This is a genomic window from Spirosoma gilvum (genome assembly GCF_054776815.1).
Map to the genome: position 1 here is coordinate 57,672 of NZ_BAAHBH010000019.1, position 49,994 is coordinate 107,665.

Sequence of the window (49,994 nt, forward strand, 5' to 3'; positions counted from 1 at the left end):
CGTGCAGCACATGATCGGTGACCTCCGTAAAATCAGAACGCCAGCGGCCAAAATTATCATTGACGTAAACGACCGCTACTTTTTGAGCTTTGGCCCGCTGTTTCAGGGCTGCGATCGCATCGGCAGCTTGGCGAGCCGGGCCCTCCAGTTCATCGCCACCCGGAAACTCCAGATCGTTGATCATATCGATAATCAACAAGACGACGGGCGACGAGTCGGGAACATTTCCATGTAAATCACTCTCTTTCGTTTCCATTTTTTTCGTGTAATGACACATGCCAGAATAACCTTACTGGTAAATTCCGTCAAGTGTCATTACTAAAAAACGTCCGAAAAGTTTTTTAATCCTGGAAGTTGCTAGCGAACTGGCGAGCGATTAGTTGCCAGGTTTGGTCGTGTACTCCATAAGGCGGTACACTTCCTGCCGGACCACATCGAAGGTTTGAGCCACCTGACTACGAAGTTGCTTGTAGGCAGGAACGGGCATAATAGGCGTTGGCGAATCGGCTTGTACAGGATTGGCAACATCACTCAGGCTCTTGACAAAGGACGAGGTGCTGAATTCATAGCCTTTTTCGCTACCGTTCGGGATGACCAGCGAAGCAAAATCCCAGGCCAGCAAATTGCCCCGTTTGATGCGGTCTTCACCCAGCTTTTTGACCTGTTTAAGCACTCCCTCGTAATCAGCCCCCGGTGTTCGGCGTTTCATCCGCTCCACGATCATGAATTGGGTATTGTCGGGGGCAAACTTAGGGGCATACGTACCATCGCTGATTTCCCAAATTTCCATTTTCACGACAGGCGCTGTATTCCGATCCCGCTTTTGTAAATCGGCCATTTTAGCCTGCACACTATCGCCATACATACGGGCCATAGCTTCAGGAGACGCTCCCCGGATGGCCATTTCTTTTGAAATAATACGCGTAACGTAGTCGTACTCGGTCTGATTCGGGTTGGAGGTAAACTGCTTCACGGTCATGTACCAGCCCTCCAGTCGTCCTTCATCTACAGCCGCCTGATTGATCTTTTTCCATTCGCGTTCGACCGGAAGCGCATCCTGAATGGTAAGGCCGGGGTTCAACTTGTGATAAATCAGGTACATGTACAACTTTTGGGGGGTGGTCGATTGAGCGAAAGTGACCGAAAGACATAGGCTGCAGAAAATCGAAAGCAGAAGGGTACGGCGGAAGGACATAGTAGTCGTAACTGGTTTTTAGACCAAAAGGCACCCGAAGGCAATCGTTACCTAACCAGCCTGCAAATAATAATCAACGACTGCCTTTCGACAGCGAAAAGCTTTGGGAAAGGCGTAGTGTCTATACGTTGATTTGTATTTTATGGATAAAAAATAAAAATCGATTGGGGGATTTTCGGGCTGAACTTGTCTTTGCTATACCAGACCCTCAACGCAATGCCTGCTCCTGTGTTTGCTATTCTCCGACCTGATGACCCGACTCCTGATGGACAGATACCACTCGTCAGGAGTCAGCCCGACGTGCCGAATCCAATGCCCAACGACGGTGAATTGTTTATCCGTAATGCGTTCAGCGAAGATCCGCGACTTGGTTGTGAATTGCTTTTTCGCCAGTATTTCGCGCCCTTATGCAGTCACGTCGTTCGGTTTGTTTATAACCGACAACTTGCCGAAGATTTAGTGGCCGATTTGTTCTATACGTTTTACACGAAGGAACTATACCGGCAGGTGACTGGCTCATACCGGGCTTATCTCTATCAGGCGGCCCGAAACCGCGCTTATAACAGTCTGCGCTGGGAGTTGGGACGACAGGAAGCGCTCCCCGACAACCTCGACCGGCCCGACCTCGATACCACCCAGCCCGATCGGCTGCTTCAACAGGATGAACTGTACCGGGCGCTGGAGCAGGCGGTTCAGCAACTACCCACACAACGGCAGCGCGTGTTTTTGCTGAGCCGATTCGAAGGTAAATCCTACAAAGAAATTGCTCAGGAAATGGGCCTTTCCCCGAAAACTGTTGAGAATCACCTGCTACGGGCAACCTCTACGGTGCGGCAACTACTTCGTCAGCAGCGACTGATTAGCTGGGGCCTGCTGTTACTTACGGTTCTATTCTGACACGCAACGAACGAGTCACATCCTATGCAACCCCCTAAAGAATTGGTTTTTACCTACTTTGCCGGACAGGCAACGTCGGTTCAGCAAAAAGTCATCGGTGAATGGCTGGCCCAGCCGGGTAGTCGCGAACTCTATTTTCAATGGCTCGACGAATGGGAGCGGAGTTTTCCGCAGTACACGCCCGACGTGGCCCAACAGCTCGAATCGTTCCGGCAACGGCTCGATACGCCCTCTGAGATCCATGCGCCCCCGTTGTGGCCAGTCGTAAAATCAGGGTACTCATCAAGGCGACCTGGTAGATGGCTGGTAGCGGCTACGGTTGGACTAGCGCTGTTGGTGGGCGGCTGGCTTTTTCGAAACGAACTGTTTTACAGAACGATAGCTACCAGTCAGTATCAGTTACGATCTCTGAAACTACCTGATGGCTCAACGGTGGCCCTTAACAGCAATTCGAGTTTGCGAATACCGTGGATAGGCTATGGCTGGCTCTCCCGAAATGTGTCGCTGACGGGCGATGCGGTATTTGAGGTGAAGCACTTGCCTAATGATCAGCCGTTTGTAGTGCAGGCTACGGATGGACTGGCTGTTGAAGTATTAGGTACCGAATTTTCAGTACGTAGTCGCCCAACTCGGGCTGAAGTGGTACTCAAACGGGGAAAGGTCAATCTGCATTATACGACAGCCGACCAGCCTGAGCAGCAACTGATGATGAAACCCGGCGACCGGGTTACCCTTGACGGCCGGGGCGCCTTACGTATGCATACACAGGCCGATACGACTCAATTTGCCCAATGGCGTTACCGACTCTTCAGCTTCAACAATACCCCCCTGCGCGATGTGGCCCGTCAGATTCAGAGCGTGTTTGGCGTGGCGGTTCAGCTTACCGACCCCGCTCTGGCCCGTCGGACACTGACCGGAACCATCCGGGCCGGATCGTCGGATGAACTGGCCGAGGCCCTGGCCGAACTGCTAAATCTGCGGGTTAGCCACCGCGATCAAAAACTTGTTTTTTCAACTGCTTCCGAAACCCAGCTTACTCAATGACAAAATCACTACCGTTTGCGCTGATAACCGGTTGGTTGCTCAGTATTGGCTATGGTCATACCATTGCCCAAACCCTTGCCTACGCCCGAACGACCCAGCAGATCGATAACGGGCAATCGGCGAAAGGGAAAGAAATTAGTGTGGCGAATCAGTCCCTTAAACAGACGCTCCTCCAGTTGAAAGAGCACTATGGCGTCGATATTCTGTTCGAAGAGTCGGTGGTGGCAAAACACCTAAGCCCACTCGAATCCCTTAATCTGGGAGTTCGACTGGAAAGCAATCTAAATGCGCTGTTAAAGCCCGTTGGCCTTCGGTTTAAAAAACTTCGCTCGGGCGCGTATCTGATTCTGTCGCCCAAAAACAGCGACCGGGCCATCATCAGCATCCCCGAACCCGCAACTACCACCACCGCCGGACCGGTACAACTATCGGGATTAACCAATCTGGCCGCTTCGCAAATGGTCGAGCCTATTCAGACCGACCTTCGGGTGAGTGGGCGTGTAACCAGCGAAACGGGCGAAGCGTTACCGGGGGTTAGTGTCGTTGTCAAAGGTTCACCGCGTGGTACCACTACCGACGCTCAGGGGCGTTATAATCTGAGCGTCCCCAATGACGGTGTAACCCTGGTATTCAGCTTTGTCGGCTATGTCAGTCAGGAACAGGTTGTACGGAATCAGTCGACCATCGATGTGCAGCTTGTGCCCGATACCAAATCATTAAATGAAGTGGTCGTGGTGGGGTATGGTCAGGTAAAGAAGAGTGACCTGACGGGCGCGGTTTCCACCGTTCCGGTTGATGAGATCAGAAAAGTAGCCGTTACTTCGCTCGATCAGGCCATTCAGGGACGGGCTGCCGGGGTTCAGATTACCCAGAACTCGGGCGCACCCGGTAGCAGCACCAGCATTCGGATACGGGGAGGTAATTCGATCCAGGGCGATAACGAACCTTTGTATGTGATCGACGGGATTCCGTTCAAGAACGATGGAGCGGGCAGTGGTTCCAGTTTCAACGTGCTCAGTACGCTCAACCCCAGCGATATTGAATCGATTTCCGTACTGAAAGACGCTTCGTCAACCGCTATTTATGGTTCGAGGGGGGCCAATGGGGTTGTTATTATTACCACCAAACGGGGGAAAGCAGGTAAGTCGACCATCAATCTGGATGTGTATTATGGTATTCAGAATGTTCGTCGGAAGTATCCGGTCCTGAATGCGCGGGAATATGCGCAGTTTGTCAACGATGCCAACACCAACGAAGGGCGACCTGCCGTGTACAGTCAGGCACAGGTGGATGCGTTTGGCGAAGGTACCGACTGGCAGGATCAGATTTTCCGGCAGGCCCCCATGTCGAATTATCAACTGTCGATGAGTGGGGGTGACGAACGAACCCAGTATGCGCTTTCGGGTGGGTATTTCAAACAGAACGGAATTGTGGTCAACTCCGATTTTGAACGATACTCGTTTCGGATCAACCTGGACCGTAAACTGACCGAAAAAATCAAAGTCGGGAACAGCCTGACGGTCAGCCGCACCGTGACCAATCAATCCCGCACCGATGGCGATCTGGGAAGCGCCGGACTAGTGACCATGGCCGCCCTCCAGTTTCCGCCCATTTTACCCATTCGGGGGGCAGATGGCAATTATCTGATTACGGACCCGGCGCTTGCTTTTACCGCTGATAACCCGGTGGCACTGGCAAACGACAGTAAAAACCGAAATACGGCCAACCGGGTGTTTGGTAATGTATTTGGCGACTATCAGATTATCAATGGGTTAAGTCTGCGAGTGTCGCTTGGGCTTGATGGCATTTTGCAAAAGCAGGATTCGTACCTGCCCCGATCGGTGTCCAGTGGACTAGCGCAGGGCGGAGCGGCTTCGCTGTTCAACGGCCAATCCATGACCTGGCTGAATGAAAACCTGCTGACCTATACCCGTACGTTCAGTACCGTACACAACATAACGGCTTTGCTGGGGTATACGCAACAGGCCAACCGAACGGAGAATAGCACCGCTTCTGCCCGTAACTTCGTGAACGATAACCTGGGGTCGAGTAATCTGGGTTCGGGGTCGGTACCTCTGACTCCCAGTTCGGGCGTTGGTACGTGGGGGCTGCAATCGTATCTGACGCGGATCAATTATAGCTACAAAGATAAATACCTGCTTACGGCTTCGTTCCGGGCGGATGGCTCGTCCCGGTTCGGTGCCAATAAACAATATGGCTATTTCCCATCGGCGGCTTTGGCCTGGCGGGTTTCGGAAGAGCCATTTCTGAAGGGCATATCAGCCATTAGCGACCTCAAAGTACGGGCAACCTATGGGTCGACGGGGAACCAGGATGGCATTGGTAATTATCCGGCCTATTCCCTGCTGGGGACGCAGAATTATGTGTTTGGCAATGCCGTCTCCACGGGTCTGGGGCCCGGTCAGATTGCCAACCCTGACTTGTCCTGGGAAACAACTACTCAGGCCGATATGGGTCTTGATCTGGGGTTACTGAACAATCGGATTACCTTGACCGCCGATTTCTATGTGAAACGCACCAAAGATCTGCTTCTGAATGTGACCATACCGAGTACGTCGGGCTTTTCGAGTGCGATCAAAAACCTTGGGAAGGTAGAAAACAAAGGCATTGAGCTGAGCCTGTCGTCCTATAATCTGGACGGTGCCTTCAAATGGCGGACCGATGTGAATTTCTCCCTGAACCGCAACAAAGTACTGGACATCGGCGGGGTTCCGCAGATTTTTGCCGGGCAGGTGGCGAATATCGGGCAAAATCTAAACTCGGGCATTATCCGGGTGGGTGAGTCGCTGGGAACGTTCTTTGGCTATGTCACGAACGGACTGTATCAGACAACCGACGAACTGGCGGCCCTGAGTGACCCGCAGGCGCGTAAACCAGGCGACCGTAAATACCTGGACCTGAACGGCGACAAAAAGATTGACGATAATGATCGGACTATTATCGGACGGGCGCAACCCAAATTCATTGGCGGTATCAGCAATACGTTTTCCTACAAAGGAGTGGAGCTAACGGCGTTTTTTCAGGGCGTTTACGGTAACAACATCCTGAATGCCAATCGATATGAGCTGGAGTATCTGAATGCAACCACCAATCAGGATCGCGACATGCTGAACCGGTGGACACCAACGAATACGAATACCGATATTCCACGGGCATCGACAACCCGCCCGGCCAACCGCGTCTCGACCCGGCAAATAGAAGATGGTTCGTACCTGCGGTTGAAGAACATACAACTGGCGTATAACCTGCCCAATACGCTGCTGAAGTCGATCAAAATTCAGTCGTTGCGGGTGTACGTAACCGCACAAAACTACCTGACCTGGACCAATTACTCGGGCTATGATCCCGAAGTAAACCGATTTGGTCAGGATAGCCGCAGTCAGGGATTTGATTATGCCAGCTACCCAGCCGCCAAAACCATTCTGTTTGGATTGAATGTCGGTTTCTAAACCTCCTACAAACATGAACTTATCGATAAAATTGATTGCAACCGTCTGGCGAAAACGTTCGCTCTTTCTTGCTTTCGCTCTTTCACTTATTACCTTAACTGCCTGTGAAGTGCTGGACCAGAAGCCAGAATCCAGCTTTACACCTGCGAATTTTTACAAAAATGCCGACGATGCCAAAGCTGCCGTCAGTGCGGTGTACGATCCGCTGAACAATGCGAATATGTACGCTCAGGTCATGTGGATTTTACAGGATCAAGCTACCGACGATGCCGAATGGGGCAACGGTCGATCAACGGCCAATCAGCCGAAAAATGACCTGGACAAGTTCACCTTCACCCCGGCTACCGCTACGTTTCAATCGATCTGGACAACCGTGTACCAGGCTATCAACCGGGCTAATGCCGTAATTGCCCGTGTACCAGCGGTGGCTATGGACGAACCCACGAAAGCCCGTTTCATTGCCGAAGCTAAATTCATGCGGGGCTTCTATTATTTTACCCTGGTCCGTTTGTTTGGTGGGGTGCCCCTGGTTACTGCCGAAACCACCTCCTTGGACAACCTCAACATAGCCAGAGCATCGGTCGATGAGGTGTATGCTCTGATCGTCCAGGATTTTACTGAAGCTGAAAGCGTACTGCCTGTTAGCTATTCGACGGCTGATAAAGGCCGGGCCACAAAGGGAGCCGCCAAGGCGTTTCTGGCCAAAGTGTATCTGACCCGTCAGGATTGGGCGAAGGCATCGGCCAAAGCGAAAGAAGTTATCGATCTGGGCGTTTATGACTTATGGACCAACTTTGCCGACGCGTTTTTGATTACCAATAAAAATGGGAAAGAAGCGGTCTTTGAGATGCAGGCGCTGAGTGGCGGATTCAACGAAGGAAGCTGGATGCAAGGGTACATGCGTCCGAACTTCGACCGGGTGAATGGGGTGGCTGGCTTCGGAGATGATCCGCCAACTGAAAACCTGTACAAAGCCTACCGGACCGACGACAAACGGCGAAACGTAACCCTTAAACTTTACTCCGCCACGACCAGTCCGGCGGCTCCTTCCAGCGTTTTGTTCCCCTGCTACGTCTATAAATACCTCGATCCATCGGCAACTGCCAACGGCGATGGCGGCAACAATTACCCCATTATTCGCTATCCTGACGTATTGCTGATGTATGCCGAAGCCCTGAATGAACAGGGAGCCAATAATGCCGATGCCTACGCCAACGTCAACCGGATTCGGAACCGGGCCGGCCTTCCGAACCTGACGGCGAATCTGAGTCAGGCCCAGTTCCGCGATAGTGTGCTGCTGGAACGACGGCTGGAACTGGCTTTTGAAGGTCATCGGTGGTATGATCTAGTCCGCACCAAGCGACTTATCACGGCTATGAAAGCCCAGAACCCCAGTATACTGATCGACGAACACCATTACCTGTACCCCATTCCCCAAACCGAACGCGACGTCAACCCCCAACTGACCCAAAATCCAGGGTATTGAAATGGGGTCAAGTATTGTCAGGTGTAGTCAAGGATTGTCAAAAGTGGTCAAGATATAGTTAAGGGTTGTCAAGTATTGTCTTTCTCATAATGTACACCTTTTTGACAACTCTTGACCACACCCTAACTATACCTGACCACCCTTGACCATACCTGACAAATCCTGACCACCCTTGACTTAAAACCAGCCAATTTTTTTCCATTCCTTATGAAAAAACAGTTTTTCTTACTTGTCTGTATTTTAGTACTCTATACCAGGCTTAGTGCCCAAAACGCACCCATAACGGTCGATGTCTGCGTATATGGTGGGTCTTCGGCAGGGGTCATGGCTGCCTATACGGCTAAAAAAATGGGTAAGTCCGTGATCCTGATTGAACCCGGTCGCCATCTGGGGGGGCTGACAACGGGCGGATTGGGGTTCACCGACATAGGAAACAAATTCGCCATTTCGGGTGTCGCCCGCGATTATTACCGCCGGATCGGGCAGCATTACGGCAAGTTTGAGCAGTGGATTTTTGAGCCACACGTTGCCGAGGATCTGTTTAAGGAATACATCAAACGCGCTGATGTGAATGTCCTGTACAACCATCGACTGGCGTCGGCAAAGAAGCAGGGCGATCGTATACAAAGCATCACCCTGGAACCGTCATCAGGTGGCGGAGGAAACCGGGTGATTACGGCAAAAATGTTTCTGGACTGCACCTACGAAGGTGATCTGATGGCCAGAGCGGGCGTAAGCTATACCGTTGGTCGGGAAGATAACAAGACCTACAACGAAACCTACAACGGTGTTCAACTGCTGGATAAACACCAGTTTGCCGATGGCGTTGATCCCTACAAAATCCCCGGAAAGCCCGAAAGCGGTTTGTTGTGGGGCATTAGCCCGGCTCAATTGCAGCCTACTGGTAGTGGCAACAAACAGGTGCAAACCTATAACTTTCGCATTTGCCTGACTAACGATCAGGCCAATATGATTCCCATTACCAGGCCCGAAGGCTATGATTCGACCCGCTATGAACTGCTGTTACGGGCAATCGACAAAAATCCGAAACTAGCCTTCAACACGATTATTAAGCCCGACTGGATGCCCAATCATAAGACCGACATCAATAACAATGGCCCTTTTTCGACCGATATGATCGGCATGAATTACGAGTATCCAGAAGGCAGTTATGCCCGTCGGGCGGAGATTCAGAAGGAGCATGAACTGTACAACAAAGGACTGCTCTATTTTATTGGGCATGACCCCCGGATGCGTAAAGACATTCAGGACGAAATGCTCAAACTGGGGTATCCCAAAGATGAATACACCGACTCGGGCAACTGGTCGACGCAGATGTATGTGCGCGAAGCCCGGCGTATGATTGGCGAGTATGTGATGACGCAGGCCAACTGCCAGGGCCGCGAAGTGGTTCAGGATGGGGTAGGGATGGCGGCCTATACCATGGACTCGCACAATTGCCAGCGGATTGTCATCGAAAAGAATGGCGTAAAAATGGTGAAGAACGAGGGTGATGTACAGGTGGGCGGCTTTCCTCCTTACCCCATTTCGTATCGTTGCTTAGTGCCCAAAGCGACCGAATGTAAAAACCTGCTGGTGCCTGTCTGTTTGTCGGCCAGTCATATTGCCTACGGATCGATTCGCATGGAACCTGTATTTATGGTGCTGGCTCAGTCGTCAGCTATGGCCGCCAGTATGGCGATTGATGGCAACACGTCGGTGCAGGCTATCGATGTGAAGAAGCTACAGCAGACACTCAAAACCAATCCATTGGCTAATGGCAGCACCCCCGAAATTCTGGTCGATAATGATGATGCCGCCCATGTAACCCATACCGGCGACTGGAAGCGGGACAACAAGGGCGCTTACGGGCTCAGCTATTTTTCGACGACTGCCGATGGGGCCGTAAAAACCATGCGTTTTACGCCCGATGTGACCAAAGCCGGTTCGTATCGGGTGTATCTCTATTTTCCCAAGCTGGCAGGCGCGTCGGCAAATACCCAGATAACTGTCTCGGATGGTAAGCAGCCTAAAGAGGTGACCATCCGCGAAGCCGATATTCGGGTAGAAGGACAAACTTCGGGTGAATGGGTGCCGCTAGGCGACTATACATTATCGCCCGGCCAGAAAAATTATGTAGAAGTGTCTACGAAGGGCGCCGATGGCGTAATCGTCGCGGATGCCGTACTGTTCGTTCCGGTGAAGTAATAGTTGTTCAGATAGGTTGGTACCAGTCACCGTAACCCAGATGGATTGCGGTGATTTTTTTGGCCCTACTAACCGAAAGTTTTGCAGGTAGCAGCAATTGAGCTAAATAAGGATAGATTATTTTGGTAACTGCCTGATCTACGCCTGATTTTACTCAAGAGTTTCTGTACTTTTGCCGGATGGAATTAGACAGCATTGACCTCGAAATACCTGAGGACGTAGAAGTACCGGGAATGGAAATACTGAAAAGTGATCGGCTAACCCACTTGAAATATGACATTCGTGGGCCTATATATGAGAAATCGCTGGAACTGGAAAGCCAGGGGTATAAAATCATAAGCCTGAACATTGGGAATCCGGCCACGTTTGGCTTCGATGCGCCCGACGAAATTGTCCACGATATTATCCTCAATATCCGGAATGCGCAGGGATATGCCGATTCACGTGGCCTGTTTGCGGCCCGGAAGGCGGTCATGCACCACACCCAGAACATTGGTCTGCAAGGCATCACCATCAACGATATTTACATTGGTAATGGTGTCAGCGAACTGATCATGCTCTCGATGCAAGCCCTGCTCAACGAAGGCGATGAAGTGCTGGTTCCATCTCCGGATTACCCACTCTGGACGGCTTCCGTAGCCTTCTGTGGCGGAAAGCCGGTTCATTATGTCTGCGACGAAGCGTCGGACTGGAACCCTGATCTGACAGATCTGGAGAGCAAAATTAACCCACGTACGCGGGCCGTGGTGGTGATCAATCCAAACAACCCAACGGGAGCCGTTTATGATAAATCCATTCTGGAGGGCATCGCCCGGATCGCCGAAAAGCATAAACTGATCGTTTTTTCGGATGAGATTTACGACCGGATTCTCTACAACGGAGCGGTTCATTACCCTATTTCCAAAATGGTACACGATACGTTGTGTATCACCATGGGCGGCTTATCGAAAAACTACCGGGCGGCCGGATTTCGAGGGGGCTGGATGATTCTGAGTGGTGCGCGGCAACGTGCCAAATCCTATATTGAAGGGCTGACGTTACTGGCAAGTATGCGACTCTGCGCCAATGTTCCCACCCAGTTTGCGATTCAAACTGCACTGGGAGGTTATCAAAGCATCAATGATCTGGTGATGCCAACCGGGCGGCTGTACAAGCAAATGATGCTGGCCTATGAACGCATGATCGCGATACCCGGTATTTCCTGTGTGAAGCCGAAAGGGGCCTTATATATTTTCCCGAAAATCGATCTCAGCCAGTTCCATCTGGAAGATGATGATGATTTTGTGCTGAACTTACTAACCGAGCAAAAAGTGCTGGTGGTGTCGGGCAACGGCTTTAATTATACATATAATGACCACTTCCGAATCGTTTGCCTGCCAACCATCGATGAACTGAATCTGGCCATCGACCGAATTGAGAGCTTCCTGGAAAGTCGACGGAAATAAGTAAACGATTATCAACACGGAGACACAGCTCGCACAGATGAAAAAATCTTATTTCACTGTGTACTCTGTGCCTCCGTGTTGCATCTAAAACGTGAACCTATGCTTTACTTTATTCAGATTCTGTTTGTGCAGGAAGGACAGGAAGAAACCTTTCATTCATTTGAGGACCAGGTGCTGCCCTTACTTCAGCGACACAACGGCGTATTGGTGTATCGAGTGAGACCAGCAGAAGAGGCCGTCATTGCGACCGAAATGGGATATCCTTATGAAATTCATATCGTGACGTTTCCGGCCCAGGCTGATTTTGAAGCGTACCGGGATGATCCTGATCGGATGAAGTTTCTTTATTTAAAAGATCAGTCAATAGATAAGGTTATGCTGATAAAGGGAGCATTGCTGGGGTAGGTCATAGTCGATAACGAAACGAATCTGATCTGCTTTACATTTAATCTGCGTTAACGTATAGGTAGTCTCGTTGTCAGGTTTCTATAGACCTGATGAGTTGCTGTTATTTACTTTTAGTAATCATTTGTTTATCTATATTATTTACAAGTAACTTATATTGTTTATTTTTACTTTTATTATTACGCTTACTCAAAAGTCAGGTACTCTTAGATAGAGATGGGTATTGTTTTGTAATTTTGATTGCAACCATCACTCAATCAATGAATTATGAAACAAGTTTTTCTTTATACGCCCTTACTGCTAGGGCTTACAGACCTGTATGCCCAAATGGGCATCGGTGTAACGCCCAAAGCCTTTTTTAACGTTCCTCCCGGCCGCACGGTTTTGTTTGGGCAGGATACATCTAACATAGGTACTATTTCGAAACTAATCTGGTACGGTAGTATAGGAGCTTTTCGGGCCGGTGGAATAACCGATGCTTCCTGGAATCGTGCCAACGTCGGCCAATATTCTTGGGCAACGGGCACCAATACCAAAGCAACCGGGATTGCTGCCATTGCCATGGGCAACGGGAGTCAGGCATTAGGCAATAGTGGGCTGGCATTGGGCGAATCGACAATTTCGGTAGGTTACGCGGCTACGGCCTTAGGCATGTATACATCCGCTGGAGGGGATTATTCAATGGCTACTGGCTTTCAATCAACCGCCAATGGCTACTCGTCGACGGCAATGGGCGAGTCGACGGTAGCGGGTGGAGGGCGGTCGGTCGCCCTGGGATACCAGACCAGCGCTACCGGCTATGCGTCGGTGGGAATTGGGACCTATTCGAGCGCTAGTGGGCTGGCCTCAATGGTTTTAGGCCATTACGGGTCGACGAACGGCAAAACTGGCTCATTTCTGCTGGGTGATTATCAGGGTAATATGTACTACAATTCGGTAGATAATCAGATGATGATGCGGTTTTCGGGAGGATACATACTCTACAGTACAGCCCCAGCCAGTCAGGGATCGGCGGTGGGTGTGCAACTGGCCAGTGGTGGGAACGCCTGGCAAACCCTGTCTGACTCGACCCGCAAAGAAAACTTCCGATCGGTCGATGGCAAGTCCTTTCTGAAAAAGATAAGTCAGCTACGGTTAGGAAGTTGGAATTACAAAGGACAGGAAGCCCAGCGCTATCGACATTATGGCCCCATGGCCCAGGACTTTTTTCAGGCATTTGGTCAGGATGAGATCGGGACCATTGGAGAGCGGACAAGCATCAACCAGGCCGATTTTGACGGCGTAAACCTGATTGCGATTCAGGCACTGATTCGGAAAGTGGAAAAACTGGAACTGGAAAACAGCGGCTTACGACAGAATTACATGCAACAGCAGGAATCGTTTCGGCTTAAAACAGCCTTACTGCATACCGAATTGCGGCAAATTAAAAAGCAGTTGAACGCGTTGACCCATCCGTAGACAAAGTGCAAGAGAAATAGAGACGTGCTGCTTACTGAACGAAAAGGCGCATTCGATACCTACTCAAGCGAAACTAGTTTATCGTATGCTGCCCGGTCGTTCCTCGGGATGACAGAAAATAACCTAATATATTTTATACCTATACTAAACTTAGCGCTTTCAAGGCCAGAGCCCACGCCAGTAAGGTAAGGGCATTCCGCCCATAATTCGCATACATCCACACACTGACCAGTCGACTAGTCGTGTCAAGAGGTAAGGAGTCGCCGTCTCCCTTCTGTAATCGTATGGCCGTGGGAATGAAAAACGAAAATGTTACGACTCGCTCTACTAAGGTTAGCAAGGAGGCCGCCAGCCACCAGTCATGCACGGGCAATTCGGATTGCCAGGCGACAATAAGATTGGCCACGGTCAGTAGCGTAAGGGGAATGGTTGTTACAAATGCCCAGAAATTTCGCCCTACATCGGTCTGTCGCATAGCGTTCGTATCGACTCGACGTTCATCCCCCTCTAGTTTAGGAAACCACTGGGGGATGATCAATCGGGCTTCATAAAGCCCCGCGCCAAAAGCAGTACCAAGATTCAGAATAAACAGGATCAGCAAGCTAGTAGCCATAAAACTGTATAGGTTTGTCAATAGAATGCCGAAGCACATTCTACTGACAAACCTACGGGCCCTCCTGCGTGGATGCTGGTAAATGAGCGTCAATTAGGCAATTGACAGGATCAACTACGGAAATTGAGTCATGAATATAGTCTACAATGGGCCTACGGGGTAGGCTTTACAGGCGACGATAGATAGTACCCGTAAGAATACTAGCGGTAGTTTGCTCAGAACAAAGCCTTTTTAAGTGGAGATATAATCCCTCACCTAATTTGTGCGTCATGAACGGGAAGGCTACTCATGGGTTGTTGTTTCTTCTTTTGAATCTGGTAGGTTATACAGTTTATGCTCAGCGTGTTGCCGAAACGTTATCGCCCTGGAAAACGGGTAATCTGGATATACACCATATCAACACGGGTAGGGGTAATGCCACGTTTTTCATTCTGCCCGACGGAACTACCCTCCTGATCGATGCCGGTGCGCTCGATCCTACAACTGAACGAACGTTAAGCCCCCGAAATACCAAGGCGGTTCCCAGTGCCGACCGCCAACCCGGCGAATGGATTGCCCGTTACATTACCAAACTAATGACGATGAGTCAGTTGCCGCCGAAGCTGGATTACGCCCAACTGACCCATTTTCATAACGACCATATGGGCAGCCCATCCGCCATCTCACCAAAATCTGAACAGGGTAATTTTGTACTGACCGGAATTACGCAGGTAGCGGCTTATCTGCCCATCGATAAGCTTATTGATCGCGGGTGGCCCGATTATGCGTATCCTTACCCGCTGAATAGCTCCATGGTGACGAATTATAAAGCATTCGTCAACTGGCAGAGCACCCATAAGGGCACGGTTGTGGAACGGAGTAAGCCGGGGCGAACGGATCAGATCGTATTGAAAAAGAATCCCGAATCGTTTGTGAAGTTGTTCGAGATCAGGAACATCATTGCCAATGGCGAAATCTGGACGGGAGAGGGTACTGCCACCCGGCAACTATTTCCCGATCGATCGACCCTGAACAGTGGTCAACTCCCCTCTGAAAACATGTGCAGCGTAGCGGTCCGGCTTCGGTATGGGCCGTTCGATTATTTTTCGGGGGGCGATTTGCCCGGCGTAGTGCGCTTTGGTTCACCCGCCTGGAATGACGTCGAGACCCCTGTTTCGAAGGTGGTTGGCCCGGTTGATGTCCATCTGCTGGATCATCATGGTAATCGCGATTCCCAAAATGATAACCTGCTGGCAGCCTTACGTCCGCGTGTATTCGTCATACCGGTGTGGTCGTCCGATCATCCAGGGCATGACGTACTGGACCGTATGTATTCGCAGGAGCTATACCCCGGCGAACGGGATGTATTTGCCACCGATATGCTCGAAGCGAATAAACTGGTTATTGGTGAGTTGCTGAATCGGCTCAAAAGCGACAAAGGGCATATTGTTGTTCGGGTAGCACCGGGTGGCGAAACGTATCAGGTCATTACGCTCGATGATTCGAATGAGAACATGACGGTGAAGGGTATATTTGGCCCTTATCAATCCAGGTGATGCGACCCGAAGTTGGCTCTGTTTGAGCCTATTAACCACCCATAAATCCACGATCGTTATGCAATTAGCCAAGGAACTCAGAGTTGTCCAGTTCGGGCAGGGGGTTGGAGTAGATGCTGAGTTGGTGAGTCAGTTTCAACACCTCAGACAACGAGATAAGACGATGCTTTTCTACAATTTGGGGGGCTTCCTGCAGGATGTGAGCCCTACCGAAGCGGACGTGGATCAGGTCAACGACATGCAGGAGCAGCTTGGCGTTGATCTGCCGGCCTCTGATTTAAAAGGGCATTGGTCGGCGATTATGCGGCATATTTTGTTCATGCCCGGCGACAACAGCGATTCACTTATTATCCTGCTGTTGTATCTGTTCCGAATCGCGTATCAACGTCAGTATGCCTTACAGCGCGGAAAACCGGATGATTGGTGGTACTGGGATCTGTCGAATCCAGAGACCGTACAGGCTATTCTGGTAAAGCACCAGACAGCGATTGACGAAGTTTATGCCACCCCCAGTTTTCGGATGGAGTTTGTTACGTTAGCCAAATTGTGGTATCAGAGCTACGGTAGTCCCGTTGTTGAGGACGCTGAACCAGAACCCGTTGAGGGGAAGGAAGGCAGGCCCATTTTTTTGAGTTACGATGAAGTCGTTTCCACATCAATTCCACATGTGGTCCGACAATTGTCGGTGGGGCTGTCGCTGCTGATGAATTCGTTAACAAAAGCTTGCTCAATCAAGTACCGGGTACGATCAGAACAGGCCCGAAAAATAGTTCTGGCTGTGCTGGAGAAGTATCTGGCTGAAACTTACAACTGTAGCCCCTTTAGCGAAGGCCTGTTCTGATCGAAACCACTCGTGTCGGGAATCGCCCTACCGACTGAACCGACTGACATATACGTCGCTTACCTGGCCATTACTAAAATTGATCTCGACCAGCTCCAATAGATTGGCAGGTGTTGTATAGGCAAAGTACCATTGTGTCGATTGGGTCATGACTGGGTCATAGGACGTAGCAATATTTTTGGTCAGCAATGAGATCCGCTCAAATTTAGTAGTGTATAGTCCATTTTTTTGTATCTGGACGAATTTGGCAAACAGATCGGAAGCCCGGTCGCCAATCCGAATAGCTGAAAAGACCTGGGCAATAGCAGGCCACTGCGACAGCTTTTTGCCGTTATTCAGGTAGATACTCTTAACCCGCTCATTCTCCAGGGTGATCTGTACGCCCGAATCGGTGCCTTTTTGCTCATCCAGCAGAATATACTGGTAAAGCGGAAGCCGTTCACGTAATTGGGTCAGGTCAGATGAACTATTACGAACAATGTTCAGGTATGAAACTCCCTGGGTTTGTTGTAGGGTCTGAACGGTACCATAAACTGTCGTGGCTGCATCCCGAATGCGGATATCCAGGTATCCACCGCTACGAATCGTATCACGACTGACGAGTCGACCGGTTGGTGAGGTAGCATATTGTTCAGGCTGGGCTGGTTCAATCGTTGAGGCTGTTTTACAACCCATAAACAAAGTGAGCAGGAGCAGCACTGCAAGTAATGAATAGTTCATGTCGAAGTCTAGAGACGATAGTTGACGATAGGATAGACCCCAGATGAAAGATAGGGGTTGGACGCTCAGGTTGCAAAATTTTGCCCTGTATACCCACTTCGTGAAATTTGTCGGCCTGAACTGGTACAAATTGGTAAAGAAGTTATAGATTTAAGGGGGTAGGCTAAATAAGTCGGGAAGGTTTGAGGTTTGTTTTGTTTATGATTGAGTATACTATTTACACATTGTTCCGCTCAACGTATGACAGTTCCATCTTTACCCGAGAACAGTCACGAAAAATTAGTCTATCTAGTCGACGACGATGAAGAGGATGCTGTTCTCTTTGAGATGACTATGCTTCAGTACATTCCCAATTGTCGATTACGGATTTTTTATAATGGCCTGATTCTGTTAGAAGTACTAAGAGACCCCACTGCCAAACCAGACCTGATATTTCTGGATTTATACATGCCATACCCCGATGGCATAGAAATCCTGATGCAATTGAAAATCAATAAAGCCCTGGCCGACATTCCAGTCATCATTCTAACGGGAGTCGATGATAGTGAAAAAATCTCCCTGGCCTATCAACTGGGCGTTCAGTCGGTCATTAATAAACCGTATACCCACAGCCAATTGGTCGATATGGTCATTTCGATCCGGGAATTCTGGTTTAAGACGGCGCGTCTTCCTGGCCAGGCCTGATTAGCTGGTAATCCGCCCTGTTTTTCTTCTGAGCGCTCAGGTAGGTCTGTAGCTCCTGCTCCGTGCCAAAAAACTTAGGCTCCCGAACGGGAAGATTCAGTCGCAGCGGCATTTTTACCAGATCTCGATAAGGTCCCACAGGTTTAAGCTCATAAACAGCCGTGGCAACTTTTAGCTCGAAGGTATCGGCGGGCTGATCAATAATGCACAGGTCTTCCAGGCGACCATCAAAGAAAATGCGTTCAATTTTGGCCTGAAAATAGGGATAGACTGCCCCATTGGAAGACGATAGGCGTTGGCCATGCTCCTGATTAACAAACACGGTAGCGCCTACTTTAAACGGAATTTCGATAGGAGTGAACGTGATCGTCATTGTTGGAAAATTGACAGAATTACTTACAAAAAAATGGTTTATTGAATTCGTTTATGAACACCGGACAGGTCGATAACTTGGTTAAGGGCCAAGCTCCGAGTGTTTTATATAAACTAAGAATTGAAAGTTTGGTTTTGGTACGGCAGAAGGCGATGAGTATTTATACCAGCCGATAGCGGGTGATCAGGTGGCTGGCCAAATGGTAGTGCAAAGCAATTCGATGGGTTGAGGAACCCATAAACTAGCTCAACTAATCAGGTATTTAATTGGCGGAGTAATGTTGCAGATAAGCGATGAGCCGTTCGAAATGCATCTGCTCGTAAGGATTCTGTGTTTGCTGGATCAGCAGATACCGATACCGATCAATCAACTCATCGAACCGGGGATTGTGATTCAGCCGGGCTGCAATGAGCCCCTTGTAACAACGGTGGGTTTGATTATAAACGTACCGGCAATGTTCGGTCGGACATTCATTCAGTAATCGGTCGAGGGTAAGTAGTGAAGCGGTTGTGGTCAGAAAGTTGAATCCCTGCTGGTCGAAAAAGTATTCAATTTGTTGGCAGGCCAGCAACAGATCGTCTTCGGAATGAATTTTAAAGCGGGCCTTCTGTAAATCACTGAACCGTCCGATGGATACTATCAGCGTATTGGCTTCGGACCGAAGATCGGGCTGATTGTTGAGAAACTGTTGGGCAATCTGTTCGATCTGCTCATGACGGCAACCGAAATTAACTTCCAGCAGGGTATCATCAGCGTAAAAAACGGACGATAGAATGATATTCTGAAACCCATTGCCAGTAACCTTGCGAAACTGTTTTTTTTCGGTCAATAACGAATACCCATGGTCCGAAAAGAAGGGGGCCAAATGCTGAAACAGGTTCGTTTCAAACGAAGTAATCGTCATAAGGGTAACCGGCAAAACTGTATAAGACAGTACCTAATTCGATAACTTAAAAAGACGTGCTTTTGTTAGTAAAATTCGATGAAAAATCTGAATAAAACTAATAGGAAGATTTTGTGATTTTTTGAACGAACTGGCTTCGGTATGAAGCTGATTTCGGGCGTATGTGTGAACAGGATTTTTGACGGAATATGTCAATTCGCCGAACTAAATGTTTTTCGTACGAGTTACTATCCACACGCCCCTTGTGGACGTCGATCTGGGGACGACCGGAATTGACAGCTTGCTGAGGTCGCGTGTAAGCATGCCGGGAGTTGGCGGAATTTCCCGACCCGAACAAATCGTCAAAACAATAACTGGCGAGTATAACTACGCCATGGCTGCCTAATCCGGAGGATTAAGCAATAGCCATTGTCTCCCTGGCCTACGTGCTGCCGGCTGGATCAGGAGGCATCGAAACGCAGCGCTGGCTCGGTTTATGGTGTTAACGGCTGAGTGAGAAACAAGCACCTACGGATGAGGTTTGGTTTGGTACACACCGGGCCGATTCCCGACAATCCTAAGCGTACCTAAGCATGTAGAAAGCACGTCGGTTTCCTTGACTGGACGAGGGTTCAAATCCCTCCGTCTCCACTTTAAAAAGCCTGTAATTCGAGAAATTACAGGCTTTTTTGTGGCTTAAAACTGAACAAGACTACATTGTGATACCTTCCAAAAGATCTGATTGCTGAGCTGGTCAAGTGATAATTGTTCTGAACCCGTTCACTCGGGAAATCCGATCGTTCGAAAATAGCCTGTAGTACTCATCTGGACGATATAACCCTGGTCGTATACCCCTAAAAAATTATAGGTATTGCTTTGATTCATACTTTATATTTCATTGCTTTGTATTGCAAAGTACTTTTTGTTAAAATAAAAACTAACTTTCTGCCCTGCATGACAACCTGTTGGCCGTATCATCTGATCGGCTGACTTATAGTGTTGATGGTGCTGTTGTGCGGAGAGATGGCCTGATGCGTGTTAAAACATATTGACCAATACATAGATGATAAACGAAATACGTACCCATTTGCATGACCCCAGGTATCTTGAGAAGATTTACCGGACCAACAAAGCTGCTTTCAAGCGAGAGTTCTCGACACTCTATCCAGAACTTAAAGGCAATACACTTGCTGATTTCTGGAATGAACGGTTGAACTATGAACCAGAGGAGATTCAGTGGGGAACAAGCCGGGAATTGATCGTCGTGGCACTCGTGTCCTTACTGGCAGGGATGGTGGCAAAGTTGCCCACGTTGTTGCCCATCGATCAGGAATTTTTTTATACCAGAAATGTAGGGTTTATCGTGTTCCCAGCACTTATGGCCTACTTTGCCTGGAAGAATGCGCTATCGACCCGTAAAATGGCCGTACTTTTTGGCATAACCCTTCTTGGTTTAGTTTTTATCAATGCGCTGCCCAACGTTAAAAAGAGCGATACCCTGGTGTTATCCTGCATCCATATCGTTTTGGTTTTATGGTCGATTCTGGGTTTTGTGTTTGTAGGTGATACGGGTAAACCAGAAGAGAAACGGCTGGGCTATTTAAAATATAACGGTGATCTCATTGTGATAACCACCCTCATTCTGATAGCCGGAGGGATTATGACGGGCGTAACCGTTGGGCTTTTCGAACTGATCGGCTTGCATATTCAGAAATTTTACTTTGAAAATGTGGTCGTTTTCGGTCTGCCGATTGCTCCGATTTTAGGTACATACCTAACCCAGACCAATCCGCAGTTAGTCGGTAAGGTTTCGCCGGTAATTGCCAAACTATTCAGTCCGCTGGTCTTACTGATGCTGGTTATTTATCTGGTAGCCATCGTCTATTCGGGTAAAGACCCGTATAATGACCGGGAATTTCTCTTACTATTTAATGGGCTGCTCCTTGGCGTTATGGCCATCATTTTCTTTTCCGTTGCCGAATCGCCCACAAAAAGCCGGGCTGAAGTCTGGGTACTGCTGCTGCTGTCGGCTGTGACCATACTGGTGAATGGGATTGCCCTGTCGGCGATTTTATTCCGGATTTCCGAATGGGGTATTACCCCCAACCGGGCGGCCGTGCTGGGCGGTAATGTGCTGATATTAATTAATCTTTTACTGGTGAGTGCACAACTTTTTCGGGTAGTTACCAGAAAGGAGCCTTTAGCGGGAGTCGGCAGTGCCATTGCCTCTTATCTGCCTGTTTACAGCCTTTGGGCAGTTGTTGTTACCGTTCTGTTCCCCATCCTGTTTGGGTTTAACTAAATCGTGTAGCTGTAAACGTAAACCGCGAGGCCGCAATAGGCACAACGCTTTTCACTGAGAAACGTTGTGCCTATTGCGGCCTCGCGGTTTTATAAACTAGAACCTGTTTAAACTTTCTATAATTGAGCACTAATTGCTCGTGCTTTGTCATCCCGACGCAGGAGGGATCTTCGGGTGAGATTTAATCTATCAGATCACCCGAAGATCCCTCCTGCGTCGGGATGACAAAAAGCCATTGGAATAAAAGCTTAAACAGGTTCCTGGTAAATCCAGCGTCGGCTTTTCGGAGTAACTCTCAAAAAATCAACGTTTCGACCCGGTAATTGACGGTCGCTTATAAACAAATATAAGCAAATCAATTTATGAAATAATTACTAGGAAATAAAGTCGAAAAGCAGAATTGACTTTATTTTGTTAAACATGATCTTGTGGCAGTTTGTAGGCCATTTTACGAATCAGCGTAACCAGAATTCATGTATTGAAAAAATAAGTAGTCGTTTTATTTATGTTAATTTGATGGAGCGTATATAACTACGATAGGAATTTTTTACCCACTTTTTAGAGTAAATTGGGTAAATTGATAGGTTATAAAGTTTTTTATGAAAATTCTTCTGAAATGAATTTGGTTTTTTCGCAGGTAGACCTACTATATTTGCGGATAGACATTACTATAGACAATAAATAGATTATCGAATGAAAGCAAAACAAATTCGATTCTTCTCGCTCGACGAGAACAGCGAGGCTAAAAAACCCAAAAAGAAAAGTGCTGCCAAATCTGCTCCGGTTACGGGTTATATTTCACCGGCTGGTAAGGTCGTTTTCCCGAACAAATCAGCTTCTCAATTAGGTATTGATACTGAAAATAACTTGTTCAAAGTAGGTACACAGGATGGAAAGCGTAAAATTAAATCGCTTTATCTGATCCCAGGCGCGGGTGAAGGAGAAGAAGCCTTCATCCTGGAAAAAGCAGCTAAAAGTTACAGTTTATCCCTGCCGTATATTCTCCAGAAAGGAGGAATTGATTTCGGCGATACGAAGTATACATTCACGGTAAAACCATTTGAGTATGATAATGGTGTAACCGGATACGAACTGAAACTGGGTAATCAAAACCCTAAACCCGAATATACCGGTAAGCCTCGCGGACGGAAGCGTCAAAATCCGGTATCCGAATAAGATCTGCCAAAATTAGATGGTTAAACTCTCTAGTTTCTATTCGAATCCCTGTTAGTAAAAAAAGCGGACATCGTGTCCGCTTTTTTTACTCAATAGCTTATAAAAAAACTGTTCGAATAACCCTGGGCATTCAAAAATCGACGTAAGCTTCAGGGTTTGGTGAACAATATACGTTGGCAATTGAGTGAGCCTTCTCTGCACTGGCAAAACAACCCGACGTATGTTGTGTTGTTGACCTATGACTCGAAATGAACTTGATACGCTTATTGAGCAGGGAGAACACAGTCGATTAGAATTTAAACGACAACTTTCCTCGCCAAATCGTATTGCCCGCACCCTGGCTGCTTTTGCCAATACCTCCGGAGGAGTACTCTTAATTGGGGTAGCCGATGATGGAAAAATAACCGGCGTTTCGTCCGAATTTCGGGAAGTAGCCACCTTGGAACAAGCTACCGATCAATTAATTGAACCGACACTTACGGTTAGTTACGAAACCCTGGCGCCCGACGGTCGTATTGTGTTGATCGTTCGTGTTTTGGAGAGCGATGAGAAACCGCATTATGTGGTGAACGAAGGCGCTAAACGAACGATTTACGTGCGGGCAAAAGATAAGTCGGTTCCGACCAATAAACTGATCAGTGTGCCCCAACTGGCCGATGCTGACCTGTTGCAATCGCCCATGGTACGAACGCTGATTCAATACCTGCGTAAAAACGATTCGATCACGGCTGACCGATTTGCCAAACTTATCAATATTTCTGACTATCGGGCCGGTAAACTGCTGCGTCAACTGGCTGGTCGGGGACTTTTGTTGCTGATCGATAAACCCAGGCCGGTACGGTATGCGTTGAAACTGGCTGAATAATTTTCGTAGTTTATCGACCATACGACGGTCTTTGCGAACTTTGCGGCTATGATGACATCTGAAAAAGGAATAACGAAAGAACGTATTACCAGTTTCTTTCTTGATTTACAGGATCGTATTTGTCAGGCGCTGGAAGTTGCAGATGGATCGGGTCGATTTCGGGAAGATACCTGGGAACGGCCTGGTGGGGGCGGAGGGCGTTCGCGGATTCTGAGTGAGGGTAGCGTGATCGAAAAAGGGGGCGTCGGTTTTTCTGCCGTACAGGGTGAAGCTACAGCCGCCACCTTAAAAACGCTCAACCTCACGGAGCCTGCCGAATTTTATGCCACGGGTGTATCCATCGTGCTGCATCCCCGTAGCCCAATGGTGCCGATCATTCACATGAACGTCCGCTATTTTGAAATGAGTACCGGACAAAACTGGTTTGGGGGAGGCATCGATCTGACTCCTCATTATGTGGTCGAGTCTGATGCCCGCCGGTTTCATCAGCACCTGAAAGCCGTTTGCGATCAGCACGATCCAACCTATTATCCCAAATTTAAAACCTGGGCCGACGACTATTTTTACATTCCTCATCGGCAGGAGACCCGTGGCATTGGGGGCATCTTTTTCGACTACCTCAAACCGACCGATGACGCTCATAAAGCCTCCTTGTTTGCCTTTGTCCAGAATATAGGCAATGCCTTTGCCCCAATCTACACCCATTTTATGTACCAGAATCGACAGCTACCTTTCGGAGAGCGGGAAAAAGACTGGCAACTGCTCCGCCGGGGGCGTTATGTGGAGTTTAACCTGGTCTGGGATCGGGGAACCAAATTTGGGTTGGAAACCAATGGGCGCACTGAGTCCATCCTGATGAGTATGCCGCCCCAGGCCAACTGGGCGTATGATTACCGGCCTGAGCCAGGAAGTCGGGAAGAACAAACTCTGAAACGCCTGCAAAAAGGAGTTGACTGGCTTAGCGAATAATTAGCGAAGGGGCGCAACGACTGGCCTTTTGCCTGCGTATAGAAAAAAAAGCTTTATTACATGGTTCAGAAATGCCGGCTTCCCTGGAGCCGGTATTTTTTTGTCGAAAACTACGAACACTGACGGTCTGCCACATTCTATCAACCGAGCTTGATGGAAAGCGACAATATGACCCCGCTCAGTCGTTTACTCTGCCAATCTGACAGCAATTCAAACATTTTTCCTGGCTGGCATTTGTATTGATAGATAGATCGTGTCTGTCAGTTATTACACAGCTTTCTAAAGAAACTAAATCCAGTTATGGGAAAAATTATTGGTATTGACTTAGGCACCACGAACTCGTGCGTGGCCGTGATGGAAGGTAACGAGCCCGTTGTCATCCCCAACTCCGAAGGAGCCCGGACAACCCCCTCGGTCGTTGCATTTATGGACAACGGCAACGGCGAACGCAAAGTGGGCGCACCCGCCAAACGTCAGGCCATCACCAACCCGAAAAATACAATTTCTTCGATCAAGCGCTTCATGGGGAAACGCTTTAACGAAGTGACAAATGAAGTTAAAAACGTATCGTACGACGTACAGAGCGGTCCCAACAGTACCCCACGGGTCAAAATTGGCGACCGTCAATATACTCCTCAGGAACTCTCGGCCCTGATTCTTCAAAAGATGAAGCAGACCGCCGAAGATTACCTCGGCCAAACTGTAACCGAAGCCGTCATTACGGTACCGGCTTACTTCAACGATGCTGAGCGTCAGGCTACGAAAGAAGCGGGTCAGATTGCCGGTCTGGACGTGAAACGGATCATCAACGAGCCAACCGCAGCCGCCCTGGCTTATGGTCTGGACAAAACGAACCATGATCAGAAAATTGCCGTATTCGACCTGGGTGGCGGTACGTTCGATATTTCGATTCTGGAACTCGGCGATGGCGTTTTCGAAGTAAAATCGACTGATGGCGATACGCACCTGGGTGGTGATGATTTCGACCAGGTGATCATCGACTGGCTGGCCGATGAGTTCAAGAAAGACGAAGGTATCGACCTGCGTCAGGACCCGATGGCCCTCCAACGGCTCAAAGAAGCAGCCGAAAAAGCTAAAATCGAGCTGTCGAGTTCGAACTCAACGGAAATAAACCTGCCGTACATCATGCCGGTGAACGGCATTCCGAAGCACCTGGTACGGTCACTGAGCCGCGCTAAATTTGAGCAACTGGCCGATTCGCTGATTCAGCGGAGCCTGGAACCTTGCCGTCGTGCGCTGAAAAATTCGGGGCTGTCGGCTGGTCAGATCGACGAAGTAATTCTGGTCGGTGGTTCGACCCGGATTCCGAAAGTGCAGGAAGAAGTTGAAAAACTGTTCGGTAAGAAACCATCCAAAGCCGTTAACCCCGACGAAGCCGTTGCCATTGGTGCCGCTATTCAGGGTGGTGTGTTGACCGGTGAGGTGAAAGACGTACTGCTGCTCGACGTGATTCCGCTTTCGCTGGGTATCGAAACGATGGGCGGTGTGTTCACCAAGATGATTGATGCCAACACGACCATTCCAACCAAGAAAACGGAAACCTATTCGACCGCTTCGGATAATCAGCCGAGCGTAGAGATCAACGTGTTGCAGGGCGAGCGTCCGATGGCCACGCAGAACCGTCAGCTGGGTCGGTTTATCCTGTCCGATATTCCACCGGCTCCTCGGGGTGTTCCCCAAATCGAAGTAACCTTCGACGTCGACGCCAACGGTATCCTGCACGTCACAGCTAAGGATAAAGGCACGGGTAAAGAGCAGAAGATCCGGATTGAAGCATCGAGTGGTCTGACCGAAACGGAAATCAACCGGATGCGCGAAGAAGCCAAGGCCAACGAAGCCGCCGATAAAGCGGAACGGGAGAAAATCGAGAAAGTCAACCAGGCTGATTCGATGATCTTCCAGACCGAGAAGCAACTGAAAGAATACGGCGATAAATTGTCGGAGGGCAATAAGTCGGCCATCGAGGCAGCTCTGACAACCCTGCGTACTGCGCATGGTTCGCGTGATGCAGCCGCTATCGACAGTGCCATCGAAGGCCTGAATGCCGCCTGGTCGACCGCTTCGCAGGAACTGTACAATGCGACCAACGGTGCCGGTGCTAATCCAGCCGATGGTGCCGGTTTCACTGGCGACAACGGTGCCGGACAAGGTCAGCCCACCGGCGACAACGTATCGGATGTTCCGTACGAAGAAGTGAAATAATCCGAACCGCTTCGGCGGCCCGGCAGGATTTATCAGATTTTCCTGATTGACCTGATTTTGTTAAAAAGCCTCAACCAGAAATGGCTGAGGCTTTTTATTTGAAAATGGATCAAGCCGTTTTGATACTAAGTGAGCTGCACGGTTACGAATGTTCATCCAATCTTCCCCGCATACAAATCCGAGGTTGGGAAAATGATGTCCCAATCTTCGGGCAAATTATAAGTGTAGCTATAAGCTGTCGATGACGGCTCCGTAGCCGCGCTGTGATGCCTGTTGGATGAGTCGGTGCTCCAGTCCATTAATATCCCGATAGGATTGGGGCGGATTCGATTCCATGCGAATCACTTTCCGGTAGACCCGCATCCGGGAAGGTAGGCCAGTTGCTTCCTTACTATTCGATACGAGAAAGCCCCGGTAACCTAGTCGGCTGGTTTGGGCCGAGTCGGGGATGGCAGGCAGCGATTTAAGCAGCTCTACTAATTCAGTGCTCTCGGCCTCCGATAAAGTCCACGTTGGGTTGGGTCTGCCGCTGAACGCGTCCAGTTCTACAGTTAGACTGGTTGGTTGGGATTGGGTTGCCGTTTCCGGCGAACAACCGACACACAAAAGAATCAGCCACACAGGCAATTTTTTACACACGCTCATCGATTTGTCGAATAGATGGTAAACGAAACGCAATCGGATGGTTAAAGATAAGAAATCAAGCGTGTGTATTAGGATGTGCTACCCTTTTTCGATGGGGATTGTCATCTCGACGCGGGTACCGGCCGGGCAACCGGTGGCATCGATCAGATCAATAATTTCCAGCCGGGCGTTGTGGTCTTTTCGGTGGAGGGATTCAAAAATGCCTTTGGTAATTTCCTGACCCCGGGAGATATGCCCTTCCCGATGGGGTGCTGCCCGACGACCAACGCCGTTGTCTTCCACAATGCAGTGAATATGGTCTTGCTCGATGCAGGCCGAAATGGTTAGCGTTTTGTCCCCTTCTTTCGGCATCAGGCCGTGCCAGATCGCATTTTCGACATACGGCTGTAACAACATCGGCGGCAGCATAGCGTTGAGTAGCGTGTCATCGTCGGCAATGGTAAACGTATAATGAAACTCCTGATTAAACCGCAAAGACTCAATCTCGACGTACATCTGTAAGGTTTCGATGATTTGCTCGAACCGCAGATACTGATGGTTTGAGTTTTCCATAATCCGGCGAACCAGTTTCGAAAATTTCGAGAGGTATCGGGCTCCTTCAATTCCCCGGTTTGTTAGCAGGTAATTCTGAACGGAATTAAGCGAGTTGAACAGAAAATGGGGGTTCATTTGCGACTGGAGCGCTTTTAACTTCAACTCGGCAATCTGTAAGTCCTTGAGCTTGAGTTCGGCAATCTGGAGGTCAAGTCGGTTTCGTTCGTCCAGCGTAGCGACCCGCCAGCGCATCACTGCCACGACAATCCCGCCAATCAACAGGCCGATGAGGGTGCGAAACCACCAGGTAGCTGTAAAGTGGGGATTTACCCGGAAACGAATCGCCAACGGATGGGCGCTCCAGAGTCCGTTGCCGTTACTGCTTTTTATATTGAGCTGGTAAGCGTCGGGATGGAGGTTGGTAAAGGCCAGCATATGCTGCTCGCCCAGGTCGACCCAACTGGTATCGGACCCCAGCAACTGGTATTGATAGTGGTTTTTGGTGGCAGGCTCAAAGTTTAGGGCCGAGAAATTAAACGTAATCGCATTCTCGTCGGGTTGCAGCACTAGTTCCTCCGATCCATTGGGCCAAACCGGTTTATTCTTGACATCGACTGAACTGAGGGCAATTCGGGGAAGTGTAACCCGGTCGTTAAGTTGATCGATGTTCAGCCGACTAATGGCATTCGTATGCCCAAGCAGCAGTTCCGACCGACCGTTGTAGTAGAAACCAACCGGCGAATTGCTATGAAGTCCTTCGATGGTGGTCAGGTACCGGATCTTGCGGGTCGCCGGGTCGGCAATGTGAATTCCCTCATTGGTGCTGAACCAGAGATGCCCGTTGCGGTCTTCAGCGATGTTTACGCAATAGGTGTCGCGGATGTCGGCAGTCTTGAACTCGAACGAATGCAGAATTTGCCCCGTGGCCGAAATTTTGGATACACCGCCCCAACTGGCGATCAGGATTGAACCGTCGGGTGTTTGTTGCATCCCATTGATGCATTCGCCACCGAGAATCAGGCCTTTGTTGCCGGGCAGACTCTGAATATTAATGAACTTATGCTGCACTTCGTCGAAGAAATACAGGCCTTTGGTACAGGTAGCCACCCAGATTCGCCCGTCAATGCCCTCCAGAATCACTTTCACAAAGGTCGGGTTGAGCAATTTTCGATTTTCGTCGTCCGACCATAGGGCGATCGGCTGTCCACTGACCGGGTCAACTACTTTTAGACCTTCGTTCAGATTGGCAATCCATAAGCGGCCTTTTCGGTCGAGGAGCCCATCACGAAAATCACTATACTTAAAAAGCCGACTGGCGGGCTCCCAAACCTGAAAACGGCCTGTTTTGGGGTTGCCCACAAAAACACCTTTGTCGGTGAAGGCAAACGGGCGGTTCTGAATCCAGCGGAGTTGCTGGGTTAGGGCACTGACGGGGTAAGGCTGAAAGCGAAACCGGTTGGTTTGTGGCTCCCAGGCCAGCACGCCCGAATGCGATAAACCCAGCAGCATAGTTCCGGTAGGGGTTGGCAGAAGACAGGTAACCTGGACCGGAAGACGAACGAGCGTAGGCGGTATGTCTATGGTTCGGATGCCCACGTTCCGATACCGGTATTTATATATGCCATCGCGGGTACCGATCCACAAAATACCGTTGTCACGATCGTTGTACATATCCTTGACCTGAATCCCACTTTTATAAAATTCAGGCAGATGGTAGACTTCGGCACGGTCGGGGTAAAAGATGCTGACTCCATTGTCGGTACCGACCACCATCATTTTTCGGCCATTTTCATCGACCGACTCCTGAGCGCAGGCTACGTTGCTATGATCAAACCCGGTTTTCCAGACCGTAAAGGACTGATCGACTGGCGAAAAACGAATCAGTCCATAGTCATAGCCGCCAATCCAGAGATTTCCCTGGGCGTCGGCCGAAGCTTTGCATAAACGAATCGGTATGCGGTTTTTGGGTAAACTCGCTTCCGGCCCCAGCACGCAGACCAGTTTATCCTGTGCCCGATGGTAGCGATACAAGCCCACTTCCGAAATCACCCAAAGCGTATGCTGATGGTCTTCAAAAAAGCTGGAATACTGATAGGCATCGCCCCCCGATGCCCCCGCCGACAGATTATACCGATGCAGTTGACCTGTAGCCGGGTCGTAACGTTTCACGGAATTGTAGTCGCAAACCCAGGCCTGGTTATAGGCGTCGACGGTGACCTGCTCGTGCAAATCGTTGCCCGGATCGTTGTCGTCGTAATTGTTTTTCTGGAGAGTGGTTACGGTCAGCGTTTTAGCATTGATTCGGCAAAGACCACGGGTGTCGATGGAGGCATAAATGTTGCCGGTCGAGTCGAACGATACTCCGGAGCAGTAGCCTAGTTTAAGGCTGTCGAGTCGCAGAAAGCTGTAGCCGTCGTAGCGGCAGATACTCCGCCCGGTACCAATCCAGAGAAATCCCTGCCGGTCTTTATTTAAACACCATACCTCGTTGGAGGGGAGACCTTCCCGCGTGGTGAGGTGTTCGAGTCGCAGGCTCGGTAACTGGGCCCAGACTACCTTAGGGAGCAGCACCAGCAGGAAACCAACCAGACAGCGACGCATGGGTAATGACGTAAGGGTAAGTAAGTTTAGCAGGGGCGAAAATAAAAATAGCCAGGCAAGTATCTACTTCGTAACTACCTGCTTATCAATAGTAAGCTGTATATGGGTCAGATGTTGGCTGAATTGACAGGAGGAGGGAACCGGCCGGGAAGCGGAGTGGCTGGCTTGATATTCGGCAGAAAAATGGGGTATCTCCTGACCAGCCAGCTGATTAGGAGATACCCCGCGTACTTATGTACCGGATACTTAGTGCTGCACTACCCGCGTCGATTTGCGTCGGGTGTGAAGCGAATCGCTGGCTGAAGAAGGCGCCTTCTGACCAGTCGATTTCGTTGACTGTGACCCATCCGGCGAAGCAGCCCGATTAGGCTTGGCTCCTGGTGGAGTGTATAAATACCCCCGTTGTGAGCCTTCGTCAGCCACGGTCATGCTGGCCGCACTGGTTTCGGCTGGGCGTTTGCCGCTGGTCTCGTAGCCCGTACCCGTTGAGGCCGTCGAGCCACCACTGCGCCCACCCGTAGTCGACTGGGCCTGTGCCGAGTTTATAAAAAGAAAGGCCAGCCCGAAAATTATACCGATTGCTTGCGTTTTCATCGCTTAAAAGAAAAGTCAGTCTGTCTGTGTGTAGGACATAACTAAATACAAAGGATAGTTCTTTCACTAGTGCCCAATTATTCATGGTTATTTATCTAATATGCCAAGATTAGCAACAAGTTTTGACCGATTTGTGATAGATAATACGTAAATAATTATGAATATATGTGTTGCTTGGCGATGTATTTGTCAAGCATTTTAACTTAAAGGTTACTATATGCCTTTCAGTTCGTCATAGTGGGAAAAGTCAAATTGTACCTTTTCCTTAGTAATGTAATGAAACGACCTGTTTGTTTTAACTGTCTGCTGATCCTAATCCTCGGGCTTAGTTTTATCCTAGCCTGTTCCCCTGAAAGTGAGCCAACACCAGATTCGAATGCCGTAGTTTTTGTAGGCAGTGACGATGCACATCTGTATGCCATCGATGCCCAGACAGGCCAAAAAAAATGGGCTTATGCAACCATCGGTAAGGTTTCATCCAGCCCCATCGTCTATGATGGATGGGTATATGCTGGGAGTAATGAAGGCCGTTTTTTTGCTGTCGATGCTGGGAAGGGAATCCAACAATGGCTCCTAACGACGAAATATTCGATGACAACCAGCCCTTTAGCTACAGAGGGAAGGATTTACTTAGGAGGGCCTGATGTGTATGCCTACGACGCGAAAACAGGAAAAGCTGTCTGGGGGCAATTTAGGGGCGGATCAGACCCAGGCTCCTCTGTAATTTTGGCCGGAACGGATCTATTTATGGCCGAGGGTGTAAGACTGGCGGCTTATGACCTCACTAGTGGTAGCCAATGGTGGGCCTTTCCCACCAAGGATAACATTCAGACGGTGGCTACGGTGTCCAATGGCATCGTCTTTATTGGTAGTAATGATTATACCTTATATGCTCTAGAAATTACAAGTGGTAAGTTAAAGTGGTCCTTTCGGGCTTCCTCAGCCATTCTAGGTAGCCCAACGGTAGCCAATGGTCAGGTCTATTTTGGATGTCATGACAACCAACTCTACGCGGTGGATGAACAATCAGGAACGTTACGTTGGCGCTATGCTACCCAGGGATCTATTTTTTCGAGTCCAACGGTAGCGAGTGGAATCGTATATGTGGGTAGTATGGATGGGAATTTGTATGCTGTGGATGCTATGAAGGGCTCCACGCTCTGGGCAACAAATGTAGGTGGTGCGGTATTTTCGAGTCCAGCGGTTGCCAATGGGGTTGTCTTTGTCGGTAGCGCCGATGGGGGTCTATATGCCTTTGACGCAGGGAACGGAGGGAAAAAATGGGTATTCTTTACCGATGATCGAGTACGTTCAAGTCCCTGTATCCTCACTCGACAAGGTCATGTGATCAGAGGCTTAGGAAATGTTCAATAATGCTTCCTGTTTCTCAGTTCCTTATTTATACACCTCCATTGCATGACAAATCGTAACCATCAGTAATCAGGTTTAGTATGGAACATCAGCAAACCACTTGGTATGGTCTAAGTCAATATGCGTCGATTTTAGTTGTAAGGTTTTAGTTACTAGTGAAAGATTTGTCCTGTTTGTTTAATAATGTCTGATTAAACGGCAAAGGCACCAAGACGCAAAGAAAGGTTCACTGCTTTGCGTCTTGGTGCCTTTGCCGTTTAATTAAATAAAATCACTTACCCTTAGTTCATGGCTTTATCGATGGCCGTAATGGCATCCAGGTGCTTTTGCAGCGTCGGTAGCGTTTTGGTCGCAAAGTCTTTGACGGCCGCATTCGTTTTATCGTCTTCAGCCGCTTTTTTGAACTCGTCAATGTCCTCCTTATGGTCGTCGACCATCATGCTCACGTACTTTTTGTCGAATTCCTTACCCGACAGTTTCGCCAGATCGTTCACATGCTTCTGTTCATCTTCCCCCAGCGTAGTAGGCAGAGTAATGTTTTGCGTAGCCGCAATATTTTTCAGTTCATCGTTGGCCATCGAATGATCTTTCACCATCATGGCCCCAAAATCTTTTACGTCTTTACTAGCTGCTTTTTCCTGGGCGAGTCGACCCAGTTCGACCTCCATCATGCCCCCATTGGCGGCTTTCACCGCAAAGTCAGTCGTGGCCTCATCCTGACCAGAGCCTGCATCTTCTTTGGCTTCATTCGCATTTTCGGCGTTTTCGACGCTGTCGGTGTTTTCTGCTTTTTTGCTGCTACAGGCCTGGAAACTAAGTGTACTAACGGCGAGCAACAGAATTAAACTTACCTTTTTCATAACGTTATCTATTAATGGTTATATTAACTATACAACCATTCGGCAGCCATTAGGTTTGTCATAACCGAGGGAGTGGTGAATTATTGGACAAAATTCTCTGTTTATCAGACAAAATTCCTATGTTTGTGCCATGACTATGCTAGACCGAACGGCGTTGGTGTTTTCGGCCCTCAAAGGGATACCAGCGACCCGTTTTTTTGAAATCGCCGACCTGACTGGGTATAAACGCGAACAACTGGCGGAGGTGTTCGACACCTCGCTGAAGACCTTTCAACGGTACGAACGCGAGCAGAAGAAACTCAATCCGCAGGACAGCGAGAAAGTCCTGAAGATCATGGCTTTGTTTCAAACCGGCGAGTCAGTGTTTGGCTCCGCAGCATCCTTTCGGCGCTGGATGGACAAACCCGCTTATGGACTGGGTAATCAGGTGCCCTTTGATCTACTGCATACCTCTGGTGGAATTGACCTGATCATGGACGAACTGATTCGGATTGAGTACGGAGACCTGGCCTGATGCTCGTTTACCGGATTACAAAAGTTGCCTATGCCAGCCGGTTAGTGGCTTCGGGAGGAGCGGCCCGCTGGAATACGCGCGGCCAGTTTGTCATTTATACGGCGGCTACCCGAGCACTGGCCTGTCTTGAAAACGTAGTTCACCGAAGCGGGGAGGGCCTACTGGACGATTTCCGGGTCATGGTGATCGAGATTCCGGCTGCCTTGCCGATTCAGACCATTCGGTCCGAGACATTGCCTGCTAATTGGTTTGAGTTTCAGCAGTATGATGCCTGCCAGCGGATAGGAGGGGAGTGGCTCCGATCGGGCCAGACTGCCGTTTTGCAGGTGCCATCGGCCATTATTCCGAACGAATGGAATTACCTGCTCAATCCGGCCCATCCTGATTTTGCACAAATTAGCTTGCAGGAAACCGAACCCTTTGTATTCGATCCCCGAATTAAAGAGTAGCCCCGGCCAAGCCAGCGCTTGGCCTCAACCGAAAAAAATCCCCCGTTTATGACTTTTCATTGCGGATGGTAAACTAGGCTATGTAAGTCATTGATAATCAATGAAAAAATTCCGTGTAAGTCGTAACGTTCCGGCATTGGCAATCAATGGGTTTGAGTTGAAATAGAATTGTATTTCATTTAGACGATATAGGGGAAGGGCAAAGCCGTTTTCTGGGCTGGAAAGCGCCATTTGACGGCTCGTTTTTAACGCATTTTTGCCCATTTGCACGGGTTTATTTCTGTTTTCTCCTGAAAATTTTGTATATTTGTCTATAACGCGGCTTACGACAATTATGTAAGCCGGAATAGTAATTTTCTGCGAAACTCCTTTAACAAATGGCGGACGAAAATCCCGACCTCGAATCTCCCAGTAACATCATTCCTATTAACATTGAGGACGAAATGCGCGGTGCCTACATTGACTATTCAATGTCGGTCATTATTTCCCGCGCCCTTCCCGACGTACGTGACGGGCTGAAGCCGGTTCACCGTCGGGTGTTGTTCGGAATGGCTGAACTGGGTGTTAGTTACAACAAGCCCCACAAAAAATCAGCGCGTATTGTGGGAGAAGTACTGGGTAAATACCACCCGCACGGTGATGCGTCGGTGTACGATACCATGGTACGGATGGCGCAGGACTGGTCACTCCGGTATCCGCTGGTCGATGGGCAGGGAAACTTTGGCTCCATCGACGGCGACTCTCCGGCGGCTATGCGATATACCGAAGCCCGGTTGAAACGAATTGCCGAAGAGCTGCTCAACGACATTTATAAAGAAACGGTTGATTTTCAGCCCAATTTCGACGACTCACTCGAAGAGCCAACCGTTTTGCCAGCCAAATTGCCGAATCTGTTGCTCAATGGCTCGTCAGGGATTGCCGTAGGGATGGCCACCAACATGGCTCCCCATAACCTGACCGAAGTTGTCAATGGAATCATTGCCTACCTGGAGGATCCTGACATCACGGTCGAAGACCTGATGCAGTACGTGAAAGCCCCCGATTTCCCGACCGGTGCCACCATCTATGGTATGGAAGGCGTGAAATCAGCCTTCAAGACGGGTCGTGGCCGGGTTGTGATCCGGGCCAATGCGACCATTGAAGAGAATAAGGGCAAAACCCAAATCATCGTGACCGATGTTCCGTACATGGTCAACAAAGCGGTGATGCTCGAAAAAACGGCCGAACTCATCAACGACAAGAGGATCGAAGGCATTACCGCCTTCCGGGATGAGTCGGATCGGGATGGACTGCGGGTGGTGTACGACCTGCGGAAAGATGCCATCGGTAATGTGGTCCTGAATAACCTCTATAAGCACACGGCCCTGCAATCGTCCTTCAGCATCAATAACGTCGCGCTCGTGAAAGGACGGCCGATGCTGCTGAACCTGAAGGATATGATGAAGTACTATGTCGAACACCGGTTCGAGGTAGTAACCCGCCGGACTCAGTACGAACTCCGGGAAGCCGAAAAACGGGCGCATATTCTGGAAGGTCTCCTGATTGCCCTCGATAATATCGATGCGGTTATCAACCTGATTCGTTCCTCGCGGGATCCGGAAATTGCCCGGACGGGCCTGATGGAGCAGTTTTCGTTGTCCGATGTGCAGGCCAAAGCGATTCTGGAAATGCGTCTGCAACGGCTGACGGGTCTGGAGCGGGATAAACTGCAGCAGGAGTATGATGAGCTGATGGCCGAAATTGCCGAATTGAAGGCGATCCTGGCCAGCGAAGAGCGCAAGCGGGAAGTGATCAAAGGCGAATTGATCGACATCCGGGCTCGCTACGGCGATGAACGCCGGACACAAATCAACCCACTGGGCGATGGGAACATCAGTGACCTCTCCCTGATTGCCGACGACGATATGGTTATCACCATCTCGCACGAAGGGTATATCAAGCGGACGCCAACGACCGAATATCGGTCGCAGAGCCGCGGGGGCGTAGGAGCGAAAGCTGCCGTCACCAAAGAAGAGGATTTTACGGAACATCTGTTCACGGCAACTATGCACAACACCCTGCTGGCGTTTACCCAGAAAGGTCGGCTGTATTGGGTACCGGTTCATGTGCTGCCCGAAGGATCGCGGATATCGAAAGGTCGGCCATTGGCCAATTTTATCAACATCGAGTCGGACGATAAAGTCCGGGCGGTGATCAACGTGACTGACCTGAAGAATGAAGACTACATCAACAATAACTACATTGTGATGTGTACGCGGCAGGGCACGATCAAGAAAACCATGCTTGAAGCATTCTCCCGGCCTCGCCAGAACGGTATCATCGCTATCACCATTGATGAGGATGATCAACTGATCGGTGTTTGCCTGACCAACGGGGATAATGACATTGTCATTGCATCGAGTGCCGGCAAAGCGGTTCGCTTCCACGAAAGCCGGGTTCGGCCGATGGGCCGAACGGCCGCCGGGGTGCGGGGTATCTCGCTGGATGATGAGGACACCACCGATCATGTGGTCGGCATGGTCTGCATCAACTCGCAGCAGGCGCAGTTGCTGGTGGTATCGGAGAAAGGATACGGCAAACGCTCCGCGATTGACGAGTATCGGATTACCAACCGGGGAGCTAAGGGCGTAGGTACCCTGAAGGTCACCGAGAAAGTGGGGCGACTGGTCGCAATTCTGGATGTGGCAGATGCCGACGACCTGATGATCATTAACAAATCGGGTATTGCCATTCGGACCCCGGTTACCGACATCAGCGTTATTGGCCGGAATACTCAGGGTGTTCGACTGATCAGCCTGCGCGATGGGGATGAAATCTCGTCGGTCACCAAAATTAAGCAGGAGGAAGGCGAGGAGGGAAGTCCGGCTACCTCAGAACCTGAAGCAATCGTTAGTGAATAATACCCGGTAAGTGATTAAAAAAGAGTGGTTTGAGCCGCCTGTTCTGATGTCGACGTCAGGCAGTCGGCTCAAACAATTTAGAACCTGTCATGCTTATACAGACAGATTCCGTAATTTCGTTTCTGAAAATAATAACACAACCCCGATTTACACATGAAACAAGTTCTGGTAATTCTCCTCGCGTGCTGCCTGACATCTGTAGGCGTTCGCGCCCAGCAAGGCGGTGCTGTTGATGCAGCGATGCTGGATGCCCTTAAGAAAGAAAAGGAAAAGAGTGATAAGGATATTACCGATGCCAAAGCAGGAGCAAAGGCCAGCACCTGGATGGATCGTGCCAAAACCTATCAGAATATTGCTGCCGGTGGCAATATCAAACTGGATTCCGCAGCCGCGTCAACAGCTTACGAAGCGTACAAAAAAGTAGTCGAGCTGGACAAAGACAAAAAAGGTGGTCCTGGTAAACTGGCTAAAGAAGCCGAAGAAGCCCTGAAAAGCCCGAACCTGTACAGTGCGTTCATGCAGCAGGGGGTAGCTAAGTTCCAGGCGAAAAATTTCCCGGATGCGATCAAGGCCATGACGATGGCGGGTGAAATCAACCCGAAAGACACGCTGGCACCGTTGTATACAGCCATTGCCGCCCAACAGGTAAAAGACAATGCGACGGCAAAGACGCAGTTGGAAAAATACATTGCCGGTGGTGGGAAAGATGCAACCATTTATGGTTCGTTGGCGATGCTCTATAGTGCCGACAATGAAGTCGACAAGGCTATCGCTGCGTTAGACAAGGGTATTGCCCTGGCACCATCCAATAAGGATTTGGCCAACGAAAAAATCAACATCATGCTGCGCACCAACCGGATGGATGAGGCTATCACCAGCATGAAGCAGATGGTCGAAAAAGATCCGAACAACGTGACGAATCTGGTGAACCTGTCGATTGTGTACAACAATATCGCGCGTACTGCAGATGAAGCGGCCAAGAAGCTGGAAGGCACGACCAAAAAATCAGGGAACACCGCCAAGCAACTCACCGATGCAAAGAGTATTGTTGATGCGTATAATTCCGAAATAGCCCGGTTAACGGCGTCCATCAAAAAGTCGCCCAAGCCGGAGTTGAAACGGCAGTTAGCGGATGTGCAGAGTAAACTGACTGCGCAGAAAGCAGAAGTTACTCGGCTGGAAGGTGAGGCTAAAGAAGCGGCTGCCAGTGCTGCCGCCAATGCTGGCAACGAGGGCAAGCTGGCTGAACTGAAGAAGACGGTAAATGACAATAAGGCGAATGAAAAGCAATATCTGGAAAAAGCCCTGGCGGTTGATCCGAACAACTACGATGCTAACTTCAACATGGCCGTTTGGTTGTTCAACGATGCGGTAAATTTGAAAAACACCGTTGATAAGATGGACATGGCTGAGTATAGCAAAAATGGTAAAGAGATGGACGGCCGGGTTTGCGGCAAGTTCAAAGCAGCGCTGCCATATTTCCAGAAAGCCAAATCGATCAAAGACGAAGCTGAAGTAACGGAGAACCTGACGAATACAGAAAATATTCTGAAGCAGTACGAAGAGAAAAAGATCGTTTGTATCGAAAGTAAATAATCGGGTAGGGTCGGTAGGAAGCTGCCGACCCTATTTCTGGAAAACTTTACTTAACATAATATAAATTATACAACAAAAGGAAGGGTTTAATCCACAGACTTATCAACAACTTATCCACGTGGAACAGTAAAGTATTGCTTTACAAGGAGTTAGGTTATTTTGAGCTAAAAAACAGCGTTTATTGCGTTTAAAAGGCCGTTTTTAGCTGTATGGTCGAGCAATTTTACCGACGTACAATCGAGAATAGAGATTGGAAAACATTCCAGTTTACGGCTCAAACTAATAACTGATTTCACACTGAAGAGAACCTTTAAGCCGGAATAAAGAACCGTAATGACGAAACAGTGAGACCACACAACTCGATGTGATTGGAATGTTAGTGTTCTCAGCTGGTTTCTAATTTAGGTTATGGCTGTCCACTTTGGCATCTGTTGAACAAGCTGCTGAACATACACTACCAGATTATCGACTCTGGTAGCCGTCGTGTACGAAATGTCAACCTTCGTTCGAACCACTTCCCCTGATTCATCAATCGTCAATGTTAGCGCAATCAGGCTCACATTATTGGCGAATACAATGGGGGTAAAATTTTGCTCAAAAAAGGTTTTGAGTTGCTTAGTTTTACCTCGGAATTGGGCTACCTGGTAGAGTGATTTCCATTCGTAAAAGTTGCCCATCCCTCCCAAGATGTCTTACACAGAAAAGCTCATTTTGTGATCCGCTGTAAAAAATCTCTTCACCATATTGTGGCAAAGAGCGGTGGACAGTAATAGCTTGTTTTAATGAATCAGATTGGCCAAATAGTAGGGCATATATCCCTAACGTTAGCAAAGAAATGTTAACCAGAGCTAAAGTATTGGCCATGGGCAGTAAGGTATATCTAGTACTACTTATAAAATTAGCAATAGCATACTTAGCGCTGCAATCATTAATGAATTAAAATGATTTCTCTGGCCAAGCCAGCGCTTGGCCAAAACAGAAAAAACAATGGAATAACGATAACTAGGCGGATGGCATATATTCCCGAAATGAACCGTCGGTATAGAAAATGAGTATGCGCTCTACTTTTTTATCAGTAGATGAGGTACTGGGAATTGAAGATTCGGCAACAGAAACAGGGTTGTCGGCTAGAGCTATAGACGGAGCTGGCTGGCTAACTGGCGGAATCTCGTTGCGCTGGGTGCGTACCGACGGCTGACTACCATAGCCATAAAATGTTGATTGTCCATTAACCAAACGATCTGAGGCTGGCCTTACTGGATTCCCATTTCGATTACCACCATAGGCTGGAAGGCTGTTAGCTGTAGCTGATCCGTACGCATCTTCCTCCATAATCCATTCATAGCCTAACTCAGGAAACCGACGAATTATTTTCTGGATAATATCGAAGCTAGGACGATTTCTACCGGACAGAATATGCGAAATACTGGATCGTTGTACACCAATCTCATCCGCAAAATAGGATGGCGTCAGATTCTTATCAATGAGAATCTGTTTAATCTTGTCATTAATACTCATACGATTGTTGCCTGTAACTAATAGTTGTTTGTATATAGTTACAAATATATAAGTAAATTGTTGATGGAAGTAGTTTGTGAATTTAATGTACAAAAATAAAGCCACACTTTCGTATGGCTTTTGTAAATGATAATAATGTGAACTGTATATCGACAATTGACTAAACTACTTTATACATAAATCAATGTTAATTTTAGTTTACAGGAAGCTTTGATTTACAGGATTACACTGAAACATTATTTTCTCGTAGCGCATCATTCAACGACGTTTTTAAATCAGTCGATGGTTTTCGCTGGCCAATAATAATAGCACAAGGAACATGATATTCGCCAGCCGGAAATTGTTTAGCATAACTTCCTGGAATCACCACCGAGTTAGCAGGCACATATCCTTTATACTCAATCGGGTTAGTACCCGTTACGTCAATAATTTTTGACGAGCCCGTAATCGTTACCCCCGCTCCCAACACAGCTTGTTTTCCAATGTGAGCTCCTTCTACGACAATACACCGGGAACCAATAAAAGCCCCATCCTCTACAATTACTGGGGCAGCCTGTGGTGGCTCCAGTACACCACCGATGCCAACTCCCCCACTCAGGTGAACATCCTTGCCAATTTGAGCGCAGCTCCCAACTGTTGCCCAGGTGTCGACCATGGTACGCTCATCTACATAAGCACCAATGTTCACATAGGAAGGCATTAGTATAACGCTAGGAGCCTGATACGATCCGTAGCGGGCAACGGCAGGTGGAACAACCCGGACTTTGGATTCAGCGAAATTAGTTTTTAAAGGGATCTTGTCATTGTACGCAAAAATGCCGACCTCCTCGGGTTTCATCTGTTGGCTGATGAAATAGAGTAAAATGGCTTTTTTCACCCACTCATTTACGGTCCAGTCACCACTTTCTATCGTTGGTGGTGTCGCAACTCGTAGCTCTCCCCTATCTAATTTTTTTATTACTTCCCGAACAAGTTCAATAGATTCAGGATTGGCTAATAACTCACGATTAGCCCATATACGTTCGATTTCAATAGTCATTAAGTAAAGTAATTGTTTAATAATAATGCTATAATTAACTGATATAGAATGTATTATATTTTGGCGCCAAATTTTATATTGTCTTACATCAATAGCATATTGGTATGTACTTCTCTGTTATCAAAGGTAAGAAGAAGGCATGTATAGTTGAAATATATGGCCTAAATTTTTTCAAATTTGATTGTTGTTAGGGCCAAGCACTAGCTTGGCCACAGTAATCTAAATGAAGAATTCTATAAGCGATTTATACATACTACTGGCCAAGCTAGTGCTTGGCCCTAACGGAGATAAGCTAGATACCTCCTGCTGTATGGTTTGATTAGACTAATCATTTATAGATATCGAGTAATGTGTATAGAATAGACAAACTCTCTGGCATTGGATTAAACACGCATCAAACCATACGTAGATCTAGTTTATTTGCCCACTAGTTTTAGATCAATATCTGTGCCGTTCTATATTTGGACAACAGGGGTTACTGTAAAAAGATGAAAGTTAGTAGGTCTATATTCACTTTATTACTTCTAGTCGTGAGGAATCCATTATGGCTGTTGTAGGTAAGAGGGCATGATTATAGATATCCTCTCCTATTCAAAAAAAGAAGTATGGGCAAACGCATTATAGCTTATGACAAACAGTTGAATAAGCATAGCCTATAATCTACTAATCTATTCAGTTTATACTAATCTATACTGAGATAGATGTACGTAATTAATATCTTAGCAAGATTAGTAATGAATACTAATAAATCTTTAGTAATAGTTATATATTTTTAGCAAATAATAGTAATACGCTGATTATGCGCTAAATATTATAGTATTTTATACACGTTTTGCTACAAATTTTAGCCAAAAAATGGTGAAAAACTAAGGAATATTCGCAAAATACTACTTTTTTACTAAAATGTTGTCTAAGATTACTAAAACTATCTTTTTATTTTACTAATCCTCATCCCCTTCTACCAATCTGGTCTTAACTAGCTATCCGCTTATTTAATTAGTATATTTGGCCCCGAAAACAAACCAATTTTCTCTGTACATGAAAAAAATACGCGTTGCTATTAATGGCTTCGGTCGTATCGGACGGTTATCGTTCAGACGGCTTCTGGAAAAGGAAAGTATCGAAATAGTCGCTATCAACGATTTGACCGATAACGCGACCCTGGCCCATCTGCTAAAATATGATTCCGTCCATGGTAAATTCACGGGTGAAGTCTCTTCCGATAGTGAAAGCTTAACGGTAAACGGACAACGCATCCATGCGTATGCCGAGCGGGATCCTAAAAATCTTCCCTGGAAACAATTAGAAATCGATGTCGTTCTGGAATCAACCGGACGGTTCGTTGACGAAGCGGGCGCAGGTATGCACCTACAGGCAGGCGCTAAAAAAGTAGTTATCTCTGCTCCAGCCAAAGGCAATATTCCGACAGTAGTCTTAGGAGTAAACGATGATACGCTAACCGGTAGCGAAACGATTATTTCGAACGCTTCCTGCACGACGAACTGCCTGGCACCAATGGCCAAAGTTCTCGACGATGTTTTCGGTATCGAAAAAGGATACATGACTACAATTCACGCCTACACGGCTGACCAAAACTTACAAGATGCCCCCCACTCCGATTTACGTCGGGCTCGGGCAGCAGCCTTGTCAATCGTACCAACGTCTACCGGTGCTGCCAAAGCAGTTGGTCTGGTACTACCACAATTAAAAGGAAAACTGGACGGAAACGCCCTCCGCGTACCAACCCCAGATGGATCGCTCACCGATTTAACCGTTATCCTGAAAAAAGCGGCAACTATCGAGGAAATTAACAACGCAATCAAAGAAGCCTCGGAGACCTCACTAAAAGGAATTCTCGAATACACGACGGATCAAATCGTTTCAATCGACATTGTTGGTAATCCCCACTCCTGTATTTTCGATTCCAAATTGACGGCAGTAAACGGGAATCTCGCCAAAGTGGTTGGTTGGTACGATAATGAATATGGCTACTCGAGCCGCGTCGCTGACTTGATGGAGAAGCTATTTTAATTTTGTGAACTTAAATTGAATTTTGTGATTTACAAACAACAATTAATAAGTTACAGATTGGTTTAATAAAATAAATGGGCACGATTTAACTATGTAATCGTGCCCATTTTGCATTGTAAATAGTTGATTGTAAATCCCTTATTGTAAAATAGCGCTTCGTATTTTGTCTTTATACCAAGGTGAATTCTATTTAACGGTGAGTGATACAAGTCAGTTGTAAATTGTAAATCAACACCACCATTCTCTTTTACCTGCTCCAGGCTGTAAGCAAATAATTCTGGATTATCTGTTTTTAAATGCAACGTCCCTCCCGGGATTAATAGCTGTTTATAGATTGCCAGAAAGCGAGGATGTGTCAAGCGATGTTTCTCCTGTTTGGGGCGAGGTTGTGGATCGGGGAATGTAATCCAGATTTCTGACACCTCTCCTGCTTCAAAAAACTCCTGAAGAAAATTTATATCCGTACGTAAGAACGCAACGTTCGATAATCCTAACGTTTGCGCAGCTTTAGACCCTCGGGCAATACGGTCTCCTTTAATATCAACACCGATAAAATTTGTCGTCGGATAGGCCTGCCCCAACCCTACTGTGTACTCGCCTTTGCCACACGCCAGTTCCAGTACTATGGGGTGATCATTCTCAAAATAGTCGGAGTGCCACTTTCCTCGAATCGTTTTATAAAGGGGTTTACCAGCTTCAATAACATTTGAACTTTCGGCATTTTGCAGAAAGCGATGCGTTTTTCGTCGTGTCACGGTGATTAAAATTTATAACTGTAATTCATTGTGTGGTTCATTGGTTGATTCATTAACTGGTTAATTGGATAATAGGTATGTCATTTCCCAATTAACCAGTTAATGAATCAACCAATGAACTACTCGACCAGCATCCTCAAAGCTTTGCTTCTGGGTAGACTTTCTTGTGCTGAGTGACCAGGATGGTGTATTGTTGGGGCGTCAATATAGATTTATAGGCCAGCACTTTTTCATTTTCTACTCCAACAGCCAGGGTGCGCAGCTTCGCCTGGTTCATACCGGATGCCTTCAATTGCTTGACACCGTTGTTAAATTTGACCACCGCATTGGTAATAATTTCTTTCGCTTTGGGAAGTTGCTGGTCGGTCAATTTCAGCCGTTGCTTGTCGGCCTTAATGACCGATTTGATAATCATACCAACAGTTGCGCCATTGTTGAGGAACACAAATTTTTCCTTCTCAATAGCGGGCGTCTGGGCCCACCCGGATGAGGATACTCGAAGCCAAACGATTAGCAAAACGGGGATGAATTTCATAGTAGGAAGCAGTTCTTTAGCAAAGCTATCCTAAATCCGCCAATTCGGCAATCGTATAGTTACTACCGGTAATCAGAATAAGGTCATTGGGCTGGGCTTCCTGAAGGGCTTTTTCCAACGCCTGATTCACATCGGCGAAGGCATTGCCTACTCGCCAAACAGCCGCGGCTTCGGCCTGAAGAACCTCCGCCGAAAGGGCACGGGGGGTATGCGCCTGACAGAAATAGTAAACTGCCGAGGGTGGTAATACGGTCAGAACCTTTGCCCGATCCTTATCCGCCACGACGCCAAGTATGATCCGTAAGGTATCGTAGTTCAGGGTGCGAATCGTTTCAAAAAGTGCTTCCAAACCTGGCTGATTATGGGCAGTATCGGCTATAACCCGGGGATGCTGGCGCAGGGTTTGAAACCGTCCCTTTAATCCGGTAAGGGTACTAACCACCTTGAGAGCCTGTTTTACAGATTCTCCCGAAACGGGTAAGACGGGTTGCAGCACTGAAACCGTGGCCAACGCGATGGGCAGATTGTGCAATTGATACGTCCCCAGTAAATCCAGTGTATATAGTTCCGACGGTTGGGCTGTGGTTACCTGGACCGAAACCTGGCGATACCCATTCAGGATACCCTCATCGACTACCGTATATACCTGATCGGCAAACAGGATGGGAGCCTGCTGCTGATTGGCTGTTTCCAGAAATATTGCCTGGGTGTCGGGATGGGTCTCTCCGATTACGACCGGAACACCGGGTTTGATGATCCCGGCTTTTTCTCCGGCAATTTGGGGCAGGGTATCCCCCAGGATATCCGTATGATCGTACCCGATGTTGGTAATGACCGATGCCAGTGGCGTAATCACATTCGTTGAATCGAGCCGTCCGCCCAACCCCACTTCGATAATGGCGACATCGACTGACTGCTGAGCAAAGTAATCGAAGGCCATAGCGACCGTCACTTCAAAAAATGAGGGTTCGATGGATTCGATCAGTCCCTGGTGCTGCGCTACAAACGAGGCCACATCGGTTTCCGGGATGGGTTTACCATTCAGCCGGATGCGTTCTGTAAACGATTGCAGGTGGGGTGAGGTATACAACCCCACTCGGTATCCGGCCGATTGGTAGATAGCCGCCAGCATATGCGACGTACTGCCCTTTCCGTTGGTACCACCAACGTGAATACTCCGAAACTGCTGATGCGGATTGCCAAGAGCTTCGCAAAGGGCCAGGGTATTACCTAAACCCGGTTTGATGGCTTTGGCACCAATCCGGTGAAAAACTGGGAGCCGACTATAGAGGTAGTCGATCGCTTCCGGGTACTGCATTAATCTTTGGCCTTGATGATGAAGGTAATGGTTCCTGTAGAAGTGGGGGGTGTAGAGCCCCCCTTAGGCCGAAGCCGGAGCCGTTGTACGGCTTTCCGATATTGTTCGGCAACGGACGGACTAACCGTCGATTGCTGCTGTTGAACCCGAATGATTTCGCCATCCCCATCGACGGTAATTTTAAAAACGATCTTGCCGGTTTCATCCGAATCATCATTGACAGCCGGCCGACTCGCCATGGCCCAACCCGATACATCGAAGGCAACCCCCGTTGCCGCTCCGCCTGGGGTTCCGTAAAACTCTTTGGCGTTAATCTTGCCGTTTGGATTTCCTTTATCTCCAACCCCACTGGCATCATCGCCGTTATTGTTTCCACCGGCTCCCGACGCTTTACCGACTGTACCATTCGAGCCGCCCCCGCCCGAAGATTTTTTAAACAGCGCATCGGTATTGACCGTTTCCACTTTTTTGGTCGGCGCTGGTGGCACCGGCCGTTCTACGGGTGCCGTGTTCTTGGGACTTTCTACGCGTTTCGGCTCAGGCCGCTCGGGGGTCGTCACCGGGCTTTCGGCCTTGCTGACGATCAGCGGTTTTTCCGTCGCAATTTTTGCGGGTTTAGCCTCTTCCACTTTGGGACTAGGAGTCGCTTTTACTTTCTCAATATGCGGGGTCGTATTGACCTTCGGGTTTGGACGCTTCTCAGCCGCTTTCACATCCTCCGCTCTCGGCGAATCGGACGCTTTATTATAGGTTTGAATCCGCCCGCTCCCCCGCGCATCGGTCCCAAAGTTCACTTCTACAAACTGGATCGGCGGTGGATTAGGAATCGTCTGGGTAAGCTTCACCAGCAGCAACAGGATAATCAGGATAACGTTAATAACAACGGCTCCGGCTAAGGATTTGACCCGAATTTCGTCTTCGTTGTCGAATGTAATGCGGTTCATGGCTGAATTGTCTGGGATAATCGGGGAAGTAGTCGTCGGATGCGGTACTATACTCGTTTGTGTCTGTATAACGTAGAAATTAGCCACATCGTTTATTGTAACGTGATTCCGTACGCAGTAAACTGAACAAAGTAACGTAAATTCTCCGACACAAAGCCAGTCAGGACATACCCTTTCCGCGTATGTTTGCAATCCGGTCAGCGAAACGGCGTCCTGGTGCCCCTTAGCCTGAAGGTATCTTATAGTAGGTATCATATAGTCTACCCTCACCTAAGCCTCGTTTATTGTCGACCATCCATTTTTCTGACATCGTTTTTCTGAAATCGTCCTTATATAATGCCCGTTCTTCAACCCATCGTCAACATCGCTGAACTGCTGTATCAAAAAGGAATTGCGGATGTAGTCGTTTCGCCGGGTTCCCGTTCGGCTCCGTTAACCCTGGCAGTCGCCCGTCACCCTCGGTTGCAGGTCCGCGTTATGGCCGATGAACGGTCAGCGGGATTTGTGGCGCTGGGAATCGCCCAACAGAGCCGCAAACCGGTTGCCGTCATCTGTACGTCCGGAAGTGCCGTTTACAATCTGGCTCCCGCCGTGGCTGAAGCGTATTTTCAGCAGGTCCCTCTCCTACTCCTAACCGCCGACCGCCCCCACGAATGGTTGCACCAACAGGACGGGCAAACCATTGATCAGATCGGAATTTTTGGCAATCAGGTAAAACGAAGCTATGACCTCCCGGCCGATTATACCCATCCCGATGCCCGCTGGGCAATTGAACGTTCGCTCAACGAAGCGATTACCCTAAGTCGGCTGGAACCTGCCGGACCCGTTCATGTGAACGTTCCACTTCGGGAACCGTTTTACCCAAAAGCGGATGAATCGTTCGACTTCGAACGGGTACGGCTCATTGAAACGCTGACCGCTACCCCCATGCTCACACCCGAAACCTGGCATCGCCTGCAGGATGAGTGGGAACAAAGCAGCCGGATCCTAATTGCCGTTGGGCAATTTCCCTATAACCCCGCTTTACTAACCGTTTTAAAACAAATCACCGACGAATGGGGCATTCCCGTAGTTGGGGAGATCGTTAGCAATCTGGCTGACAATGGTCGATTCATCACCCATACCGATACGATACTGCTGGGTCTGGATGATGAGCAGGCCGATGCGTTGCGTCCTGATCTGCTGATAACGTTAGGTGGTTCGTTTCTGACCCGAAACCTGAAAACTTTCTTTCGGGCCTATCCGGCTCGCCGTCACTGGCACATCCAGCCTACCGTCGATCGGCTCACGGATGCCTTTCAGAGTCTGACAACCCTAATTCCCGCTGACCCGACAACCTTTCTGGAAAAACTATTCGTCGATGTCGACTACCGTCGGTTTTTGCAGGGCGACGATGATGAAGACGATCATCGGTTTCTACACCACTGGCAGAATCATGACCGGCAGGCAGCCCGGCTTGTACAACAGATCCTGGCGAAACCCGATCAACCCCTCACCGACTGGTCGGCGGTACAAACCGTACTGGAACAGCTACCAGCCAATTCGATCCTGCACCTGGCCAATAGTATGCCAGTCCGCTATGCGAACCTCTGTGGTCTGACCGAACTTCAGTCGATCCAGGTTTCGGCTAACCGGGGGGTGAGTGGAATTGATGGTTGTCTGAGTACGGCGTTGGGCGCTGCGCTGGCAACCGACTGTATCGTCACCCTGCTTATTGGGGATGTCGCCTTTTTTTATGATCGAAATGCCCTCTGGTCGGCTCCCATCCCGCCTAATCTTCGGATTGTACTCCTCAACAACGACAGTGGTCATATCTTCCGAATGATCGATGGCCCCAGTCGCCAACCCGAACTGGAAACCTATTTCGAAACGCCACATGGGTATACAGCTCGAAATACCGCTGCCGACGCTAAGCTGCTTTACCGGGGTTGTGACTCACAGGAAGCACTCCAAGCCCTCCTACCCGATTTTTTCCAACCCGGCAATCAGGCCAAACTCCTGGAGATCACGACCGATAAACAAGCCAATCAGGCGCAGTTTTCCGACTACAAATCAAGGTCACCGAATAACTAAAACTACAGTTATAGTTTATCAAATAGACCACTTCTTAAACCCTTTAACTTTATGCAAGATCGCAGCTATCCGATCGGTCCATTTAGCCCGCAGGCTTCCTATTCAACCGATGATTTAAACGCTCTTCTAACAGTTATTGCCAACAGTCCTGCCCAGTATCGGGCCCTGTGTGCTCCCCTCTCCCCGACTGATCTAACCAAAACGTATCGGGAAGGAAGCTGGACCGTGCAGCAATTGATCCACCACGTTGCCGACATTCAGTTTGTGCATTTCTTTAGGATGAAGAAGGCCTTAACAGAGCCCGACTATACGACCGTTACGTTGATCGACATGAATGCCTGGGTGGCTACGCCGGATGCGAACACCTCCCCTATTGAAGATTCACTCCGACTGCTGGAAGGGATTACTCCTCGTTATGTGTGCCTGGGCCAATCGCTGGATGACGCGCAACTGGCCATTCAATATTACCATCCGGTTCGCCAATACTGGATCAATCAGGCACAGGCGCTAGCTATGTCGGCCTGGCATCTGCAGCATCATTTAGCTCATATCCAGTTAGCGCTGGCAAACTCTTACTATAGGTAGCCTAGAAAACCCTGTCCAGCGCTAATATATACCGTTTAGTCACTTCGCAAAATTCAGTTTGTTATTTTAACAGGCAATTTATTTATTTGTTACGAAACTTATTTTTATGTATTGGTTTCTAAAAAAAGCAGAACTACAAAAATTTGATACCCTGCTTATTAGCTATCTATAGTTCCGTTAATTCGCGTACAATACTATGTTGGGTGAACGCAACAAGATGGGTTCATAAGGCGGGTCACCTGCGACAGGGGAGCCGCCCCGACAGGCAGGCTTTGGCTCGTTGGTTGGCTTCGGTCGACACGAGAAACGCCCCGATTAGGTAGGTATCAGGTTTTCATTT

Annotated in this window: 41 protein-coding genes and 1 other RNA gene (1 of these 42 only partly in view); 25 read left to right on the top strand and 17 right to left on the bottom strand. The window is 48.6% G+C overall.

What is annotated here, in order from left to right; translation table 11 throughout:
* Positions 1-256 carry the 5' end (the start) of a cysteine hydrolase family protein gene (locus ACYVFD_RS33275; RefSeq protein ID WP_461094874.1) on the bottom strand. Its footprint begins 356 nt before the window's first position, so only the first 256 of its 612 coding nucleotides appear in the window; it begins with the start codon at positions 254-256; its stop codon lies beyond the left edge, outside the window.
* Between the two features lie 120 nt (positions 257-376).
* On the bottom strand, positions 377-1,195 hold the full coding sequence (locus ACYVFD_RS33280) for a hypothetical protein (RefSeq protein WP_461094875.1): 819 nt from the start codon (positions 1,193-1,195) through the stop codon (positions 377-379).
* 216 nt (positions 1,196-1,411) lie between these two features.
* On the opposite strand from ACYVFD_RS33280, the gene ACYVFD_RS33285 reads away from it, so the two are divergent.
* The 8 genes from ACYVFD_RS33285 to ACYVFD_RS33320 all read left to right on the top strand — a co-directional run bounded on the left by ACYVFD_RS33285 (position 1,412) and on the right by ACYVFD_RS33320 (position 13,608).
* Positions 1,412-2,092, top strand: a complete 681-nt coding sequence (locus ACYVFD_RS33285; protein WP_461094876.1) for a sigma-70 family RNA polymerase sigma factor — start codon at positions 1,412-1,414, stop codon at positions 2,090-2,092.
* Positions 2,093-2,116: 24 nt separating this feature from the next.
* Positions 2,117-3,136 (top strand): FecR family protein, encoded by a 1,020-nt coding sequence (locus tag ACYVFD_RS33290; protein ID WP_461094877.1) that lies wholly within the window; start codon positions 2,117-2,119, stop codon positions 3,134-3,136.
* Positions 3,133-6,606 (top strand): SusC/RagA family TonB-linked outer membrane protein, encoded by a 3,474-nt coding sequence (locus ACYVFD_RS33295; protein ID WP_461094879.1) that lies wholly within the window; start codon positions 3,133-3,135, stop codon positions 6,604-6,606. The genes ACYVFD_RS33290 and ACYVFD_RS33295 overlap by 4 nt, the downstream gene beginning before the upstream one ends.
* Positions 6,607-6,619: 13 nt before the next feature.
* A complete protein-coding gene (locus ACYVFD_RS33300; protein WP_461094880.1) occupies positions 6,620-8,092 on the top strand; it encodes a RagB/SusD family nutrient uptake outer membrane protein in 1,473 nt (490 codons plus the stop codon).
* A gap of 207 nt (positions 8,093-8,299) precedes the next feature.
* Positions 8,300-10,300: an FAD-dependent oxidoreductase gene (locus ACYVFD_RS33305; RefSeq protein ID WP_461094881.1), complete on the top strand. Its 2,001-nt coding sequence runs from the start codon at positions 8,300-8,302 to the stop codon at positions 10,298-10,300.
* Between the two features lie 233 nt (positions 10,301-10,533).
* Positions 10,534-11,745 carry a pyridoxal phosphate-dependent aminotransferase gene (locus ACYVFD_RS33310; protein ID WP_461094923.1) on the top strand — a complete coding sequence of 404 codons (1,212 nt, stop codon included), beginning with the start codon at positions 10,534-10,536 and terminating at the stop codon, positions 11,743-11,745.
* Positions 11,746-11,844: 99 nt separating this feature from the next.
* On the top strand, positions 11,845-12,150 hold the full coding sequence (locus ACYVFD_RS33315) for a DUF1330 domain-containing protein (RefSeq protein ID WP_461094882.1): 306 nt from the start codon (positions 11,845-11,847) through the stop codon (positions 12,148-12,150).
* A gap of 267 nt (positions 12,151-12,417) precedes the next feature.
* Complete coding sequence (locus ACYVFD_RS33320) at positions 12,418-13,608, top strand: tail fiber domain-containing protein (RefSeq protein WP_461094883.1); 1,191 nt, start codon at positions 12,418-12,420, stop codon at positions 13,606-13,608.
* Between the two features lie 139 nt (positions 13,609-13,747).
* On the opposite strand, the gene ACYVFD_RS33325 is transcribed toward ACYVFD_RS33320, so the two are convergent.
* Complete coding sequence (locus tag ACYVFD_RS33325; protein ID WP_461094884.1) at positions 13,748-14,221, bottom strand: DUF1772 domain-containing protein; 474 nt, start codon at positions 14,219-14,221, stop codon at positions 13,748-13,750.
* A 269-nt stretch (positions 14,222-14,490) separates the two neighbouring features.
* On the opposite strand from ACYVFD_RS33325, the gene ACYVFD_RS33330 reads away from it, so the two are divergent.
* The gene (locus ACYVFD_RS33330; protein ID WP_461094885.1) at positions 14,491-15,756 is read left to right on the top strand and encodes a ComEC/Rec2 family competence protein; all 1,266 of its coding nucleotides are present in this window, start codon (positions 14,491-14,493) and stop codon (positions 15,754-15,756) included.
* A gap of 58 nt (positions 15,757-15,814) precedes the next feature.
* On the top strand, positions 15,815-16,597 hold the full coding sequence (locus ACYVFD_RS33335) for a DUF5958 family protein (protein WP_461094886.1): 783 nt from the start codon (positions 15,815-15,817) through the stop codon (positions 16,595-16,597).
* 27 nt (positions 16,598-16,624) lie between these two features.
* Here ACYVFD_RS33335 and ACYVFD_RS33340 read toward each other — a convergent pair whose 3' ends face one another.
* Positions 16,625-17,317, bottom strand: coding sequence for a hypothetical protein (locus tag ACYVFD_RS33340; protein ID WP_461094887.1), 693 nt, complete (start codon positions 17,315-17,317; stop codon positions 16,625-16,627).
* A gap of 240 nt (positions 17,318-17,557) precedes the next feature.
* Here ACYVFD_RS33340 and ACYVFD_RS33345 point away from each other — a divergent pair, with 240 nt between their 5' ends.
* The gene (locus tag ACYVFD_RS33345) at positions 17,558-18,001 is read left to right on the top strand and encodes a response regulator (RefSeq protein ID WP_461094889.1); all 444 of its coding nucleotides are present in this window, start codon (positions 17,558-17,560) and stop codon (positions 17,999-18,001) included.
* On the opposite strand, the gene ACYVFD_RS33350 is transcribed toward ACYVFD_RS33345, so the two are convergent.
* Positions 17,970-18,374 carry a hypothetical protein gene (locus ACYVFD_RS33350; RefSeq protein ID WP_461094891.1) on the bottom strand — a complete coding sequence of 135 codons (405 nt, stop codon included), beginning with the start codon at positions 18,372-18,374 and terminating at the stop codon, positions 17,970-17,972. The genes ACYVFD_RS33345 and ACYVFD_RS33350 overlap by 32 nt on opposite strands.
* A 262-nt stretch (positions 18,375-18,636) precedes the next feature.
* Positions 18,637-19,278, bottom strand: coding sequence for a hypothetical protein (locus tag ACYVFD_RS33355; RefSeq protein ID WP_461094892.1), 642 nt, complete (start codon positions 19,276-19,278; stop codon positions 18,637-18,639).
* Positions 19,279-19,536: 258 nt separating this feature from the next.
* On the opposite strand from ACYVFD_RS33355, the gene ssrA reads away from it, so the two are divergent.
* The 6 genes from ssrA (at position 19,537) to dnaK (ending at position 26,792) form a co-directional block, all read left to right on the top strand.
* Positions 19,537-19,911, top strand: a transfer-messenger RNA (tmRNA) gene (gene ssrA, locus ACYVFD_RS33360).
* A gap of 409 nt (positions 19,912-20,320) precedes the next feature.
* On the top strand, positions 20,321-21,559 hold the full coding sequence (locus ACYVFD_RS33365) for a hypothetical protein (RefSeq protein ID WP_461094894.1): 1,239 nt from the start codon (positions 20,321-20,323) through the stop codon (positions 21,557-21,559).
* Positions 21,560-22,252: 693 nt separating this feature from the next.
* The gene (locus ACYVFD_RS33370) at positions 22,253-22,735 is read left to right on the top strand and encodes a hypothetical protein (protein WP_461094896.1); all 483 of its coding nucleotides are present in this window, start codon (positions 22,253-22,255) and stop codon (positions 22,733-22,735) included.
* A gap of 238 nt (positions 22,736-22,973) precedes the next feature.
* Positions 22,974-23,600 (top strand): AlbA family DNA-binding domain-containing protein, encoded by a 627-nt coding sequence (locus tag ACYVFD_RS33375; RefSeq protein ID WP_461094897.1) that lies wholly within the window; start codon positions 22,974-22,976, stop codon positions 23,598-23,600.
* A gap of 51 nt (positions 23,601-23,651) precedes the next feature.
* Positions 23,652-24,569 (top strand): oxygen-dependent coproporphyrinogen oxidase, encoded by a 918-nt coding sequence (gene hemF / locus ACYVFD_RS33380; protein WP_461094924.1) that lies wholly within the window; start codon positions 23,652-23,654, stop codon positions 24,567-24,569.
* A gap of 300 nt (positions 24,570-24,869) precedes the next feature.
* On the top strand, positions 24,870-26,792 hold the full coding sequence (gene dnaK / locus ACYVFD_RS33385) for a molecular chaperone DnaK (RefSeq protein ID WP_461094898.1): 1,923 nt from the start codon (positions 24,870-24,872) through the stop codon (positions 26,790-26,792).
* 228 nt (positions 26,793-27,020) lie between these two features.
* Here the strand turns inward: dnaK and ACYVFD_RS33390 are convergent, their stop codons facing one another.
* From ACYVFD_RS33390 to ACYVFD_RS33400, 3 genes are all read right to left on the bottom strand, one after another.
* Positions 27,021-27,470: a hypothetical protein gene (locus ACYVFD_RS33390; RefSeq protein ID WP_461094899.1), complete on the bottom strand. Its 450-nt coding sequence runs from the start codon at positions 27,468-27,470 to the stop codon at positions 27,021-27,023.
* A gap of 45 nt (positions 27,471-27,515) precedes the next feature.
* Positions 27,516-30,572 (bottom strand): two-component regulator propeller domain-containing protein, encoded by a 3,057-nt coding sequence (locus ACYVFD_RS33395; RefSeq protein WP_461094900.1) that lies wholly within the window; start codon positions 30,570-30,572, stop codon positions 27,516-27,518.
* 246 nt (positions 30,573-30,818) lie between these two features.
* Entirely contained in the window at positions 30,819-31,166 is a 348-nt protein-coding gene (locus ACYVFD_RS33400) for a hypothetical protein (protein WP_461094902.1), read from the bottom strand.
* Positions 31,167-31,442: 276 nt separating this feature from the next.
* Between ACYVFD_RS33400 and ACYVFD_RS33405 the strand changes: the two genes are divergently transcribed.
* On the top strand, positions 31,443-32,540 hold the full coding sequence (locus tag ACYVFD_RS33405) for a beta-alanine-activating enzyme beta-propeller domain-containing protein (RefSeq protein WP_461094904.1): 1,098 nt from the start codon (positions 31,443-31,445) through the stop codon (positions 32,538-32,540).
* Between the two features lie 278 nt (positions 32,541-32,818).
* On the opposite strand, the gene ACYVFD_RS33410 is transcribed toward ACYVFD_RS33405, so the two are convergent.
* Positions 32,819-33,397: a DUF4142 domain-containing protein gene (locus tag ACYVFD_RS33410; protein WP_461094905.1), complete on the bottom strand. Its 579-nt coding sequence runs from the start codon at positions 33,395-33,397 to the stop codon at positions 32,819-32,821.
* A 130-nt stretch (positions 33,398-33,527) separates the two neighbouring features.
* Between ACYVFD_RS33410 and parS the strand changes: the two genes are divergently transcribed.
* The 4 genes from parS to ACYVFD_RS33430 all read left to right on the top strand — a co-directional run bounded on the left by parS (position 33,528) and on the right by ACYVFD_RS33430 (position 38,856).
* Positions 33,528-33,911: a type II RES/Xre toxin-antitoxin system antitoxin gene (parS, locus tag ACYVFD_RS33415; protein ID WP_461094906.1), complete on the top strand. Its 384-nt coding sequence runs from the start codon at positions 33,528-33,530 to the stop codon at positions 33,909-33,911.
* Complete coding sequence (locus ACYVFD_RS33420; RefSeq protein ID WP_461094907.1) at positions 33,911-34,360, top strand: RES family NAD+ phosphorylase; 450 nt, start codon at positions 33,911-33,913, stop codon at positions 34,358-34,360. Before parS ends, ACYVFD_RS33420 begins: the two co-directional genes overlap by 1 nt.
* Positions 34,361-34,737: 377 nt before the next feature.
* The gene (gene gyrA, locus ACYVFD_RS33425) at positions 34,738-37,260 is read left to right on the top strand and encodes a DNA gyrase subunit A (RefSeq protein ID WP_461094908.1); all 2,523 of its coding nucleotides are present in this window, start codon (positions 34,738-34,740) and stop codon (positions 37,258-37,260) included.
* A gap of 153 nt (positions 37,261-37,413) precedes the next feature.
* Positions 37,414-38,856, top strand: a complete 1,443-nt coding sequence (locus ACYVFD_RS33430; RefSeq protein WP_461094909.1) for a tetratricopeptide repeat protein — start codon at positions 37,414-37,416, stop codon at positions 38,854-38,856.
* A gap of 401 nt (positions 38,857-39,257) precedes the next feature.
* Here the strand turns inward: ACYVFD_RS33430 and ACYVFD_RS33435 are convergent, their stop codons facing one another.
* From ACYVFD_RS33435 to ACYVFD_RS33445, 3 genes are all read right to left on the bottom strand, one after another.
* Positions 39,258-39,533, bottom strand: coding sequence for a hypothetical protein (locus tag ACYVFD_RS33435; RefSeq protein WP_461094910.1), 276 nt, complete (start codon positions 39,531-39,533; stop codon positions 39,258-39,260).
* 325 nt (positions 39,534-39,858) lie between these two features.
* Positions 39,859-40,374 (bottom strand): helix-turn-helix transcriptional regulator, encoded by a 516-nt coding sequence (locus ACYVFD_RS33440; RefSeq protein ID WP_461094911.1) that lies wholly within the window; start codon positions 40,372-40,374, stop codon positions 39,859-39,861.
* A 223-nt stretch (positions 40,375-40,597) separates the two neighbouring features.
* Complete coding sequence (locus ACYVFD_RS33445) at positions 40,598-41,413, bottom strand: 2,3,4,5-tetrahydropyridine-2,6-dicarboxylate N-succinyltransferase (RefSeq protein WP_461094912.1); 816 nt, start codon at positions 41,411-41,413, stop codon at positions 40,598-40,600.
* 1,038 nt (positions 41,414-42,451) lie between these two features.
* Here ACYVFD_RS33445 and gap point away from each other — a divergent pair.
* Positions 42,452-43,444: a type I glyceraldehyde-3-phosphate dehydrogenase gene (gene gap, locus ACYVFD_RS33450; protein WP_461094913.1), complete on the top strand. Its 993-nt coding sequence runs from the start codon at positions 42,452-42,454 to the stop codon at positions 43,442-43,444.
* Between the two features lie 89 nt (positions 43,445-43,533).
* Here gap and trmB read toward each other — a convergent pair whose 3' ends face one another.
* From trmB to ACYVFD_RS33470, 4 genes are all read right to left on the bottom strand, one after another.
* Positions 43,534-44,199, bottom strand: a complete 666-nt coding sequence (gene trmB, locus ACYVFD_RS33455) for a tRNA (guanosine(46)-N7)-methyltransferase TrmB (protein ID WP_461094914.1) — start codon at positions 44,197-44,199, stop codon at positions 43,534-43,536.
* A 136-nt stretch (positions 44,200-44,335) separates the two neighbouring features.
* Positions 44,336-44,734, bottom strand: a complete 399-nt coding sequence (locus ACYVFD_RS33460; RefSeq protein WP_461094916.1) for a hypothetical protein — start codon at positions 44,732-44,734, stop codon at positions 44,336-44,338.
* 25 nt (positions 44,735-44,759) lie between these two features.
* Positions 44,760-46,052 carry a bifunctional folylpolyglutamate synthase/dihydrofolate synthase gene (locus tag ACYVFD_RS33465; RefSeq protein WP_461094917.1) on the bottom strand — a complete coding sequence of 431 codons (1,293 nt, stop codon included), beginning with the start codon at positions 46,050-46,052 and terminating at the stop codon, positions 44,760-44,762.
* On the bottom strand, positions 46,052-46,996 hold the full coding sequence (locus ACYVFD_RS33470) for a hypothetical protein (protein ID WP_461094919.1): 945 nt from the start codon (positions 46,994-46,996) through the stop codon (positions 46,052-46,054). The genes ACYVFD_RS33465 and ACYVFD_RS33470 overlap by 1 nt, the downstream gene beginning before the upstream one ends.
* A gap of 336 nt (positions 46,997-47,332) precedes the next feature.
* Between ACYVFD_RS33470 and menD the strand changes: the two genes are divergently transcribed.
* On the top strand, positions 47,333-49,069 hold the full coding sequence (gene menD, locus ACYVFD_RS33475) for a 2-succinyl-5-enolpyruvyl-6-hydroxy-3-cyclohexene-1-carboxylic-acid synthase (RefSeq protein ID WP_461094920.1): 1,737 nt from the start codon (positions 47,333-47,335) through the stop codon (positions 49,067-49,069).
* Between the two features lie 51 nt (positions 49,070-49,120).
* Positions 49,121-49,654: a DinB family protein gene (locus tag ACYVFD_RS33480; RefSeq protein ID WP_461094921.1), complete on the top strand. Its 534-nt coding sequence runs from the start codon at positions 49,121-49,123 to the stop codon at positions 49,652-49,654.
* Positions 49,655-49,994: the final 340 nt, after the last annotated feature.

Excerpts from the sequence above, each read along its gene's own strand:
- ACYVFD_RS33280 (WP_461094875.1), bottom strand. The coding sequence starts at position 1,195 with ATGTCCTTCCGCCGTACCCTTCTGCTTTCGATTTTCTGCAGCCTATGT.
- ACYVFD_RS33285 (WP_461094876.1), top strand. The coding sequence starts at position 1,412 with ATGCCTGCTCCTGTGTTTGCTATTCTCCGACCTGATGACCCGACTCCT.
- ACYVFD_RS33290 (WP_461094877.1), top strand. The coding sequence starts at position 2,117 with ATGCAACCCCCTAAAGAATTGGTTTTTACCTACTTTGCCGGACAGGCA.
- ACYVFD_RS33295 (WP_461094879.1), top strand. The coding sequence starts at position 3,133 with ATGACAAAATCACTACCGTTTGCGCTGATAACCGGTTGGTTGCTCAGT.
- ACYVFD_RS33300 (WP_461094880.1), top strand. The coding sequence starts at position 6,620 with ATGAACTTATCGATAAAATTGATTGCAACCGTCTGGCGAAAACGTTCG.
- ACYVFD_RS33305 (WP_461094881.1), top strand. The coding sequence starts at position 8,300 with ATGAAAAAACAGTTTTTCTTACTTGTCTGTATTTTAGTACTCTATACC.
- ACYVFD_RS33310 (WP_461094923.1), top strand. The coding sequence starts at position 10,534 with ATGGAAATACTGAAAAGTGATCGGCTAACCCACTTGAAATATGACATT.
- ACYVFD_RS33315 (WP_461094882.1), top strand. The coding sequence starts at position 11,845 with ATGCTTTACTTTATTCAGATTCTGTTTGTGCAGGAAGGACAGGAAGAA.
- ACYVFD_RS33320 (WP_461094883.1), top strand. The coding sequence starts at position 12,418 with ATGAAACAAGTTTTTCTTTATACGCCCTTACTGCTAGGGCTTACAGAC.
- ACYVFD_RS33325 (WP_461094884.1), bottom strand. The coding sequence starts at position 14,221 with ATGGCTACTAGCTTGCTGATCCTGTTTATTCTGAATCTTGGTACTGCT.
- ACYVFD_RS33330 (WP_461094885.1), top strand. The coding sequence starts at position 14,491 with ATGAACGGGAAGGCTACTCATGGGTTGTTGTTTCTTCTTTTGAATCTG.
- ACYVFD_RS33335 (WP_461094886.1), top strand. The coding sequence starts at position 15,815 with ATGCAATTAGCCAAGGAACTCAGAGTTGTCCAGTTCGGGCAGGGGGTT.
- ACYVFD_RS33340 (WP_461094887.1), bottom strand. The coding sequence starts at position 17,317 with ATGAACTATTCATTACTTGCAGTGCTGCTCCTGCTCACTTTGTTTATG.
- ACYVFD_RS33345 (WP_461094889.1), top strand. The coding sequence starts at position 17,558 with ATGACAGTTCCATCTTTACCCGAGAACAGTCACGAAAAATTAGTCTAT.
- ACYVFD_RS33350 (WP_461094891.1), bottom strand. The coding sequence starts at position 18,374 with ATGACGATCACGTTCACTCCTATCGAAATTCCGTTTAAAGTAGGCGCT.
- ACYVFD_RS33355 (WP_461094892.1), bottom strand. The coding sequence starts at position 19,278 with ATGACGATTACTTCGTTTGAAACGAACCTGTTTCAGCATTTGGCCCCC.
- ACYVFD_RS33365 (WP_461094894.1), top strand. The coding sequence starts at position 20,321 with ATGATAAACGAAATACGTACCCATTTGCATGACCCCAGGTATCTTGAG.
- ACYVFD_RS33370 (WP_461094896.1), top strand. The coding sequence starts at position 22,253 with ATGAAAGCAAAACAAATTCGATTCTTCTCGCTCGACGAGAACAGCGAG.
- ACYVFD_RS33375 (WP_461094897.1), top strand. The coding sequence starts at position 22,974 with ATGACTCGAAATGAACTTGATACGCTTATTGAGCAGGGAGAACACAGT.
- hemF (WP_461094924.1), top strand. The coding sequence starts at position 23,652 with ATGACATCTGAAAAAGGAATAACGAAAGAACGTATTACCAGTTTCTTT.
- dnaK (WP_461094898.1), top strand. The coding sequence starts at position 24,870 with ATGGGAAAAATTATTGGTATTGACTTAGGCACCACGAACTCGTGCGTG.
- ACYVFD_RS33395 (WP_461094900.1), bottom strand. The coding sequence starts at position 30,572 with ATGCGTCGCTGTCTGGTTGGTTTCCTGCTGGTGCTGCTCCCTAAGGTA.
- ACYVFD_RS33400 (WP_461094902.1), bottom strand. The coding sequence starts at position 31,166 with ATGAAAACGCAAGCAATCGGTATAATTTTCGGGCTGGCCTTTCTTTTT.
- ACYVFD_RS33405 (WP_461094904.1), top strand. The coding sequence starts at position 31,443 with ATGAAACGACCTGTTTGTTTTAACTGTCTGCTGATCCTAATCCTCGGG.
- ACYVFD_RS33410 (WP_461094905.1), bottom strand. The coding sequence starts at position 33,397 with ATGAAAAAGGTAAGTTTAATTCTGTTGCTCGCCGTTAGTACACTTAGT.
- parS (WP_461094906.1), top strand. The coding sequence starts at position 33,528 with ATGACTATGCTAGACCGAACGGCGTTGGTGTTTTCGGCCCTCAAAGGG.
- ACYVFD_RS33420 (WP_461094907.1), top strand. The coding sequence starts at position 33,911 with ATGCTCGTTTACCGGATTACAAAAGTTGCCTATGCCAGCCGGTTAGTG.
- gyrA (WP_461094908.1), top strand. The coding sequence starts at position 34,738 with ATGGCGGACGAAAATCCCGACCTCGAATCTCCCAGTAACATCATTCCT.
- ACYVFD_RS33430 (WP_461094909.1), top strand. The coding sequence starts at position 37,414 with ATGAAACAAGTTCTGGTAATTCTCCTCGCGTGCTGCCTGACATCTGTA.
- ACYVFD_RS33435 (WP_461094910.1), bottom strand. The coding sequence starts at position 39,533 with ATGGGCAACTTTTACGAATGGAAATCACTCTACCAGGTAGCCCAATTC.
- ACYVFD_RS33440 (WP_461094911.1), bottom strand. The coding sequence starts at position 40,374 with ATGAGTATTAATGACAAGATTAAACAGATTCTCATTGATAAGAATCTG.
- ACYVFD_RS33445 (WP_461094912.1), bottom strand. The coding sequence starts at position 41,413 with ATGACTATTGAAATCGAACGTATATGGGCTAATCGTGAGTTATTAGCC.
- gap (WP_461094913.1), top strand. The coding sequence starts at position 42,452 with ATGAAAAAAATACGCGTTGCTATTAATGGCTTCGGTCGTATCGGACGG.
- ACYVFD_RS33460 (WP_461094916.1), bottom strand. The coding sequence starts at position 44,734 with ATGAAATTCATCCCCGTTTTGCTAATCGTTTGGCTTCGAGTATCCTCA.
- ACYVFD_RS33465 (WP_461094917.1), bottom strand. The coding sequence starts at position 46,052 with ATGCAGTACCCGGAAGCGATCGACTACCTCTATAGTCGGCTCCCAGTT.
- ACYVFD_RS33470 (WP_461094919.1), bottom strand. The coding sequence starts at position 46,996 with ATGAACCGCATTACATTCGACAACGAAGACGAAATTCGGGTCAAATCC.
- menD (WP_461094920.1), top strand. The coding sequence starts at position 47,333 with ATGCCCGTTCTTCAACCCATCGTCAACATCGCTGAACTGCTGTATCAA.
- ACYVFD_RS33480 (WP_461094921.1), top strand. The coding sequence starts at position 49,121 with ATGCAAGATCGCAGCTATCCGATCGGTCCATTTAGCCCGCAGGCTTCC.